Origin of the sequence: Mucilaginibacter rubeus (assembly GCF_003286415.2) — a bacterium.
Classification (GTDB): Bacteria; Bacteroidota; Bacteroidia; order Sphingobacteriales; family Sphingobacteriaceae; genus Mucilaginibacter; species Mucilaginibacter rubeus_A.
The window spans coordinates 2,652,889-2,710,559 of record NZ_CP043450.1 but is presented as its reverse complement, the minus strand read 5'-3'; the positions used below and the strand labels follow the sequence as shown (position 1 = coordinate 2,710,559).

At 40.8% G+C, this 57,671-nt stretch carries 40 protein-coding genes and 1 tRNA gene (2 of these 41 only partly in view); 9 read left to right on the top strand and 32 right to left on the bottom strand.

The annotated features are described in order from the left end of the window. The 14 genes from DEO27_RS11005 to DEO27_RS10940 form a co-directional block, all read right to left on the bottom strand. Positions 1-69, bottom strand: partial view of a glycosyltransferase gene (locus tag DEO27_RS11005; RefSeq protein ID WP_112566435.1) — the beginning only. It extends 966 nt beyond the left edge of the window; 69 of the gene's 1,035 nt are visible here — the first part of the coding sequence; it begins with the start codon at positions 67-69; its stop codon lies beyond the left edge, outside the window. A 15-nt stretch (positions 70-84) separates the two neighbouring features. After that, positions 85-972, bottom strand: a complete 888-nt coding sequence (locus DEO27_RS11000) for an O-antigen ligase family protein (protein ID WP_190295381.1) — start codon at positions 970-972, stop codon at positions 85-87. Between the two features lie 289 nt (positions 973-1,261). Next, the gene (locus tag DEO27_RS10995) at positions 1,262-2,041 is read right to left on the bottom strand and encodes a glycosyltransferase family 2 protein (protein ID WP_112566440.1); all 780 of its coding nucleotides are present in this window, start codon (positions 2,039-2,041) and stop codon (positions 1,262-1,264) included. A 69-nt stretch (positions 2,042-2,110) separates the two neighbouring features. Further along, a complete protein-coding gene (locus DEO27_RS10990; protein ID WP_190295380.1) occupies positions 2,111-3,277 on the bottom strand; it encodes a glycosyltransferase in 1,167 nt (388 codons plus the stop codon). 13 nt (positions 3,278-3,290) lie between these two features. Next, entirely contained in the window at positions 3,291-4,214 is a 924-nt protein-coding gene (locus DEO27_RS10985; protein ID WP_190295379.1) for an NAD-dependent epimerase/dehydratase family protein, read from the bottom strand. Between the two features lies 1 nt (position 4,215). Next, positions 4,216-4,842: an acyltransferase gene (locus tag DEO27_RS31930; RefSeq protein WP_112566448.1), complete on the bottom strand. Its 627-nt coding sequence runs from the start codon at positions 4,840-4,842 to the stop codon at positions 4,216-4,218. A 23-nt stretch (positions 4,843-4,865) separates the two neighbouring features. Further along, positions 4,866-5,780 (bottom strand): nucleotide-diphospho-sugar transferase, encoded by a 915-nt coding sequence (locus DEO27_RS10975; RefSeq protein ID WP_112566451.1) that lies wholly within the window; start codon positions 5,778-5,780, stop codon positions 4,866-4,868. Positions 5,781-5,804: 24 nt separating this feature from the next. Then, entirely contained in the window at positions 5,805-6,650 is an 846-nt protein-coding gene (locus DEO27_RS10970) for a glycosyltransferase family 8 protein (RefSeq protein WP_190295378.1), read from the bottom strand. 22 nt (positions 6,651-6,672) lie between these two features. Beyond that, positions 6,673-7,227, bottom strand: a complete 555-nt coding sequence (locus DEO27_RS10965) for an acyltransferase (protein WP_112566457.1) — start codon at positions 7,225-7,227, stop codon at positions 6,673-6,675. 51 nt (positions 7,228-7,278) lie between these two features. Beyond that, complete coding sequence (locus DEO27_RS10960) at positions 7,279-8,229, bottom strand: glycosyltransferase family 2 protein (protein WP_112566460.1); 951 nt, start codon at positions 8,227-8,229, stop codon at positions 7,279-7,281. Between the two features lie 34 nt (positions 8,230-8,263). Further along, complete coding sequence (locus DEO27_RS10955) at positions 8,264-9,778, bottom strand: oligosaccharide flippase family protein (protein ID WP_112566463.1); 1,515 nt, start codon at positions 9,776-9,778, stop codon at positions 8,264-8,266. A gap of 149 nt (positions 9,779-9,927) precedes the next feature. After that, the gene (locus tag DEO27_RS10950; RefSeq protein WP_112566466.1) at positions 9,928-11,007 is read right to left on the bottom strand and encodes a lipopolysaccharide biosynthesis protein; all 1,080 of its coding nucleotides are present in this window, start codon (positions 11,005-11,007) and stop codon (positions 9,928-9,930) included. Positions 11,008-11,022: 15 nt separating this feature from the next. Continuing rightward, positions 11,023-13,503, bottom strand: coding sequence for an SLBB domain-containing protein (locus tag DEO27_RS10945; RefSeq protein ID WP_112566469.1), 2,481 nt, complete (start codon positions 13,501-13,503; stop codon positions 11,023-11,025). Positions 13,504-13,666: 163 nt separating this feature from the next. Then, positions 13,667-15,340, bottom strand: coding sequence for a capsule assembly Wzi family protein (locus DEO27_RS10940; RefSeq protein ID WP_112566472.1), 1,674 nt, complete (start codon positions 15,338-15,340; stop codon positions 13,667-13,669). A 639-nt stretch (positions 15,341-15,979) separates the two neighbouring features. Here DEO27_RS10940 and DEO27_RS10935 point away from each other — a divergent pair. Further along, positions 15,980-18,445, top strand: coding sequence for a glutaminase family protein (locus tag DEO27_RS10935; protein ID WP_112566475.1), 2,466 nt, complete (start codon positions 15,980-15,982; stop codon positions 18,443-18,445). 295 nt (positions 18,446-18,740) lie between these two features. Here the strand turns inward: DEO27_RS10935 and DEO27_RS10930 are convergent. Further along, a tRNA-Ser gene (locus DEO27_RS10930) sits at positions 18,741-18,827 on the bottom strand. 174 nt (positions 18,828-19,001) lie between these two features. Then, the gene (locus DEO27_RS10925) at positions 19,002-19,364 is read right to left on the bottom strand and encodes an ArsR/SmtB family transcription factor (RefSeq protein ID WP_112566478.1); all 363 of its coding nucleotides are present in this window, start codon (positions 19,362-19,364) and stop codon (positions 19,002-19,004) included. A gap of 641 nt (positions 19,365-20,005) precedes the next feature. Here DEO27_RS10925 and DEO27_RS10920 point away from each other — a divergent pair. Beyond that, on the top strand, positions 20,006-21,172 hold the full coding sequence (locus DEO27_RS10920; protein ID WP_112566481.1) for a hypothetical protein: 1,167 nt from the start codon (positions 20,006-20,008) through the stop codon (positions 21,170-21,172). 15 nt (positions 21,173-21,187) lie between these two features. On the opposite strand, the gene DEO27_RS10915 is transcribed toward DEO27_RS10920, so the two are convergent. After that, positions 21,188-21,520, bottom strand: coding sequence for an ArsR/SmtB family transcription factor (locus DEO27_RS10915; RefSeq protein ID WP_112566484.1), 333 nt, complete (start codon positions 21,518-21,520; stop codon positions 21,188-21,190). Positions 21,521-21,720: 200 nt separating this feature from the next. Here DEO27_RS10915 and DEO27_RS10910 point away from each other — a divergent pair, with 200 nt between their 5' ends. The 4 genes from DEO27_RS10910 to DEO27_RS10895 all read left to right on the top strand — a co-directional run bounded on the left by DEO27_RS10910 (position 21,721) and on the right by DEO27_RS10895 (position 27,396). Continuing rightward, complete coding sequence (locus tag DEO27_RS10910; protein WP_112566487.1) at positions 21,721-24,507, top strand: TonB-dependent receptor; 2,787 nt, start codon at positions 21,721-21,723, stop codon at positions 24,505-24,507. A gap of 45 nt (positions 24,508-24,552) precedes the next feature. Further along, positions 24,553-25,995 carry a hypothetical protein gene (locus tag DEO27_RS10905; protein WP_112566490.1) on the top strand — a complete coding sequence of 481 codons (1,443 nt, stop codon included), beginning with the start codon at positions 24,553-24,555 and terminating at the stop codon, positions 25,993-25,995. Positions 25,996-26,086: 91 nt separating this feature from the next. Further along, positions 26,087-26,767: a helix-turn-helix domain-containing protein gene (locus DEO27_RS10900; RefSeq protein ID WP_112566493.1), complete on the top strand. Its 681-nt coding sequence runs from the start codon at positions 26,087-26,089 to the stop codon at positions 26,765-26,767. Positions 26,768-26,856: 89 nt separating this feature from the next. Continuing rightward, positions 26,857-27,396: a hypothetical protein gene (locus DEO27_RS10895; RefSeq protein ID WP_112566496.1), complete on the top strand. Its 540-nt coding sequence runs from the start codon at positions 26,857-26,859 to the stop codon at positions 27,394-27,396. Positions 27,397-27,472: 76 nt separating this feature from the next. Here DEO27_RS10895 and DEO27_RS10890 read toward each other — a convergent pair whose 3' ends face one another. From DEO27_RS10890 to proB, 6 genes are all read right to left on the bottom strand, one after another. Further along, the gene (locus DEO27_RS10890; protein WP_112566499.1) at positions 27,473-33,082 is read right to left on the bottom strand and encodes an alpha-2-macroglobulin family protein; all 5,610 of its coding nucleotides are present in this window, start codon (positions 33,080-33,082) and stop codon (positions 27,473-27,475) included. A gap of 66 nt (positions 33,083-33,148) precedes the next feature. Further along, a complete protein-coding gene (locus tag DEO27_RS10885; protein WP_112566969.1) occupies positions 33,149-33,553 on the bottom strand; it encodes a hypothetical protein in 405 nt (134 codons plus the stop codon). A 93-nt stretch (positions 33,554-33,646) separates the two neighbouring features. Next, on the bottom strand, positions 33,647-36,040 hold the full coding sequence (gene topA / locus DEO27_RS10880) for a type I DNA topoisomerase (protein ID WP_112566502.1): 2,394 nt from the start codon (positions 36,038-36,040) through the stop codon (positions 33,647-33,649). Positions 36,041-36,273: 233 nt separating this feature from the next. Further along, positions 36,274-37,362: a tRNA 2-thiouridine(34) synthase MnmA gene (gene mnmA / locus DEO27_RS10875; RefSeq protein WP_112566505.1), complete on the bottom strand. Its 1,089-nt coding sequence runs from the start codon at positions 37,360-37,362 to the stop codon at positions 36,274-36,276. A 783-nt stretch (positions 37,363-38,145) separates the two neighbouring features. Continuing rightward, complete coding sequence (locus DEO27_RS10870) at positions 38,146-39,393, bottom strand: glutamate-5-semialdehyde dehydrogenase (protein ID WP_112566508.1); 1,248 nt, start codon at positions 39,391-39,393, stop codon at positions 38,146-38,148. A gap of 5 nt (positions 39,394-39,398) precedes the next feature. Next, a complete protein-coding gene (proB, locus tag DEO27_RS10865; RefSeq protein WP_112566511.1) occupies positions 39,399-40,478 on the bottom strand; it encodes a glutamate 5-kinase in 1,080 nt (359 codons plus the stop codon). Positions 40,479-40,816: 338 nt separating this feature from the next. Here proB and DEO27_RS10860 point away from each other — a divergent pair, with 338 nt between their 5' ends. After that, the gene (locus DEO27_RS10860) at positions 40,817-43,768 is read left to right on the top strand and encodes a TonB-dependent receptor (RefSeq protein ID WP_112566514.1); all 2,952 of its coding nucleotides are present in this window, start codon (positions 40,817-40,819) and stop codon (positions 43,766-43,768) included. Between the two features lie 327 nt (positions 43,769-44,095). On the opposite strand, the gene DEO27_RS10855 is transcribed toward DEO27_RS10860, so the two are convergent. The 7 genes from DEO27_RS10855 to DEO27_RS10825 all read right to left on the bottom strand — a co-directional run bounded on the left by DEO27_RS10855 (position 44,096) and on the right by DEO27_RS10825 (position 51,133). Then, positions 44,096-44,806 carry a phosphoadenylyl-sulfate reductase gene (locus tag DEO27_RS10855; protein ID WP_112566520.1) on the bottom strand — a complete coding sequence of 237 codons (711 nt, stop codon included), beginning with the start codon at positions 44,804-44,806 and terminating at the stop codon, positions 44,096-44,098. Then, positions 44,803-46,311: a TSUP family transporter gene (locus DEO27_RS10850; RefSeq protein ID WP_112566523.1), complete on the bottom strand. Its 1,509-nt coding sequence runs from the start codon at positions 46,309-46,311 to the stop codon at positions 44,803-44,805. The genes DEO27_RS10855 and DEO27_RS10850 overlap by 4 nt, the downstream gene beginning before the upstream one ends. Beyond that, on the bottom strand, positions 46,289-47,074 hold the full coding sequence (cobA, locus tag DEO27_RS10845) for a uroporphyrinogen-III C-methyltransferase (protein WP_112566526.1): 786 nt from the start codon (positions 47,072-47,074) through the stop codon (positions 46,289-46,291). Before cobA ends, DEO27_RS10850 begins: the two co-directional genes overlap by 23 nt. Beyond that, the gene (locus DEO27_RS10840) at positions 47,074-49,164 is read right to left on the bottom strand and encodes a HEPN domain-containing protein (protein WP_112566529.1); all 2,091 of its coding nucleotides are present in this window, start codon (positions 49,162-49,164) and stop codon (positions 47,074-47,076) included. The genes cobA and DEO27_RS10840 overlap by 1 nt, the downstream gene beginning before the upstream one ends. A 240-nt stretch (positions 49,165-49,404) precedes the next feature. Continuing rightward, complete coding sequence (locus DEO27_RS10835; protein WP_112566532.1) at positions 49,405-49,839, bottom strand: RrF2 family transcriptional regulator; 435 nt, start codon at positions 49,837-49,839, stop codon at positions 49,405-49,407. Between the two features lie 125 nt (positions 49,840-49,964). Beyond that, entirely contained in the window at positions 49,965-50,240 is a 276-nt protein-coding gene (locus tag DEO27_RS10830; RefSeq protein ID WP_112566535.1) for a SelT/SelW/SelH family protein, read from the bottom strand. After that, on the bottom strand, positions 50,237-51,133 hold the full coding sequence (locus tag DEO27_RS10825) for an MOSC domain-containing protein (protein ID WP_223818212.1): 897 nt from the start codon (positions 51,131-51,133) through the stop codon (positions 50,237-50,239). Before DEO27_RS10825 ends, DEO27_RS10830 begins: the two co-directional genes overlap by 4 nt. A 137-nt stretch (positions 51,134-51,270) precedes the next feature. Here DEO27_RS10825 and DEO27_RS10820 point away from each other — a divergent pair, with 137 nt between their 5' ends. Together DEO27_RS10820 and DEO27_RS10815 are read left to right on the top strand one after the other, a co-directional pair. Continuing rightward, a complete protein-coding gene (locus DEO27_RS10820) occupies positions 51,271-52,980 on the top strand; it encodes a GMC oxidoreductase (RefSeq protein ID WP_112566541.1) in 1,710 nt (569 codons plus the stop codon). A gap of 114 nt (positions 52,981-53,094) precedes the next feature. Beyond that, positions 53,095-53,811 (top strand): ThuA domain-containing protein, encoded by a 717-nt coding sequence (locus DEO27_RS10815; protein ID WP_112566544.1) that lies wholly within the window; start codon positions 53,095-53,097, stop codon positions 53,809-53,811. 96 nt (positions 53,812-53,907) lie between these two features. Here the strand turns inward: DEO27_RS10815 and DEO27_RS10810 are convergent, their stop codons facing one another. Together DEO27_RS10810 and DEO27_RS10805 are read right to left on the bottom strand one after the other, a co-directional pair. Continuing rightward, positions 53,908-55,392: a RagB/SusD family nutrient uptake outer membrane protein gene (locus DEO27_RS10810; protein ID WP_190295376.1), complete on the bottom strand. Its 1,485-nt coding sequence runs from the start codon at positions 55,390-55,392 to the stop codon at positions 53,908-53,910. A gap of 10 nt (positions 55,393-55,402) precedes the next feature. Continuing rightward, on the bottom strand, positions 55,403-57,671 hold the 3' portion of the coding sequence (locus DEO27_RS10805) for a TonB-dependent receptor (RefSeq protein WP_190295375.1). It continues 1,031 nt past the right edge of the window; the window shows 2,269 of its 3,300 coding nt (coding positions 1,032-3,300); the start codon falls outside the window, past its right edge; it ends in the stop codon at positions 55,403-55,405.

Here is a 57,671-nt window from a genome sequence, read left to right as displayed (position 1 = left end):
TATAATGTCTTTTGCAACGATAAACGGCCCGGATGGCTCGCAAGTGCTTAATATAAATGCAATTCTCATGATTAACAGTTTTCCTTATAAACTCATGCTATATGTGCATTTGTTATAATTAAAGGATTTTAATTGACCTATAATAAAAATCAAAATAAGGTATACAATAATGTCGTTATCGTAGCCAGGGAATAAGACCATCATAGTGGCAAGTAAAGGGATAAATGCAGTAACCCAATAGGCCCTGTTATTGAAAAGGCTTTTACCATACCTAAAGAGGGTAATCAAAAATAAAACATAAAACGACAGCCCTAATATTCCAAAATCAAGATAGTTGTTCAGGAAGGTATTGTGAATATTGGGTTCGCCCATATAAATTAGGGCATACTTATCCAAAAATTTATCAGAAGACAAAAAGCCTTCGCCCCAGATAGATATTTTATCAAAGTTTACAAAAAAAGCGGCCCAATAAATCAATCTCAAACCCATACCATCGCTACTACTGGTAAGGGTATCTATTCGTAAAACACTGTTTAAAACGAAAGGGGTGATTAAAGCGATTAGTACAAAAAAAGAAAGTTTTATATATCTCCCCGGCATTTTCCAAATAATGTAAGCAACCCCTGAAATCAGCGCAAAAATTGGAGTTCTGGACATGGAAATATAAGCGAGGATAATAACTAACAAAATCCTTGAAAGGGAAATTCGGTTAAAACGAGCGGCCCCAATTAAAATATAAGGAAAACCTATTGTTACTATCCTTGCTCCAAATAAATTTTTATTATCCAGTCCCCAAAAATATAAAGTGTTATTATAGATATCGGTTCCTTCACCAGAGCTTTTTACGCCAGCTAAATATTGGAAATTGCTTTGCTTATGGTAAAGCATTAATTGAATAAATACCAGAAAAAATGTAAAATGAAGTACATTATCTACATACCTTATCAACTTGTCTGTTTCTTTATTGTACAACCAGTTAATACTGGATATTAGAAAAATAAAGTTGACAAATATTTTGTAAAAGTTTGTCAACCGGAGCTCGTCATAATTACCCGACACAACAAAAGATATTATCGCATATGTACTATATAAAACCAGATAAACTACCCAACCCTTTTTTATGATCATTTTCCGTTCAAAAAAGAACGAAAACGAAGCAAATAAAAATACTAAAGGGTAGATTTTAACGGGAAAAAATATTGATAGCAAACAAAAGCAAAAAAGTCCATCGTTGAAATCTTCTAATTTGATTTTCATTTCGTTATTTCTTCAAAGCAATATTAATCCCAACAGACCGGAAAGCCCTGCGGATCAAAAATTTACTATATTCTTTTAGAATATCAAGACCTGCGACTATTTTATTGAGTTTTCCAGTTCGGGTAATTGCCTTATAAGTTTCTAAGTATACCCTATAACTGTCACTGATTCCGCCCACTTCCATCCTGACGGTTACTTTATCCATAAATCCAGCTTTCATTTCGTCGCGTCCCCTCAATAGCAATTCATAGTCACCCACTATTCCATACTCCGTGTTATATTTACCATATTTAGCAAAAAGCGATTTTGAGTGAAAAGAGCCGGGGTGAGCTATGTTATTTCGCTTTCTTGATGACCTCCAATCCCATGCCCACCCCAATGTTCGTATTACTTTATTTTTACTATTTGTAATATGTATTCTGGATGAAACAAAATCGTATGTGTTATCATTGTTATTCAAATACTCAACGTAATTTTCGATGGCATCCTCGTATAAAGCATCGTCGGCACCTATAAAGAGAATCCAATCTCCTTTAGACAAATCGATACCTTTATTCCACGCATCATATACCCCGGTATCCGGCTCTGATATCCACTTTGTTGTTTCGCTGCCGTATTTTTTTAAAATATCAACAGTGCCATCTTTTGAGGCGCCGTCAACAATTACGTGCTCAACGTTTTTATAAGTCTGACTTAGTACGCTGTTAATACATCTTTCTATAATGTCAAGAGAATTATACGTTGCTGTAATGACCGTTATTAAAGGTTTCTTTTCCGATTGCATGTTCTGTCTCCAATATTATTTAGATGGTAGGCTTTTAACCGCCGCCACCTTTATCATATTTCCTTAATGTTAACGTTCGTTATACAACTCTGTGATAATTTGATGATACTTTTGAGCAAATAACTTTGTTCTTGTGGCCAGGTTATTCTGCACCTCTCCGTCAGTTAAGAAATTATTTGAAACTTTATTTTCTACTTGGCTTAATACATTTTCTATTATATCTGCAAGGGCAGATTCATTCCGCGGATCAAAATAGATACCGGTTTCCGGATCCTGTTCCCTGTGAATTGGAATATCAGATACGAGTATTTTTTTTCCGATGCTTTTTGCCTCTTCCACTGTTGAACTCCAACCTTCAAATAAAGAAGGGTTGATCAAAGCGGTACATGTTTTCATTAAAACTAATACTTCGGCATAGGGTATTAACCCCAGTAGTAAGATGTTTTTCGAAAGATCATTTACTTCGATAAAATCGCGTATCATTTTAATATTGCCATCGTTGCCACGATAGTCTACCATGTGCCCCGTTGTTACCAGTAAAGGATTAAGACCGCGATTTTTAAGTAGGTTGATGGCTTTAAAAACCACCATATGATTTTTATGGCTCCAAAATTGATTGGGCAGATATAGAAAATCGCCTTCAATTTGGTATTTGGATTGAATACGTTTTTGAGTCGCTATAAATTCGGCTTCTGATAAAGAACTTGGTTGAGAAACAAATTGCATAACCTTAACCTTACTTATATCTTCCGACGCAAATTTGATATAATCCTTAAGCGAGTCATTGCTGCTCAGAATTATTCGATCACTGTATTTCACAACTTTTTTATTCAAGTTGATCATCCAGTTTCTTTCACTCGCAGACCATAGATCGGGAAAGTGATAAAGCTGGAAGTCAGGTATCCAACTTACAATTTTAAGCTTACCAAACCTACTGAAGAAATTAGAATGCGATACAATTTCTATTTTATACTTCTTCAATAGATTTATTAGGAGCAAGTTTTTTTTAAAAAGTTTGTCAGATACTTTATCAATATACCAGGGCATCGACTTTCGCTTTAATACGTTGGTTTTAATAACTTGAGCGTAGGGGAGGAACGCATCAATTATATCCTGGTCAAGGTCTGATGGGACAAAAAACGTATAATGAATATAAACAGGAGCTTCACTATGACTCGCGTAAAGTAAATTTTTGAGGTAATTTATTCCCCCTTTATACTCCTTTGAAAAATACATGATAATCCCAACCCTAATCATTCTGCAACTTTTTAAAATAATTTACATACCGTGAAATGCCTTCTTTTACATCAACACCCGGTAACCATCCAAGGTTTAATGCCTTTGAAATATCAGCGTGATAAAACCGGGGATCTCCAGTTTTTATACTTTGATTAAAATTGATAACTATCTGTTTATTATAGGCTTTTACCAACATATTTATGGTATCTGCAACGGTAGTTCTGATACCCGAACCGCCATTTATGATACTTGTTTTTCTGTTTTCATGAGTAGCTATCGCTAATATCAAGGCAGATGCATCTGTAACATATAACCAATCGCGAGTTTCCTCTCCCGTGCCAAAAAATGTTACTTCGCCGGTGGAATTTTTTACTTTCATGCATGCGTCCCATAGCAATTGTTTTTGCAATCCTACTCCGTAAATAGAAAAATACCGGATTATCGAAACCTTCAAATCAAAGTTTTTACTATAGGAGAAGCATAATTCTTCTGCAGCTTTTTTGTGAAAGCCATATGGTGAAACAGGGTCTGACGGGTCATCTTCTTTTATCTTTTTATCGCCAACATCACCTTGTACTGCAGGGCTCGATGGGTAAATAAAATGACATGGCTTACCTTGCAGCCTTATATATTCCAGCAACGCTAAAGTACTCTGAACGCTTTTTTGGAAATCTTCGAACGGGTTTTGATAGGAGAAGGCCACGGATCCACTGCCGCCGCAGTGAACTATCACATCAAAAGCCCGGTTGATATTCATCAAAGCTTCAAATGTTATGGTTGATTCAAACCAATCATCAATGCCCCATTCACTATATTCGTACTTATGCCATTTGCCGTGTCCTATACCACTTACGTGGTAGCCGGCATCTTTAAAAGCTTTTGCGGTATATCTGCCTAAAAAACCGTAAGCACCGGTTATTAAAACTTTTTTCATTTTAAGATTTTCGTAAATCAATTGGGATTTCTTTGATGACTTTAGCTGGATTTCCGCCAACAATTGTCCACGGAGGGACATCTTTTGTAACTACGCTCCCTGCCCCTACGATTGCGCCTTCGCCGATAGTCACCCCTTTTAAGATAATACAGTTCATACCGATCCAGGCATTAGAGGAAATCTTTATTGGCTTGGTATTTACAACCGACCAGTTTTTATTTTCTATAAAGTTGCGCCCTGCCCTGTAATCTTCTAATTGTGTTTTTATGTCGTTTTCACGCTCCCGATAATCAACAGCGTGTGAATCGTGATCGTAAAAGTATGATCCCCATGCAACAAATACATCATCTCCGAACGATACGGAAGAGCGGCAAATGATTTTAGAGCATCCAATATAACATCTATTACCTATTGAAACGTTGCCATCCGAGCTTTCGAATATTACATCACAATCTAACATGCAGTCATCTCCTACAATAAGATACTTTTTTTCAGACTGCGGATAACTTAATATAAGGTTAAAGTTTCCTAAGAAATGAGAATTACCCGCATCGATAAATCGTTTAAGGGCCCCGATCTTTTTATTCTTTTTGACCTGTTTTAAATAATCGACTATTTTAAAAAACATAATAGAAAAGCTATAGACAGGAATTAATTTTTTAAAAGTTTTGATATCTTGCTTTTAACCCTGGATATGACTGATGCGGGTTTATAGCAATTTTCAAATAAAAAATTATCCGCTTGCTCATCTACCATAATATTTGCAGGATGCTTGATGTAGCCTAATGCATTAGTGCCTAAGGTTAATCTGTCATACCAAAGTGGTTTGTTCATTGTATGCGTGCCGGCGTTACCAAAACCGATATTATCGATCAAATTAACATTGGGCACTATGCTAATACCGTTGTATAACCATGTATTGTAATGCCATTGATAATCCCAGGTATCAATGTTTTTTGCCTTTGTTAAGGTTTTTGCCCAAAAAGCTTGCTGGTTTTTATCGTTGAATATTTTACTTAGAAAGTTCTTTTTAAGCATTTTATCTAAATCTTTCATATGATAATCGTAGCTTTTCCAGGCCTTTGACCAAGTTGCCCATCCCCATATGCCGCCGTAATTTGAAAAGTAATATGAACTATGGCCTCTTTTATGCCCGCCCTGCAGGTTGGTGCCGCTGATGGCCCAAACATGGTCATCGTTTTTATAATATTCCAGATTTTCTTCGCAAAATGAAAAGAAATCGGGATGAGGTAAACAATCATCTTCTAAAATGATGCCATATTCAACCTGTTCAAAAAACCAGCTAATGCCACTTGATACGGCAAGGCCACAACCCATGTTGTGTTCTCTGAACAACGTTTTTACCTCACAATCCCAATCTATTCCATTCAAAATATATTCTTTTACTGCGTTAATCTTTGAAACATCCTGGTCATTGTTGGCTCTCGGACCGTCGGATGCTATAAACAGGTATTTAGGTTTTTGTTCTTTTATGCGCTCAAATACCCTGATAGTAGTATCCAACCTTGTAAAAGTTAGTAAGAGTATGGGGATTTTAAATGCCATTATTAATTATATAAATACCAATAACTATTGAGGTTTATAAAAGAACACTATTCGTTTAATCAAGTTTTTTAAAGAGAAGTCTTTATATCGGTAATCTTTAAAAGGTGATAATCTTAAATAATGCCAATATTCTTTTTTATATGGATGATTATTTAAGTACAACCACGGCTTTGATGTTCCTGCAAAGTGAACCACTACTGGCTTCTCTTTTAGGCGTTTAGTAAGATGTTTTTCATTAAATGTTGGCGACAATGGTTTCCATTTGTTGTAGAAAAATATATTTAAAACATCCTGATCCCACCATAAAAGTCTCTCCATATATTCTTTGGCAGTAGCAATTAACCCTACAGATACTTTATCTGATTGCCACTTTTCAAGGTTAATGTACATTACACCTGCATTGAAATATCTTTTTGCAGGAATTCCAAGCCTGTTCATCCGATGCAGGCTTTCGATATCAACAAGATCTTCTACAGCGGAAAGGTAGTTTTCTTCCAGATCAAATTCAACCAATGTTCTGAGCGATCCTAATACTAAAAGATCTGAGTCAAGGAATAAAGCAGTTTTGATATTCTTCGGCATTATTTCAGCAATCATCAATCTGAAATACGTAGCCTTTGATACATGATGTGTTAAAGTATAATTATTAAATAAAGAGCTTTCAAGTGACAATAAACTGATCAGAAGGTTGTACTTAGCTTTAAAAAATGCTTGTATTTCGTTTATCAGGGTTAAATCTTCTAAATCATGAATAACAAATATATTTAAATTCAAATCGGGATTGTTTTCACAAACTGAGATCAGAGCTACCGTAAAGTGCTGTATGTAAGCCTGATCTATAGTGAATATAATATTTAATGTCTTTTTCAAAAAAATGCGATTATCGTTGTTCTTAAAACGTATTAATTTCTACCGATGCCAAGGCTTTAACGATACTGTTTGAAGGAATTGATTTGTAAATTAAGCAGTTGGCTCCAATTATTACATTGTCGCCAATAGTTACCCCTTTTAAAATAGTAACGTTACTCCCTATCCAGCAATCTTTACCAATATTTATGGCACCCAGTGTATACTCACTTGGGTGTGTTTTTACTATAGGGCTTTTTTCATAGGCATGGTTATGATCATACATTTTCACCGACTCCCCGATAATTGTGTTGTCACCTATTGTAATCTGATCCAAACAGTTTATAGAGCAGTAGTTATTAAAAAAGATGTTATTCCCTATCGTAAGCTTTGCCTTACTGAAAACTAAAACCGAACAGAATTCCTTAAAAATTACGTTGTTGCCAATATTTATGTTAACATCGGGATAGGCCACGTTGATGTTCACGTTTTTACCCATAATAAGGGTAGGCGCGATATTGATAGAATCGCTTTTGGGGAAAAGCCGGTAAGCTTTTGTTGAAAGCAATTTGCGCAGCGTGTTTTTTATATAACGATACATAGGCTTAATAACCAAATTGAATATTGTCGATGATTTTGTTCACAAAATTCTTTATTTTAATTGCAGGCTTTCCAATCTACCAATGATTGCTACTGGGATATGGGCCAATCTGCCAAATGATTTTATAAGAAATTTAATTGTTTTAAACGTTATTGATGGTAATATTTCATCAGTTTCTTTAATTGCAAAATAAGCGTCGTCAAATCTACGCAACTTGATTAGGTTGTTAATTAATGGGAAAAATATTTTCTTCAATGCGTTAGATAGATCTCCCGAATTAATTAGCCTGGGTTCGTAATTTTTTGTAAGCACAGCTAATTGGGCTAAGAGCATGTTTACACTATTTTTAGAAACATTGGTTTCATGTCTTCGGTAATAAAAGAGTTTTTGCGATAGTCCGTAGAAATCAGCTCCAACTCTGGCTATTCTTAACCAATAATCCCAATCCTCACAACCCGAAAAAACTCGTTCTTCATTTTGAGGGCCTATAGTGTCTACCAAAGATCGTTTAACAATTACCGACAAAACAGGAATGTAGTTTTGCTGGTATTGCATTTGATACATAACATCATGAGATAGTAACCTACCTGTAACTGTTGGATATGGCATTAAGTTATTGAATTGCTCATGATCATTGAAAATAAAGCCATCTGAATAAATAACCCCAGCTGTAGGATGTTCCTTACTTGCCTGGATCTGCAGACTTAATTTTTCTGGTTCCCAAAGGTCATCAGAATCTAAAAAGGCAATCCAGGCACCTTTTGAGTTTTTTATTCCGTTGTTCCGGGCAGCTGCCATTTTTTGGTTAACCTGATTGATCAGTTTGATCCTTGAATCTTTTTTACTGTATCTTTCTACTATCTCTTTGGTGTTATCAGTCGATCCGTCATTGATAATTATTAGTTCCCAATCAGCGTAGCTTTGCTTTAATACCGATAATATCGAAGCTTCTATATATTTTCCTGCGTTATATGCAGGCATTAAAATTGAAATCAGTTCCATCGTAATTAATTATCAAACATCCGTTCAATGGTTGTCATTTAGCAAAAATCTTTTTCATTAAATCCCTAAACAAGGATTTGTTTATTAACACCACCGGTATCAGAAATAAGATTGATATTAATAGTGTGTATAAAATTAAAAGCAGCCAGCTGTTTATAACGTAGAATTTTTGTTTAAACAGATAATACAAAAGACCATCAAAAGCAGAGCAGAGCAATATCGGTTTCAATAAAGTTTTTAAATAGGACAGGGCAGTGCCACCTAAATACTTAACCGAAAGGTATGGGATATACCAAAATGAAGTTAATATCCCCCCTACAATAGTCCCAATTATTACGCCGTTCAGTCCATATTCTTTAACCAGAAAAATGGAAAGGCTAAGATTTATCGCGGCTTCAATTAAAGCCATGACAGAAATACTTCTTGCAACCCCAACGCCGTTTAAGCACACCGAAGTAACGTGTATGAAAGTAAGTTGTATCAGGTATAAATACGCTACCGAAGCCGTAAATGACATACCTGCATAATATTCATTGCCCACCCATAATTTTATAAAAGGAAAAGAAGTCAATATCAAAATCCAAAAAATTGTGGTTGTAAAAGATAGGGTCAATTGCATAATCCTATCATGGGTATTTTTCAAAGCCCCCCCCGAATTTTTTTGCTTTGATAGCTCAACTAATGCGGGAAAAGAGTTGTCGGAAATCTTCCATATTACTTGCGAAGAAAGTTCTGGCAGTTTGGTGGTAAATGAATATACTGATACCGCTGTCAATGACACAAATGTGCCTATAATTATCCTGTCTGTTTGAAATATCACCTGTACAGCAATGCCCACCAGAAATAGTGAAAATCCATAAGAAAACATGTCCTTAACTAAGGCAAGGTCAAATTGCCGGATATTAATACGGATATATGGATAGTGTTTTCTTAACTGGTAAATATTCAAAATAGAGCTTAAAAGAAACACAATAACCTGGCTATAAACAAAGCTCCACAGGTCATATCCTAAACAAACAAAAATTACAGTTAATACTGTGTTTGCAAAATTCAATATGAATGATAAGGTATTGAATAAAGTTTGTCGCTGGTGTGCAAAAAAAATAGCGGTAAGAGCTCTCAATATTAATTGAAATCCTAACAAAATAGATAAAACTGAAACAATCTGGTGAACAGTATTGGTGTATTTAGCAGGTGCATTAAATAGTTTCGCGGCAAAAGGCGCAAATATATTCCCGCTTAGCATAATAATTAAAGCAATTATGCCGTAAACAATTACTGCAGTTGATATGATTTTTTTTATTATTTCCCTATTTTCATCTGAGTCTTCTCTTGTGCCCGCCAGGTATCTTTCAACTCCTGCAATCAGTCCAAAGTCAAACATTCCTAAATAGGCGGTGATTTGAAATATAATTATTGATAAGCCATAAACCTCCGAACTTAAATGGCTGATTATAACAGGTACAGAAAAAATACTAACAAGTACAGATATAATGGTATAAAACTGCGATGACAATGCCCCGAAAAAAGCCGATTTAGTTCTGCTCATATGTATTGTTTGGTAAAGCTTAGTAAGAGGCTTATACTTAAATCTGAATTTATGGGTCCAGATGCGATATTTATTTTTTGTTTAGGTTTTAAATTAAATCCGCGCTTAAAGCAGGATCAAGAATTAATAAAAAAACAGTAATAAGTAACTTAATTCAATATGTTATGATAAAGCTTTTTGGATATCAAAAATACGGTTGTTAAAATGGCGCCAATAAAAAAGCCTATCATAAAACCCTTTTTCTTTCCAAGGAATACTTTATCAAGAGGAAAGGCCGGTTTGTCTATCACTTGTATAAGTGGAGTCTCCTGCCTTAAAGTGATTTTTCCTAATTCCAGGTTTTTTACCATTTCACTGTATATCCCTGTATTAGCCTGCACATCAATTTGTTTTTTTTGTGAGGGTACCTTAAGCGTTAACAGTGATGGGTTAGCATTGGGGGCCGCGTCTAACGCTGAAGCTACCGCGCCAATTGAACTGTTAAGGACTGCCCTGACACTATCAACTTGTTTTTGTAAAACGAAAACATTGTGTGCAGTTTTCTTTGTTTTTGTTTTTACATAAAATTCGTTGACTGTTTCAACCAATTTGTTGTTGAACTCCATAGCAAAAGCTTCATCTTCAAATTTTGTATCAACTTCAATGATATTCAGCTTTTTGTCGGGTTTGCTTACAATTAATGAGTGTTTATTGATGTCAAATACTATATTTTTAATGATACTATCCTGTTGCCTGCTAAAATGATCCGGATCTCCGCTGAAGCTTAGGTTTTTCAACTTATCATCTTTTTGCATGGATTTTCTCAAATCCTTAAAGTCGATATACCTGTCAATCATGAGCTGGTCTTTACCGTTAAAATTAGCTTTAGCCAATAAAGTTTTCTCAATCATTAAACGTGACTGATAAAGGGCAAATATGTTATCTCCTTCAAATATGCCTTCGCTACTGCTACCGCCTAAATTTATTCCTGCCAATGAAGCCAGTCCGGCGTATTGCCCCATAACGCCACCTTTTGAGTCTTCTAAAACAAAATTACAGGTTGCTATATATTGAACTTTTTTAAAAAAAGCATAACATACACCAATTATTCCGCCGAAGAATCCTATGGCAACTATAATTTTCCAATTTCGAATAAGGTACTTAATGCCAAGTTGTATTTTGGTAATTAGTTCTTTTATTGAAATCTCATTTTTAGAATTAGGATTTGCGTTTGATGAATCTTGAATCATATCTTGCACAATAATCTATTTATTCAAACTTAAAATCCCCAAAATAATAGCTCCTAACGAAGCAAGCCCCGTTGTAAATCCTAAAATAGTTTGAGCTGTATTTCCCTTACTTTCTGATTTTTTAGGAACGTATATCTCACTACCCGGCTTAACCGAAGGATGGTTGTTGAAGAACAGGAATTTACGTGTACCTTTTACGGTTCCGTTTGGATAAACCACATAAGCGCCGCGTCTTAAGGCATCGGGCCCGTAGCCACCTGCATTTGAAACAAAATCATTAAATGATTTTGACTTATCGAATACGACAGCACTTGGATAAAGTACCTGTCCGTTAACACGTACAACCTGCTGTTGCTTAGGCACCCTAATAACATCACCATTTTCCAAAAGCAAATCAGTTTTTGAGCCCGGAGATTTTAGGATTTTATCCAGTTCTATACCTACATAGTTATTTCTTAATTGTGTGGTATCGATAGATGTATTGGTGGAGTCTTTATATGATTTTTTAAGCCTATTAATCCGTGCTGAGCGTTCGGCATTGATAGATGCGGTATCCGTTTTATTTTTATCGATACCTAATATTGCAAAATTGTCGCGTTTTAATGAACCGCCGGCTGCATCGGCCGAAGCGGTAAGACCGCCTGCCCTGGCAATCAGATCAGAAATTTTTTCGTTTTTGCTTTTGATAGTATATGAACCAGGGTATAAAACTTCGCCTTCAACCTTTACCGTTTTTTGTTTTTCATATCCGGGCAAACTGTATACTGAAACGATATCAAAAGGAGTGAGGACGAAATTTACATCGGCTGGTTTGAGATTACCATCAATATTTACGCTGAATACTTGCGATACCGAACTGTTTTTTGATGAAGGATCAGCGTCCATAACCCTCCGGGCCACTTCAATACGGTTCGTACTTGCTCCTTCTGCAAACCCACCTGCTTTTAAAATCAGGTCTTCTACCTTCATGTTTTCCGAAAAGGCAAATTTCCCCGGCTTCCTTACGTTGCCATTAATTGTAACAGTATACCTATCCCTTAAGTCAAATATGGATGAAATATTAACTATGTCTTCACGCTGTAGCGCAATATTTGTGGTTTTGTTTATAACATCCTTTACATTAAAGCCTATTATCTCGGTACTGTTGTCCGGTTTTAAACGGGTAATTGTACCGCGTTCGGTAAAGGCATCTTCTTTTAAGCCGGCCGCTTTTTCAATCAATTGCAATAAGTTTAAACCGGTTTGCAACTCGTAATCACCTGGCCTGAATACAGCCCCTCTTATTACTACACGGTTCTCAAATCTATATATAATAGGTTCAATAGTATATTTATCGCCTCGTAAAGGGATGTAGTTTTTGTAATCGGCTTCCAACACATCTGTTATTTTGCGTTGCTGATCGCTTACCTGGGATACTTTGATCCTTGCAGTGTAGGCGCTATCGGTAAAGCCGCCTGCATAAGTGATAACGTTGTCGAGGCTTTCTCCCGGTAAAACTTCAAATAGAGCCGGAATTTTAACTTCACCAACAAGCTGTACCCTGGTGCGGTATGTTGGCACACGTACAATATCCTGATCCTGCAGGGTAATATTATTTTTCTGATCGCCTTTTACTAAAAAGTCGTAAACATCTAAATGCCGGATAATGCGGTTATTTCTGATAATTTCTATCTGCCTTAAACTTCCATTTTCATTAGGGCCACCTGCTGTATATAAAGCATTAAAAACAGTAGCCAGTGAGGGTAGGGTATAAGTACCTGGTTTTGCTACCTGACCAATAATGATAACCTGGATACTGCGGATATTACCAAGTGTAACCTGTACGCTTGTTCCGCGGCCAATGGCGTAGTTGTTTGCGGCAAGCTTACTTTTTATCAAGGCAGTAGCTTGTTCAATGGTTTTACTGCCCACATTCAAAATACCAACCCCAGGAATGTTTATATTCCCTTCTGGTGACACATCAAGCTTCCAGTTTACTAATGAGCTGCCGTAAACATTTATATTAAGCTGATCGTTAGGCCCAACGATATAATTTAGCGGTGTAGCCAATTTAAGATTAGGTTCAAACGAACTGTTTTTGTTTTTGAAAATATCTGCCCCGAAAATTTTAGGTTTTAAACTTTCAAACAAATCTTTATTGTTAAAAACAGTATCAGCATCAGGTTTATAGTTAAGCTGCCGCCCCTGTTGATTAAGTGTTGAATCAGATTTGGTATTGGACGATTCGTCGCTTTTAGTTCTTAATTTCTTTATTCGGATCTCTAATTTTTGAACCTGGGTTGCCGACATTCCTCGGCTTTGGGCCTGTTGTAGTAACTCAGCATCAGTTAAACCGGCTTTTTGAGCCTGCTGCAGTAGTTGAATTATCTGCTGGTCTGATAGGTCATCAATGTTGATAGAAGAAATGTTTTGTAAACTGGTTTGGGCTGTGATATTAGTAACCGCTCCGAAGCTAAGCAAAGCAATTAATAATATGAAAAAACGAAATCTGTTCATACGTAAAGGTTATCAGAGTATAAAAATAACACTCCAATAAGTGATATTATTTTCTGCAAAAGTAAACAATTTCCCATTTTAAGGGCAGAGGGTGATTTTTTTTAATTTGTAATATAAGTAAGGTCTCGGTCAATAAACTTAAAATGAGCTCAAAAATTGTCCATCAATTAAAAAAATACGTAAAATTAATTCTTGCATGCAAATTGAATGTTGAGCCGTTTTTGTATTCATAATTGAGCGTGTAAACTGGGGTAGCCTCGGCAGAGATCAGGTAGTTCCTAAATTTCAGATTGGTATAAAATGTACCGGCAATATCCACCCAATGTAAGTTATAGGAATTGGTACCGGCAAAGGCCTGGTAATACAGATCATTGTTATGAAGCTGCCTTTCCAGCATTAAACCGTAAGAATTGTAATTTTTAAGGTAGCTTATATCAAAAATAAAGCTGTTCCCCCCGGGGCCAATACCTGCACCCACATATCTGCCATAATTGGTATATCCATCTCTGGGGCTTTGTGAATGAACATACCATGATGGTTCGTCACGAAGTAAATAAGTTGGAGCCCTTTGAAGCTGCGTTATTTCTGATTTAATTTGTATAAACCCTCCGCGACTAAGCTCAAATAACTTGCGGCCGCCAAATGTATATGCTGACGAATGCTCGGGTTCCTCTATTAAATCAGATAGGCTTCCGCTGCGATCATTACGCCCCCATTCAAAGTAAAGTTCGGCTTTATATAGCGGTAAAAGTTGCCTGATATTAAGTGTATATGCAAAATCCTGCTGGTCTCCATTTTGTCCGTTGGCCGCATTATTAGCTTTTTCAGAAGATCCGATAATAACAGGGATCGCTTTACGAATAATGCTTTTGTTATGATAAACAGAATCTTTATCAAGATAATCATAAGCAGAGGCGCCAAGGTATAGGCCTTTTAACCATTTAGGTTGCCAGTTTACGCTGTATGCCGATATATACCGGGTAACCTTAGGTTTAGGCACGTATGAATTGTTTCCGTATTTAAGCTTACTGACATCATCAGGTGCAAAGCCAGATTGTTTTAGGTTCCCCCCAATGATTTGCCACTCAAATGAACCTATAACTGTTTTGGCTGGTTTTGTAGAGTTGAATGTCCAGTGAAAAAAGCCGGGAGCCGAATTACTCATTGTAATAGAATTTCTTATACTTGGGCCCCACCACAAATTTTCTGTAGATACTCCGGCTTCTACACTTTTATATGATAACGTGATTTTTGATTGCCCAGGATAAAGGTGCTTTAAAGATGACGTGCCAAATCGTTCGGGAGCATCAATGCCATTTATCGTTCCAAAGTATGCACCCAGAAGCGCGGTGGAGTTATTATTGGCCTGTACATCGGCAAAGGTTGAAAAATTTTTGTTCTGCGCATAAACAAACTCAGGCTTTACCTGCACGGTCAATATACCGGCTTTTAGTGAAAACCCGCCGCTAAACATGCTCTGGTATCCGGCATTAGGATATAATGAGGAATTGTTATAGCCGTAAGGGCGGTTTACATTATATTCATTTAACCAATTGAAAGGAAGGATGCGTAAACCTGACTGCATCCCCATAAAATTGAATTTTAAGTACTCCGGACTTGCAATTAATGATTGGAGGTTTGAATTAGCAATAGTTGCAGCAACAGGCCTTATGACAAAAGATGAATGATTATTGCTATCTCCGGCTACCTGCTCCCTGCGTAGCAACTCCTCTGTGTAGCTTCCAACGGGTATTGTTTGGCCATAACCTTTTATTGAAGTAAAAAAGCACAGTATGAGAACAATATAAAAGGATCGGATAGTTATATTAGGGTTCATCTAAAAGAAAGGTTTAGGAATTAATAAATTAACCAAATGGTAATGTGAAAATATCTATATGTTATGTTGATTAAAGCTTAGGTGTACATTTACTAATCTTAAATCAATATTTTGCTATTGATTGATATTTCTATTAACAATTATCGGCTTTTTTTTAAAATTCTAAAACGTTTTTTAAAGTTTAATAAAAAAACTACAATTTGGTTACTTATACGACATGCTTAATCAAAACATTACAATAGCCTTGAATTAATTTTTAACAAAAGGTTTAGATGGTTTCTTGCAGTTATAAGATTTAGGACGTAGAAGCTTGGTTGATAGTGGTATTTCTGATTCTGTAACCAATGCTCTTTCATGTGTATCCTTTGGTAATATTCCAAATGATTTCATTGATGAATTAACGAAAGTAACCGCACTAAATATAGATTACCGAAGTTTGTATTGCCTCCCGATAATCAGGGATGGGGAAATTTACTTCTCGGTAGTTTCAACATACTATTTGCGGTGATAATACACTCCAAATAATAAAACAAGCTAAAATGAGACGATATGCATCGACTTTGACACAATACGAAGATATTCGGGTATAGCTTTTCTTTACTTTTACCGTCTGAGTAAAACATCAATTATACACTTTTCATGAATTCATCTAACCGATTAAAATTGTTGACACTACTGGCTTGTATCTGTATTACGGGCATAGTGCACGCGCAGGACAGAAAAGCCCCTGCTTATCCGCTTATTACGCATAATACTTATTTCAGTATCTGGTCTAACACGGATAAACTGAACTCTTCTACTACCACACATTGGACAGGTGCCGACCACTCGCTACTGGGACTGATCAACGTAGATGGTAAGATTTATCGTTTTTTAGGAAAAGAGCAAGTCAACTACAAAACCTTACTAAGTGCTTCAGACGAAGCATCATACGATGTTAATTACACCGAGAACAAACCGTCGGGTGACTGGACTTCTTTAAAATATAATACAGCAGGCTGGAAATCTGGCCAGGCCCCGATTGGTGATGATGAAAAAAATGTAAAAACGTTATGGAAATCGGACGATATTTGGGTAAGGCGTACGTTTAACTTAAGCACTGTTGCAGATATTAACGAGCTTTTCCTGAAACTAAACCACGATGACAATGTGGAGGTGTTTCTAAATGGCAGCAAGGTTTATGAAAAAAACGGGTGGACAAGCAGTTTTCAATATTTCCCTATCAGCAAAAAGCTTTTAAAGGCGGGGGGCAACGTGATCGCTATTCACCTGGCCAACTCGGCAGGTGGCCGCTTTTTAGATTTTGGACTTGTAGATAAGTTAAAAAACGGCACGGGGCCAATATTACTGGCCGATCAAAAAAGTGTTGATGTAAACGCCACGCGAACTGTCTACAATTTTACTGCAGGCGAGATCGACCTTCAGATGACCTTCACGTCTCCGTTGTTGCTAAATGATATGAAGCTGTTATCGCGCCCGGTATCGTACATCACTTATAAAGTGAATGCAAATGACAGTAAAAATCATGCGGTGAAGGTCTTCCTGGGAGCATCATCAGATATAGCCGTTTATCAACCTATGCAGGCGGTTACCGCGCAAAAATATAGCACCGAAAAACTCTCTGTATTAAAAGCCGGCACCGTTGAGCAGCCTGTTTTGCAAAAAGGTGGTGATGATATGCGGATTGACTGGGGATATTTTTACGTAGCTGCGCCAAAAGCAACAGGAGCGGTTCAGTTTATTACTAAAGGTTCAGAAGCTGCTAACGCATTCGCAAAAGGCGCTATTTTGTCAACAGTATCCCAGGGGCGTTCGCTTTCGTTAAATACAGTAGTCCCTTTCGGCAAGGTGGGTAAAACCGCTGTTGAACGTTTTATTGAATTAGGTTACGACGAACGTTTTTCGGTGCAATATTTCAATACCGATCTGAGGCCCTGGTGGAACAACTCTGGTAAAGCTACCATAGAAGGTGAACTAACAGACGCCAATAATGAATATCAGGCTGTTATGCAAAAATGTACAGCCTTTGATAAACAGGTTTATGCAGATGCCTTACGTTCGGGTGGCAAAGAATATGCTTATATATGCGTGTTGGCCTATCGTCAAAGCATAGCGGCCCATGCGCTGGTTAAAAGTCCGGCAGGTGAAACTTTATGGCTATCAAAAGAAAACAACAGTGGCGGCTTTATAAACACGGTTGATGTAACCTATCCATCGGCTCCGCTTTACCTGATCTACAGCCCCGAGCTGGTACAAGGCATGCTGAACGGTATTTTCCACTTCAGCGAAACCGGTAAATACCCGCATCCATGGGCCGCGCATGACCTGGGTACTTATCCAAAAGCTAACGGACAAACCTACGGCGAGCCTATGCCAATTGAGGAATCGGGTAACGTGATTACACTTTGCGCCGCCATAGCTAAAGTTGAAGGTAATGCCGACTATGCAAAAAAGCACTGGAAAACCTTAACGACATGGGTTGATTACCTGGCTAAGGAAGGATTAGATCCTAAAACCCAATTGTGTACTGATGACTTTGCCGGGCACCTGGCCCGCAATGCCAACTTATCGGTAAAAGCTATTGTAGCAATTGCTTGTTACGCTCAAATGGCAGAAACACTGGGCGAAGCTGAAACCGCTAAAAAATACCGCACCATAGCAGAAAGCATGGTACCCGAGTGGATAAAGATGGCTGATGCCGGCGATCACTACGCGCTTACCTTTGATAGTAAAGATACCTGGAGCCAAAAGTATAATCTGGTTTGGGACAAGGTATTAGGTTTGCACCTGTTTCCGCAAAAGGTATATGATACCGAAACCAAATACTATCTTACCAAAGGCAACAAATTTGGTATCCCGCTGGATAGCCGTAAAACATATACCAAAAACGATTGGATAACCTGGACCGCAACGTTTGCGCCTCAAAAAGACCAGTTTGAAGCGCTTATACATCCGCTTTACGTACACGCCCTGGAAACCCCTTCGCGCGTGCCGCTAAATGATTTTTACGATTCAAAAACCGGAATAAGGGAAAACTTTAAAGCACGGAGTGTGGTTGGAGGTTTTTATATGAAAATGCTGGCCGATAAATTAAAAGCAGAATAATTCCTTAATAAACCTATAAGAGCCCTGTCCCTTGTCTTGATAGGAGCAGGGTTCTTTTATTCACCTTGTTCAATTAACAAACGCCTATTATCAAAACGCCTTACCTCATACTATATGATTTATGCGGATAGGGAGTTCTTTCTTTATCCCACATAGCTCTGTAATATTCTTAAGATAGCCATTTACTTTCTTGTTTCACGATAGCAGCAATTCCCTGTCTTTTCGGCTTGCCTGTAAACAAGAAACGCCCCAAATTCTGTGATTTGAGGCGTTTTACAAAAACTTTATTTTGATGCGGAGAGTTAGGGATTCGAACCCCAGGAACCTTTAACAGTTCAACAGTTTTCAAGACTGCCGCAATCGACCACTCTGCCAACTCTCCGGGGACAAAAGTACAAATCTGAAGCGAATTGCCAAATCAGGAACGGTACTTTAAGCCCAAGTTAAGCCAATGTTACAACACACAGTCTGTTTATCAGATTATTAGAATTTTATTTTTTTTATAAAAAATCATTTTTGTCTCAGAAAATAGCTAAAAACAGCCCGTTTTTCATCATTAGCAACTCTGCAGATCGGGCTCAAACGTTCGCATACTATCAAACAGCATGGCAAAACCATCGGCCATTTGCTGAAATAACTGCTCATCGAGACTATATTTAAGTGAGTTACGTAAACCATGGGCTTTGATGATCCCCAACCGTCTTAATTCGGCCAGGTGCTTGGTTATCGTTTCGTGGTTAAAAGGAATACTATATAAACTTTCTTTGCCTACAGAATTGCCATTAGTCATGATAATACGCACAATAGCAATTCTTACGGGTAAGGCAAGGGCTTTTGCAAAATTGGCCAGTTCATTGTCGGTAGTTGAAAATTTTAGATCGAAATAAGGCATAACTAATCCATACGTTTTTAATTGCATTGTGCGGTGTTAACAGCATGTAATGCAGGTAATAAATAATTAAGGAAACATTGTAACAGGTATCAGCAGGAGAGGAACTCTGATAACTCAAATTTTCCAGGTACGGATAATAGAAAGGATATTAGCTGTATAAAAGATTTTGTGAGCCCGAAACCTGTTCGGATCGTCAATTTTTGTCAGGCACCTGAAAGGACATAATTCACAAACACGTATTAACCTGAACTGGTTACTTAAAGCGACTAAGTTTTTACCAAAGATGACGCGCGGACGTGATAGAAACAGAACAGGGATCGATTTACTGTTAGTTGCGCTTGAAATAACAGGGGTATTTTGCTTTACCTGATTGCCTGCAGTAAAGTGTTGCCCGGTTTTAGTATGACCGGCAACTTTAGGGCAACGTGTAACATATAAGCACGAAAAAAAGAAGTACCCTATTGCTATAAATAAACAAAGTATTCTTTTTCCTAATGATATTGACCTCATGAACCGGTTTTTCAAACATCAAAAATAGGGTTGCAATGTTATGATTGTGTTCCTAAATGATTAAAATAACATTAACCAATTCGGCGTTAATTTGTAACTTGTATATAAATTATGAACCGGGTACTCGACTGATGACCAGATGCGTTAAAATATTATTCATGTGCTTGTTGCTTTTGAGTACAGTTAACCTGCGCGCGCAAAGTAGCAGAAGGATTTGTTTTGCCTTTTATGACGGAACCTTTAATGCCGAAGTTGATACACAGACAATCGTGACTACTGGTCCCGTGTTATCAGAACAGAGTATAAAAGACTTTTACCATGCTGGTAGTACAGGAGGTTATAGATCTTTGCTTACAGCATTGCAAAACTACAAGGAAAAGCATCAACTTAACGACTGGCTTTATTACCAGCTTGTGCGTAAAACAGCACAGCAAATAGCTCCCAAAGAAAAAAACTACAACAACTATACCTTATACAAATGGTTCCTGATGGTTAAATCGGGTTATGATGCGCGGTTGGCCCTCGCCGGGAAGAAGATCATTTTTTATGTCTACAATAATGAGGATATATCTGATATTCCTTCGTATACGGTTAATAATAAAAAATACATGTGCCTTAACATTCATGACTATCCGGGTACTGATCTAACAACTCAGCCAGCTACTCCTGTTGATATCGATGTTTCAGGGGCTGTAAACCCGTTTTCATACAAGGTTACCCGGATGCCTGATTTTACTCCGGCAGATTACATCGAAAAAGATCTGCAGTTTACTTATCAGCATAAGGCATACTATTTCAAAATTAAGCTCAATCCGCTGGTTGATTCTATTTTCAGGAATTACCCTGTTGTGGATTTTGAATCCTATTTCAATATTCCATTGAGTAAGGAAACCTATGGCTCGCTGATTCCTTTACTTAAACAAAATGTGAGCAGAATGGATACAAAAAAAGGAGTTGACTACTTGATGCGTTTTACCCGTTATGCCTTTTTATATGAAAACGATGAAATGAATTTTGGTCGCGAAAAGCGCCTAAGTCCAGAAGAAACCCTGTTTGCTCAATACAGTGATTGCGATGATAGGGCCGGCTTGTTCTTTTATTTGGTGAAGGAAATATACAATTTGCCTATGATAGCGGTTTTATACCCAACTCATATAACTATGGCAGTTCAGTTTGATAAACCAGTTGGGAAACCTTTGCTTTATAAGGGAAAAGCATACTCATTTTGCGAACCTACCCCACAGTTACATGATCTTAAGATTGGGCAGGTATCAGCATCGCTAAAGCAGGTACCTTATAAAATTGTGTACGAATATAACCCATAAGAATAGGAGGGTTGCCTATCCAACCTTTTGTTCAGCGTTATTAATGGCGCTTAACATATTCTCAAATTGAGCAGTATACCGGTTCCAGGTAGGCCAGTTAACATCATACAATGATTTCTTACCGTCAATAGCAACGGTGATCAACCGGGCATCCATCAATTCCTTTAAGTGGTGGGATACTGTAGGTTGTGCCAATGGAAGTATCTCAACTATTTCGCCGCAGGTAAAATGCTTATGCTGGGCTAAAATACGCATAATAGCAATCCTTGCGGGATGCGACAGCGCTTTTGCTACCATTGATAAATCCTGATCTGTTGCGGCAAACTCAGCCTTTTTATGATTAGCCATGTTTAAATGTGAGTTACAAATATATAACCCATATTTAAAAATGAATAATTGAACCTCTAATACTTCATTTAATCTTCATGATATTGGATAAAATCTAAAACTTTAGATTTAATTTAATATTTAAGATATTCGATTTGATAATTTTGAGTTAACATAAATTTAATTTAACGAGGATACTTTTGACCCGTTATTAAAAATTTATGAAGTCAAAATCTTTACTCCTGCTAATCTTATCCGTATTTTTCTTTACACTGAAAATATCTGCGCAAGGTAATGGCAAGATCATTGGCAAGATCATCGATCAAAAAACCAGTGAAACGCTTATTGGCGCAACTGTGGGTATTGACGGCACAACAAAAGGCGCTGCTGCCAATGTAGATGGTCGTTACGTGCTTACCGATGTAAAACCGGGTAAATACACCTTAGTTATTAAATACATAGGCTATCAAACCAAATCAATTTCGGATGTTGAGGTTAAAGCCGGTCAGGTTACTACGCTCGACATTGCGATGGCTTCCGGAGCTACAACAGCACTTAAGGAGGTTGTAGTGAAATCAACCTATCGTCAGGCTTCAGTTGCTTCACTATATGCCACTCAAAAAAACAGCGCTTCTATTTCTGACGGGATTTCTTCTGAGCTTATTCGCCGAGCGCCAGACCGCAATACCAGCGACGTGTTAAAAAGGGTAAGCGGTACTACAATCCAGGACAATAAATTTGTAATTGTAAGGGGCTTGAGCGACAGGTATAACAGCGCGTCACTTGATGGCGCTCCATTGCCAAGCACCGAGCCTAACCGTAAGGCATTTTCGTTTGATATCGTTCCTTCAAACCTTGTTGAGAATATAGTGATCAGCAAAACCGCCACTCCTGATCTTCAGGGTGATTTTGCTGGTGGTAGCGTTCAAATACAAACCAAAGATATTCCTGATCAAAACTTTGTAAGTCTTAATGTCGGCGTGGGCTATAATTCTCAGAGCACATTCAAAGATTTTCAGAACGGATACCGCAATGCCAGCGATTACTTTGGCTTTGACAATGGTACACGTAAACTGGTTAGCAATTTCCCTACAACAAACCAGATCGTTAACCGCCAGCTCAGCCAAACCCAAACCATCCAGTCAATCAACAGTCTTAACAACGATTTTAGTATCTACAGAAGTAATGCTCTACCTACTCAAAACTATCAGCTAACCGTAGGTAATGTGCAGGAGATTGGCGCCAACAAAAACAGGTTTGGTACAACGGTATCGTTAACTTACCGTAACTCGCAAACTACTGTTCCCGATTTGATACAACAGTTTGATAACTATGATTATCACAGTGCCCAATACAAATTCTCAACAAATATAGGTGCGTTGGCCAACTTTGCTTACAGTTTTGGTAAAAACAAAATCACGTTCAAAAACCTCTACAACCGTACGTTTGATGACCAGTTTACTTACCGTACAGGTTCAAACACCAGCGATGGCAGCTATGACTCGCGTTTTTATGCTAATGATTTGTTAGAAAAATCATTATTAAAAAGCACACTTGAGGGCGAGCATGGCTTGGGCGCGAAAAACTCAAAAATTAAATGGAACCTGGGCTTTAGCAATATCATTAACGATCAGCCGGATCAGCGTAAAACCAATTACAGGCAAGGTGCTGCAGGCGAGCCATTCTACGCACAGGTTACCGGTTTGGCTAAACAAAATGCCCGTGTATTTTCTCATCTGAACGAAAACATTTACTCAGGTAAGGTAGATTATTCGGTTCCTGTTGATCTGTTTAAACAAAGTACATTGAAGCTGGGTGTTTACTCGCAATATCGTAAGCGCGATTTTAACGCGCGTTTCCTTGGCTTGGTTATCAATACAAGTAATACTCAATACGATATTAACACTATCCTTCAGCGACCAATTCAAACCATATTTGGCCCTAACCTGATCAATAACGGTTTGTACTCGCTTGACGAAATTTCAAACCCTACCGACAGGTATGATGCGAACAGCTGGACTAACGCCGGTTACGCCATGCTCGATAGCAAATTCAGCGAAAAGATACGCGTTGTTTATGGTTTAAGGGTCGAGAAATTTGATCTTAAACTGCATACCGAAGAAACAGATATGCAGCAGCCGCGTGCACAATTAAATAACACGGATTTCCTTCCTTCGATAAACTTTACATATGCTTTAACGCAGAGGGCTAATTTCAGGGCATCGTACTACCGTACGCTGGCCAGACCCGAATTCAGGGAATTGGCGCCGTTTGCATTTTATGATTACGAATTGCTGGCTACTTTACAGGGTGAACCAAATCTAAAACGCACGTTGATTGATAATGCCGATTTACGATATGAGTTTTATCCTGCGGCCGGTCAGATCTTTTCGATATCTGCTTTCTACAAAAAATTCCAAAATGCTATTGAGCCTAAAATAGAAGACTCTAACTCGTCAACTACCATCAGCTATTTTAACTCAAAATCGGCTTATGTATATGGTTTTGAATTAGAGGCGCGGAAAACACTTGATTTCATTAACGGTGGCAACTTCTTTAAAAACACAACAGCTTACGCCAACTTCTCGCTTAACCGCTCAAAAGTGACCAACCCGAATGACGGTATTGTACGTCTTGAAAAAAGCCGTCCGCTGGTAGGCCAATCACCTTATGTTATCAACGCGGGCTTACAACACAACGAACTTGATAATAAGCTATCTATCAATGTACTGTACAACAGGCTTGGCAAACGTATTTTTTATGCCGGTGGCGAAAGGTTTTCGAGTGTTTACGAGCAACCACGTAATGTGCTCGATTTCCAGATCGGCTATAAAGTACTGAAAAGCAAAGGGGAGATTAAATTCAGTGCAAGTGATGTGTTAAACCAGAAATACAATTTTATATACGAGCTTGATGGCAAGCCATACATTCCATCCGGAACAGGCTATACCTTCAAAAGCTACCTGCCAGGTGCAAACTATGCCCTGTCATTTAACTACACATTTTAAGAAAAGAACATAATAAAAACAACTGATTCCAAAAAAGCAAAAATTATGAAAAAACAGGGATTATTTTTAACACTTGTTGTCGGCCTTTTTATCGCGGCTTGCGGTAAGAAAGATGCTGTGATCGATCCAAACCCACCAACCGGTGGCGGTTCAGACAACAATGTTGTTACTGTAACCGGCGACATCGCAGCCAACACTACCTGGAAAGCTGACAAAATTTATTTAATTAAGGGCTTCGTTTATGTAACTGACGGCGCTACTTTGACTATCGAACCTGGTACCCTGATAAAAGGTGATAAAGCAAGCAAAGGTACTTTGACCATCACCCGCGGTTCTAAAATCATGGCTGTTGGTACTGTTGATAAACCAATTGTATTTACTTCTGCATTTGAAGCCGGTGCCCGTTCAAACGGCGACTGGGGCGGTTTAATCCTTTTGGGTAAAGCTCCGGTTAACCAAGGTGACAACGTAGGTATTGAAGGTGGTTTAGATGCTAAAGGTAATGCTGCTAAATATATCCAATATGGTGGTACCGATGTAAATGACAACTCTGGTACGCTTAAATATGTACGTGTTGAGTACGCTGGTATTCCTTTTTCACCAGATAACGAAATTAACGGTATCACTTTTGGTGGTGTAGGTAAAGGTACAACTATCGACTATGTTCAGGTTTACCGTTCTGGTGATGACGCTTTTGAATGGTTTGGTGGTACGGTAAATTGTAAACACCTTATAGCCATGGGTAGCTTAGATGACGATTTTGATACCGATTTTGGTTTTGCCGGTAAAATTCAGTTTGGTTTAAGCCAGCGTTTTAAAACTATTGCAGATATCTCTGGTTCAAACGGTTTTGAAAGCGACAACGATGGTTCAGGTTCTGATAAAACACCACAAACTTCTGCGGTATTCTCTAACATGACTATGTTAGGCCCATACACTAAGTCTGATGAAACCAACGTTAACGCAAACTATCAGCATGGTGCACAAATCCGTCGTAACTCTGCTATAAGCTGCTTCAACTCAATTTTTTCTGGTTATGCGGAAGGTATCTATATCGACGATTCAAAAGTTACTACTCCTAACTCAACTTCAACTAACTACACCGCAGGCCGTTTAGTATTTAAAAACAACCTGGTTTTAGGCAGCAACAAAAAAGGTAACGAAGTTAAAGGTGAAAACAAAACTTTATTTGAAACCAAACTTAGGGCCGAGAACGTATTTAATGCTGCTATTTATGCAGATGCGGTTATCAATTCACCGTTCAAATTCTCATCTGATTTTGCAAACGCGGGCACGCCTGACTTTACCGTTAAAGCGGGTTCAATTGCCGCTTCAGGTGCTGCATTTACTGATGCAAAAGTAACTGATACATTCTTTGATAAAGTTGATTATAAAGGTGCTTTCGGTTCAACCGACTGGACTGCTGGCTGGGCTAACTTTGACCCTCAAACAATGCCATATACTACAGCAGGTGCTGTGAAAAAATAATTTGGTACACCCTCAAAAAAAGGTTCCCCGGTAATTGGGGAGCCTTTTTTTGTTATTGTTACATCCTGCTATTTCTGCCCCGAAACATACAATGCCGTCTCCAAAATATACTGAAACCGATAGCGAACTTGCCTGGTTTGCCCGTTTACTGGCTTTGCCTGTGCGGGTTTACATTGTCCGAAAAATTATTGAAAATAATAACGCGATAAGTAAAAAGGACATTTGCAATGTGCCATTTGAGATGGAGAATATCCTGAAACATATAACTGAGCTTAAGGCGCTCGGGCTCGTGAAAACCAACGGATCTAAGCTCAATACCATCTACAGTGTTGACATTGCTTTGTTTAACCGCGTTGTAGGCAAGTTTGTATCCCTTTTTGGTAATTTGAATACGGTTATCGATTTGCCTGTGATCGCGGAATTACCCGAAACCATGCAGGAAAAAGAAGAGCCAGTTACAAACGCGACTTATACTGCAAGTTTTGGTGAGTTAATAAAAAGATACAGACGCTCGCTCAAGATGTCGCAGGAAGAGTTGGGGCGACTTGTTGGTATCGACCGCTCGGAACTTAGCCGTATTGAATGCGGGAAGAAAAGCCCCGGAGCTGAAAAACTGCCTTTATTGTCGCGAGCCCTCAAAACAGATATAGATACACTTAGTAAAGAGTATTATAGTTTCAGAATAGTGAACCTTATTGAAGAAAGTGGTTTTAGTGGTATTGTACTTGAAAGCGCGTTGGCTAAAATGAATTATTTGTTTGCGGCCGGCTGACAGACAGTTTGTTAACGTAAACTTAACGCGCTTTTTTGTAGCATAACGCTTAGGATAAACGTAAGGGTTTATACAAATTAACCTTAAGCATGAAATCAAAACTTATCCTGCCATTATTACTGCTTAGTAGTACCTCGTTGTTTCATTCCTGTAGTAAACAAAAGAGCGAAAAAAATCAGCCTGCCATAGATGGTAAAAACTTAACGACCTGTGGCGAAGGATCTAACTGTAGTTTTTTATTTACCGAACAAGCTGATTTTGAAGGGTACACCACCCTTAAACCAGGGGTATTCCGCGTATTTTGGAGTAGCCAGCGTACATCAGGTATTACGACTACTTTATACATCAAAGCGCCTATGCAGGGCAAAAGCTTTTCACTAACTAAAACTGATATAATTGGCGGCAAGATCCAGTTTAATCGGTCATGTCCGGCATGCCTTATGTATGAAGCGCCGTTTAAACCTGTAGATGGCTACGTTAAAGGTATCAATACCACTCCAAATAACCGGGCTGATCAAACAAAATGGTTGGTAGAAGCAAAAATCTTTTTACAGGCCGATGGGATCCCACAATTAAAAGACACAGTTTTTGTCAAACAATATTTTGACCCTAATTTTGTGATTGACTAAGAGTTTGTCATTATCCTGCAGTAAATTCCTAAAGCCTTACGAAGTTTCCAAAACTTCGTAAGGCTTTTTTTTGGGACTACTTTACAACCTCAACCCATTGACCTTTTAATAAACTGCTGATCTGGTTGTTATACATCGCCTCGCAATAAACTGCCGGTAGATAGTATTTGCCGGTATAAGCCGCATTCAGCATCACATAATAGGTTGATTCCTGGCCTTCATATAAGCTGAAATAAGTATTTACCCTGTCATCGCGGATATCACGATAATCGGAAGGGGACGATTTAAAAGCTTCATCTCCAAGCAGGCGGGTGTTTAATATTTCCCAACCCGAAGGGAAGATCTGGGTAAGCGCCAGATTATCGTATCTGCCGCGTTTGCCCGGATTTTTGATATTTACCTGGGCTACAAAATCTGTTCCCTGTTTTAAGGATGATGGATCTATCGGTTTTCCTTTAAGCGAGAAATAGCCAACGCGCATCTGTAAAATATCGGGATTGATAATTGATTGGCTATCCTGTCCTGATGATGGTTGTCCTCTTTGTATTAACCTGATGTACAGCTTGTTATTGCTATTATTTTTAAGGTAAACTTTACCGCCATTAGCTGTTAAAATACCTTGCCACAGATAAGAAGTTGTACTTATGGTGGTTTTAGTACTGCCATTAGTGTAGTTAAATTCGAGCTTACCGGCTGGTTTATTTTGTCCGTAAAATTGTGCCAGCGCTATCAGCGAGTAGGCCGTAGTTTGGGTGCTATACCAATCATCCTGCGATAGGCGGGCGGCTACGGTATGCACCAGTCCGGCGGCTTTTTGTTTTTGATCCAGTAGGGTAAGGGTTTCCAATATCATAGCCTCATCGCGTAAATCGGAGCCATAAGTACCAAACAGGCTGTTGTATGGCTTAATCGTGGTCGATAGTTTCGATATCATCTTTAAACCAACTTCAGGTTGTCCTGCAAGTTTATAGGCAGCAGCAAGTCGCCATGCAGCGGCATCGCTCAACAAGGCAAATTCACGTAACCGGTTCATCGCACCCATTTCCGGCGAGCGGGCAAGGGCAAGCAGATATAAACGATAAGCTTGCGTCAGATCATCTTCATAATAATACGGCTGCTTCCTGGGCACCCAGGTCAGGGCTTTTTCCCTCTGGTATTTCTTCCAGCGGTCAATAAAGCCTATAGGCATGCTATATCCTTTGGCCTGAGCAGCTAACATAAAATGCCCGGCATAATTGGTGCCCCATTCGTTGGCTTCGCCACCGTCCGGCCAGTAGCTTAAGCCACCGCCTTGCACCTGGAAGCCGTTAATCCTATCAATGGTGGCCTTAATATTTCGGTCGGTTTCGGCGCGTTGTTTAGGAGAAAGATCAAGCAATTGGTTCAGATACAATTGCGGGAATGCCGATGACGTGGTTTGCTCCACACAACCATGTGGGTATTCTATCAAGTAATCCAAACGTTTTGAAAGGTTTAATGGCGGGATATAAGCCACCTCAAGTGTAGCTTTATTGGTTCCGTTGATGCCAACCGGTTGATAGTCGGTATTCCAAGCCTCACCAGGCGCAAGTTCTTTCTGTATAATTCTTGTAATAGGAGGGTTAGGGTTCCGGACGTTAAGATCAACGTCATACACCGCTGTTTCTGAGCCACTTTTGGCAATTACCTTTACTTTGCCAACGCCAACGAAATCTTTAACGTTTAAATCAAAGGTCACCAGTTGGTCGCCGGGTTTATCAAAAGTCAGCGTTTTTTGATTGTTGCCACCCAAATTGCTGAAGGCATTGCTCTGTACCTGCAGGCTTACGGTTTTGATATTGTTTTCCATCGCGAACACGGTAACCGGCAGTTGAATACTTTCTGACGGACCAAGCACACGGGGCAAGGTAGCCAGGATCATCAACGGCTTTTTAACCGCTACGGCTTTTTCGGCAATACCATAAGCGCCGTTATGACCTGCTACTATCATGGCCTTAACGGAGCCTACATACTGAGGCAATGTAAAGCGCTGTGTTTGCTTTTCACCGGCATTGAGGTGGAAAGGGCCAAGAAATTTCACAACAGGCTTAAAGCGGTTTACAGACACATTTTTGTTGTTACCCAGGTTTCCGTCACCACCGATGCTCAAGATCCGCTCCAAACCGCCGCCAAACGCGCCTATCACATAATCAAACAAGTCCCAGGTTTTTACGCCCAAAGCTTCGTGGGCATAAAAAGTGTCATGCGGATCTGAAATTTTATAATTGGTGATATCCAGTAAGCCTTCGTCTACAATAGCGATGGTGTAGGTCATTTCCTTGCCCGATGCTTCTGAAACGGTAATGGCTGATTGTGTTTCCGGTCTGATCTTGTCTGGCATACTGATAATTGGTTTCAGTATGGTTTCCGGATTTTCTACCTGTAACGGAATAGCGCCATACATCCGGATGGGCAGGTCATTAACCGTTTGCGAGTGTTTTTGCAGCAGTGTAACGTTTACAAAAACGTTTGGCGCCATGGTTTCGTCAACTTTGAATGAATAACGGGTCTGCCCTTTTTTTGTATCTATCCAGGTGGTTTTTAAAACCTTGCTGCCGTTCTCAAAACTGATCAGCGCGCGGCCGGCCTCACCTGTTGGAATAGTCAGTGTAGCTTCTTCTCCAACCTTATACGTTTGTTTATCTGAAGTGAAAGATAACATTGCGGCTTCTGTAGGATTGGTGGATTGCAACCTTTCCGACCAGTTTGGCCAGTCAACGTAAATAATTTTGCCTGTTGAATGCCCGGTTTGTTCATCTTTTACTTTGATGAGGTACCGGCCCCAATCGGCTTTGTTGATGCGTAGCTTCCATTGGCCCGAGCCATTGGTTAACCGCACACTTTCGGTTTTGATGAGCTTATTATACTTATCCTGGGTAAAGTTGCTCATTTCATTGCCGGTTTGATCCCACCACCAGCGCCATTGCACTTTATACAATTCAACCTGTACGTCGCGGGTTCCCGGAAGGGCGTTGCCGTTTACATCCACATCGGCAATATCTACCATGTGGTCTTTATCAGTAACCAGCATACCCGACAGATTGCTTCCCGAAGGCGTTTTAACACCAACATAGCCTTGATAAACATTGTAAGGCATGCTTACCTGGTTTATGCTGAAATTACCGCCAGGCTCAAACACCTTAACCAGGAAGTTTGCGCGCAATTGCCCCGGGGCCTGTTTCTCTACGTTTACGTTGGCATCAACATCGGCTGTGCCTGTTTCGCTTAACTTGCCATCAAAAACGGTTTGTACCTGTGTATTAAAGGCAAGTGTAGGGTCATCAAAAACATAATCTTTATATTTTTTGAAGCTTGTATTTTGTGCCGATAAGTAAGCATCTACCTTAGCCTTTAAATTTTGTGCCGCACCGCCAAAAAGCCACTGCGCACTCAACTTGCCATTGGCATTATTGCCTTTGGTTAATTCCGAAGCGCCGCCGAAGGAAAGGTTAAGCTTAAGCCTGTTCGGCATTATCGTTTCAACCTTTATCTTTTTCTCAAATACAGCGCCGCCCACTTTAACCTTGGCTGTCCAGTTACCGGTAGGGGAAGAGGTTTCGGTTGCGGTATGAAAACTGTAAAAACCATCTAAACTTTTGGTTTGGGTAATACGCCTGTAAAGTTTATCACTTGGGTCATAAAGCTCAAATTCAACCGGATGATCGGCCGGTAGCGTTTTTAATTTATCTTCCAGGATAAAAGATGTATAAATGGAATCGCCCGGACGCCAAACACCTCGCTCGCCGTAAATAAATCCTTTAAGGCCGTTCTGTACTTCTTCGCCACCAACATTAAACCGTGACAAGGGGAGTGAGCTGCCGTCGTCAAGCTTTAAATAACCACGTTGTGAACCTTTCTTAGCCACCAATAAATAAGGCTTACGCTTCAGGTCGAACTTAACCAGACCGTCGCCGTCAGTAGTACCTTTGTAAATCACCTGTTTTTGATAATCAAGCAATTCCAGATCTACATTATTCATTGGCTCCGCCGTTAAGATATTGGTAACGGCTATCAGCATGCTGTTGTCATTGCCCCGTTTGGCTATAAGGCCAATATTTGATGCTATGACGTTGCGGGTAGCCCAGCGCTGTTTGCTGTAATAGGAATCTGTACAGGCATCATCGCGTTCCTGCCAGTTATAGCCTTCGGGATAGTAATTGTCATATCGCTTCCAGAAATCATCGTCCTCGTCATTTACTTTTGATGTATTGTCGCTGTATTCGCCGCCATAATAACCTTCATCTTCGCTATCGTCACCATTATCTTTTTGAACTTTGCCACTATGGATCTTGCAATTGAACAAGGAGTATGATCGCCTGAAACCGATCACCACGCGGTATATAGCGCCCGGCTCGGTGCGGATCATCTGATCAAGATCGAGCATGAAGCGGTTCTTCTTGTTCAGGTTAAGGCCTTTATCAGTATCCAAACGGATTGTTTTTTGGATTATTGGTTTACCAACCTGTCTTAGCTCGGCACTACCGTCGAAGCCGTTACTTTGGAAGTATTGGGGAACGTTGTTTTCGTAAATCTTGATGATCGTAACGTCTACAGCGTTCAGGTTCACTGCTTCAAAAGGCATCATGATGCGGCCCGAGTCGGGCAGGATGACACCTTTGCCCGGTATGCTAACGGCGGGTAAGCGGTTTTCAAAAAACAGGTTAGCGGTATAGCCTTTAGTGATCCTTTTTAAAAGCGTGTTTTTGATACCCTCGTTTACTGTCACCGTGTAATCGCCCTGCAGGCGGTCAGGAGCGTAAACTTTTACGAGGCTGCCATCAATGCTGTATGCGGGATCGGTTATATTGTTAATACTGATGAGCCCGTTAAGTTCCTGCCCTACCAAAATATTGTCCGAAAATTGGACTTCAACATATTGGTCATTGTCCTGTACCGCGCGAATGTTCAATACTTTGAAGTCGCCGATAGCGGGAACCTCGAAATTCTGGCTGCCCTTTTTATCTATGCCAATGCTGCTGCCATCCCAGTTAATAACAAGCGGACTACCTTTTCCTGCAACACGGGTTAAGCCGGTTATGGTAAAATGATGGTTTTTATGAGCCGCATCATGCTCCCAGTTTATTTTAACCGGCGAATCATAATTAGGTACCAGGAGTTTATCAACGGCAGATGGATCTTCAGCATCGGCTGTCTGGATATCACCGGTCAGTTTCATTTCGGTGTTTGAGGTACTGCTGGCCGTTTGCATACCGATGAATGATACCGTAAAATCGGGCTGAATGACCTGGAAGCTAAATTTAAAGTGTTCAAAGCTACCTGGTACGTCAATTAGCTTGCTCAACTTAAAATCGGCCGTATAGTTTTTACCCGGATCGAGTTTTTCGTCGGGCCTAAACTCGATAGTACGCGCATCTATCCAGATGGCTTTTCCTTTTATGGATGGAGAGAAATTAAACAGATCGTCGGTTATTTCCTCATTTTGCTGATGGGTTACCTGCACGTCGCTGGCTAACCGGATACGGATTGGGCTTTGTTTGGAAACAACACCGGTGGTGTACGACTCGATATACTTGCTGAAAGCAGGGTCGACAACTGTTTTTTTATGGCCAATGGCTACCAGGTATACGATGAGTAAAACAAGGCTAACAGTGGTGATAACAGTGATTAAGGTTCGGCGTCTGCGGAATTGACTATATCCGTTTTCCATGAAATAGGTTTATTTATTATCAGGTAAATTATAAAATTTATGACAATAAATAATTTAAAGCAAAAATTATTTTATCATAACTCCGGGCTTATTTAAAACCGGGATCTTGATAAAATTCATCTCTACAATGCTTTCCGGAAGGAAAATAAACTTCTTGTCAAAAATGTCTTTGCCGATATAATAGCTCAGCCAGTACTCGTTATTGAGGCCAAATGTTTGCTCATCAATAGGTTCAATAAGTTTATATGCCTGGCTGTCAACAACAGGGATCATGTGCCGCAGGGTGGAGGTTTTTACCTGCTCGCCGTCTTTTTCACCATAACCTCTTGAGGTAATAAGTACATTTTCAATCGGCTCATTTTTAAGGTTAATGAGATATACATACCATACCTTACTTTCCACACTCTCACTCTCTAATGCTACCGCGATAGCAATATCCTTTACATTATTTTCGGGCAGGTCTTTTTTCATATTTTGGTCGATTAAGTTAATTGGGTTGATCAGGTGAGAGGTTCTAAGCATACTTGCTAAACCATTCACCTGATCAACCCAATCAACCATTCACTATTTCTTTTTTGTTGCCGCTTTTTTCTTGGCAGGGGCTTTTGTTGCGGTTGGCTTGGCAGCCGCAGCAGCTTTACCAAAGCGTCCCTTTTTAGCATCCTTCGGTGTGGCATCGGCGAGGGCCTTGCATTCTTCGTAGGTAAGGGTCAAAGGGTCTTTATCTTTAGGGATCTTAACATTCAGCTTGCCAAATTCAATGTAAGGCCCCCAGCGACCGTTCAATACTTTTACATCCGGATCTTCATCAAAAGCCTTGATCAGCTTTTCGGCATCCTTTTTACGCTTTAGGTTGATGAGTTCAATTGCTTGCTCTTCAGTAACATCATGCGGATCGATTTCTTTAGGTAAGGATACAAACGCGCTGTTATGGCTAATATAAGGCCCGAAACGACCAATAGCCACTTTCATCACCTTGCCTTCATATTCACCTACAACTTTTGGCAGTTTGAACAACTCAAGTGCTTCCTCAAGGCTGATGGTTTCGATGCTTTGGCCACTGCGAAGACTTGCATAAAGTGGTTTCTCTTCGGTATCGTCAGTAGCTGTTTCGCCAATCTGAACAAAAGGCCCGAAACGACCAATACGTACCGAAACTTTTTTGCCGTTTTCCGGATGATTGCCTAATTCACGCTCACCGGTAGCTTTATCAGCCTTTTCAATAGTGCTTTCCACTTCTTTGTGGAAGGGGTTATAAAAATCGTGGAGCATGTCTGTCCACTCTTTGAGCCCCTGAGCTATCTCGTCAAATTGCTTTTCAACACTGGCTGTAAAGTTGAAATCAACGATATCTTTAAAATATTGCACCAGGAAATCGTTTACAACAGCACCAATATCAGTAGGGAATAGCTTACCACGTTCTGCACCGGTATTTTCTGTTTTTTCTTCCTTAATGACGTTGCCTGCTTTCAATGTTAATACCCTGAAGTTACGTTGCTTGCCTTCGCGCTCTTCCTTAACTACATAACCACGGTTTTGAATGGTTGAAATAGTAGGGGCGTAGGTTGACGGACGGCCGATACCCAACTCTTCCAGTTTTTTTACCAGGCTGGCCTCTGTATAGCGGGCAGCCGGGCGCGAGAAACGCTCTGTTGCCGACATTTCCTGCAAAGCCAATCGTTGGCCTTTGGTTAAAGGTGGCAGCATTGTATTGTCGCCATCCTGTTGTGTATCATCCTCATCATCATTTGATTCAAGGTACACCTTCAGGAACCCGTCGAATTTCATTACTTCGCCGTTAGCTACCAAATCTTCACTGCGGGTTGATATACTGATTTTTGCAGTAGTTTTCTCAAACTGTGCTTCGCTCATTTGCGATGCGATGGCGCGCTTCCAGATCAGTTCATATAAACGCTTTTCTGAAGATTCGCCATCAATAGTATGGTTATTGAAATATGTTGGCCTGATAGCTTCGTGAGCTTCCTGTGCACTGGCATTTTTTGTTTTATACCTTCTTTGCTGATGGTATTTTTCACCGTAAGCAGATACGATTTCGCTCGCGGCGGAGTTCAAAGCAAGTTCCGACAAGTTTACCGAGTCGGTACGCATATAGGTGATATATCCCGATTCGTAAAGCTTTTGAGCAACCTGCATGGTTCGCGCAACCGAGTAACCAAGCTTACGGCTGGCTTCCTGTTGCAGTGTTGATGTTGTAAACGGTGCGGCTGGAGAACGCTTTGTTGGGCGTGTATCTAATGATTTTACGTCAAAATCAGCAGCAATGCAATCCTGTAAAAACTTTTCAGCTTCTTCCTGTTTTGCAAAACGCTCAGGCAGTTCGGCTTTGAAAGCCTCTTTGCCTTTGCCAAATATCGCTACTACTTTAAATGCTGCTTCTGACTTAAATCTATTAATTTCGCGTTCACGATCAACAATAAGCCTTACCGCAACTGATTGTACACGGCCTGCAGAAAGTGAAGGTTTTACCTTTTTCCACAGAACAGGGGAGAGTTCAAAACCCACCAGCCTGTCTAAAACACGGCGTGCCTGCTGGGCATTAACCAGGTTATAGTCAATTTTACGCGGTGTATCAATCGCTTTTAAAATAGCCGGTTTGGTGATCTCATGAAAAACAATACGCTTGGTATGCGTATCTTTCAAATCCAGCGTTTCAAACAAGTGCCAGGAAATGGCCTCACCCTCGCGGTCCTCGTCCGATGCAAGCCAAACCATTTCGGCTTCCTTAGCTAACTTCTTTAATTCGGTGACTACCTGCTTTTTATCCGCAGGTACCTCGTATTTTTGTTTAAAGTTATTAGCAATGTCAATTGCATCTTCCGACTTAACCAGATCACGGATATGCCCGTAGCTGGACTTTACTGTAAAGTCCTTGCCAAGGTAACCCTCAATGGTCTTAGCTTTTGCAGGTGATTCAACTATCAGTAAGTTTTTGGCCATTTAATCAGTTTTAGTTTTTGCAAATAAAACATAAAGTAAGCGAAACACCAATTAGTTTTTAGTAAAAGGTGCAAAAAATGAACGCTTATTGGGCTTTGAGTTGAAGAAATAATGTTAAAATGCCATTGAAAATAGCATTATGATAAAACAATTGCTTTTATCTTAATAAATTGATAACAAGCAATTGTTCAATTCATATTTTCAACTTAAAATATGAAGGAAAAAAAGGATGTTTACATCAGGAAACCGCCACCAAGCAGGTCATCACCTTCATAAAATACTGCAGACTGGCCCGGAGCTATGCCTGATACATTATGATGGAAATCAACCTTCATATGCTCGTTCATTTGAAGAATGGTACTTTGGGTGCCGGTATCTTTATAGCGTATTTTAGTGATAGCTTCAAGCGGCTCACTTATGGTTTCGTATTTAATGAGGTTGAGGTTCCTTACCCATGCCTGTTTGCGTTCCAATTCATCGGCTGTACCTAAAACAACAGTATTGGTTTCAGGGTCGATGCGCATCACAAACATTGGATGACCTAAAGCCACACCCAAGCCTTTCCGCTGGCCGATGGTATAAAAAGGATAGCCCTGGTGTTTACCGACAACGGCGCCATTTGAAAGCACAAAATTGCCCGGGCCAACCCTTTCATCCAAATCTTCAACTTTATGGCGAAGGAATGAACGATAATCGTTATCGGGAACAAAACAGATCTCATAGCTCTCGCTTTTACCGGCAAGTTCAATCTGTCCCATATCAAGCGCCATCTGCCTGATCTCAGGCTTTGAAAAACTGCCCAAAGGGAATTTAGTACGTGCAAGATTTTTCTGCGATACTCCCCACAATACGTATGACTGATCTTTATTAGTGTCTTTGCCTTTTGAAATTACGTAACGGCCGTTATCCTGCAAACGGATGTTTGCATAGTGCCCTGTGGCTATAAACTCACAATCGAGCTTATCGGCACGTTTTAATAGCGCTTCCCATTTAATGTGGGTGTTACATAAAACACATGGGTTAGGGGTGCGGCCCGCCAAATACTCGTCAACAAAGTTATCGATTACAAAATCGCCAAACTCGTTACGGATATCTAATATATAATGCGGAAAGCCATAGCCAACAGCAAGGGCGCGCGCATCATTAATACTATCCAGACTGCAGCAGCCGGTTTCTTTTGAACTACCGCCCGATGAGGCGTAGTCCCAGGTTTTCATGGTTAAACCAATTACCTCATAGCCCTGCTCATGCAACATCACTGCTGCTACCGAACTATCAACTCCGCCGCTCATTGCCACTAATATCCTACCGTGCTTACTCATAATTTTGCAAAGATACCTATTTGATTTTTATGTTAATATATCCTTAGTCAGTATAGGGTAAAATGTATGACAATTAGGCTCGTGCTGAATTAACCAATAATTAAGTGCTACTTGTTTTCAATGCTTTATAAGTTTTATATGAAGTAAAAGTCGTGAACGATCAAATCCAGTAACACAAAACATTTTGCTAAGAAAGCTATATGACGTTTATTATTTCCTTAATATAAGTTAAATGTTTCAACCGCTATAAGCTTAACATTGGCTTAATACAGTTGTAATTAAACATATAAGGAGTATGAATCTCAGTGGCTTAGTGTAACCAGCGCGCGGATGCATTCGTAAAATCCCAACAAATAAAAACCAATTAAACTTTGCATTCAAACCGCCATTTATGCTAAAAATGTTACATTGAAACGGGGTGTAAATGGTACACCGAATTCAACATTCAGGCGTTTTTGTTGCTAAAATTTTAAATAATAAATGTCGGGTTAACTATTATAAGAACGGGCGGTATTATTTATTAAAAATAATGTAAAAATGATACCGCCTATTGTAACAGACCTATTACATTATAAATTTGCTATATCCTAATTAATAAAAATATGTTAACTCAATTGACTTTAGAACAAAAATTACAGGGCGTGATTTTAGTGATTATCTGCTTTATTGCCGCAGCCAACTACTTAATAAAGTAAACGCAAAACAATAGGGAATAACACTTTTAAGGTGCTTACTACACGTAGTAAGCACCTTTTTTATGTTTAAGATTTTTTGAGGTAGTGGTTACGGGATACGGGTTTGACCGTTTCCTTTAACCAGCCATTTGTAACTGGTGAGTTCTTCGAGCCCCATAGGGCCGCGAGCGTGAAGTTTCTGGGTACTGATACCAATTTCGGCACCAAGTCCGAATTGAGCGCCATCGGTAAAGGCAGTGGATACGTTTGCGTACACGGCGGCGGCATCAACATCATTTAAAAATTGAGCGATATTTTCAGCACTTTCGGAAATAATGGCTTCGCTGTGTTTGGAACTGTTTATGGCTATATATTCCAGCGCTTCGGTAAATGAATCTACCGTTTTGATAGCCATTTTCATCGAAAGAAATTCTGTACCAAAGTGTTCCGGGCTGGCTTTATGCAACAGGTAGGCGGGGTAGTCATTTTTAAGCGCATCAAAAGCACGCTCATCAGCAAAGAGTTCTACCTCTTTTTCTTTTAAGATATGTGATAACCGCGGCAGGTCACTTAACCTGGCCGAGTGGATGATCAAACAATCCAAAGCATTACAAACGCTTACACGACGAGTTTTAGCGTTGGCAATAATCTCAGCGCCTTTTTCCAAATCGCCTGATTCATCAAAATAGGTATGCACTATACCGGCACCAGTTTCAATGACAGGAACCTTGCTATTATCGCGTACAAAATCAATCAGTGACTGGCTTCCCCTTGGGATAAGTACATCAATATAACCAATAGCATTTAACAGGGCCGTTGTAGCCTCCCGTTCGGCCGGAAGTAAAGTGGCGACATTTATATCGACACCATGTTTCTCCAGAACTTCATGGATAACCGAAATGATGGCTTTGTTAGAGAAATCGGCATCGCTGCCACCTTTTAGTACACTGATGTTACCTGTTTTAAAGCAAAGCGCGAAAACATCAAATGTTACGTTTGGCCGGGCTTCATATACAACACCTACAACACCAAGTGGCACACGTATTTTTGATATGGATAAACCATTGGGCATTTCTGTAGCCGAAAGCTGTTTACCAAGCGGGCTATCTAATTTGGCCACACTTAGCATATCGCCGGCAATACCCTTAATGCGATCCGCAGTTAGTTTAAGGCGGTCATATTTCGGATCAGCCGGATCCATATGGTCAAGGTCTTTTTGGTTTTCGGCCAGGATATATTCGGTTTGGGCAATTGCTTCTGCAGCTACATCTTCCAAAACCTTGTTGATTAGGGCAGGGGCAAGGGTTGCTTTGCGGCTTGCTTCACGTGCTTTATCAAAATAGCTATTATAGTTCATGTTATTTAGCCTTGTAAGTAAAGATAATCGTAATGTACCAACGCTTTCTGGTTTTTTTGGCCGATGCGTTCACGGGCCTTGTCGGCACCGTATTCCGCAATACCTAAACCAATCAGTTTATCGGTATCATCAATCAGTTTAATAATATCACCTTTTTTAAAGTCGGTTATAACACCAACAATACCAACAGGCAATAAACTGGTTGCCTTATTCGAGATGAGGGCAGCTTTGGCTCCAGCATTGATCAAGACGCTGCCTGTTGCCGATTTTTCGGAATGGGCAATCCATTTCTTTTTACCCGATGCTGTTTTATTAGGAATGAAACGGGTATGTGTAACCTGATTTTCCAACACATCGGTTAATATACTGTCCCGTTTACCATTGGCAATATGAACCGAAATCCCTAACTGGGCTGTTTTTTGTGCCATAGTAGATTTGGTGATCATTCCACCACGACCAAATTGCGAACGCCCTGACGATACAAAACTTGAAAAATCAAGCTCATTACCGCTTACCTCATCTATCACTGCTGAACCGGCTGCTTTTGGGTCGCCGTTATAAATGCCGTCGACATTAGTCAGGATGATCAGGGCGTTGGCGTTTAGCATAGAAGCTATAAGGCCTGCCAACTCGTCATTGTCGGTAAACATCAGTTCGGTTACCGATACCACGTCATTTTCGTTCACAACCGGGATCACCTCATATTGCAACAAGGCCTCAAGGCAGTTTTTCATATTGAGGTAGTGCATCCTGTCCCTGAAATCTTCGCGGGTAACCAAAACCTGCGAACACAGGATCTGAAACTGCTCAAATAAATGCGAGTAGGTATTGATAAGTTTTACCTGTCCTATAGAAGCAAGTACCTGGCGGGCAGCTACCGCATCTGATTTTTCAGATACAGTAATTAAACTACGGCCTGATGCTACGGCGCCAGAGGATACCAGGATAACTTCAATGCCCTGCTTTTTTATCGCGGCTATCTGTTCAACCAAATGTTTTATTCGTGACTGGTCGGGGAGACCGTTTTCCTGGGTAATAACATTTGAGCCGATTTTGATAACGATGCGTTGATAATTGAAAGCCATTAGCTGAGTACAGAGGTTGAGGCTTCAATATTACAAATTTGAGCGTAATTAGGCCTTGTTTATTTTAAAATATCCACTAAAGTGATGGATTTTATAGTGAAATGATGCCAAAATCATCAAAAACTCAAAAAAATTGAATAATTGCCTTGACAGCAAGCTTTTAATTTATATTTTTGTCGACTAATTCTATAGACAATGTATCATTTTAATGCAATTGCCAATCACTCCATGTTAAAAATGCAGCTCCTAACTGCAGGGTGTTGTTGTTGAATTTAACCTCATCAACAATAACACAAAACCCAAAATCACAATTTTAATAACCACCACACCATTACTTCATGAAAATTTTTACAAACTCAATTAAAATAATTGTGCTCTTCCTGGTACTGTTACCGGGCATAAGCCGTGCGCAATTAAATGGCTCATACATATTGAGCGGAAAAGTAGACGATGACCAGGGAAAACCGCTGGTAGGGGCTACCGTATCCATAAAAGGCACAACAAATAAAACATCAACAGATACAACCGGTAAATTTTCGTTAACTACCAGCGCAAAATTACCATATACACTTGTTTTTACAGCAGTAGGTTATCAGCCACAGGAATTTTATATAAAAAATGCTAACAGCGCCGTAAACATCACACTTACCACGCAATCACTACTGGTTAACGAAGTTGTAGTGACGGCATCCCGTAAGGAAGAAAAGCTGCTCCGGTCGCCTGTTGCTATTGAAAAGCTGAGTATTACGGCATTAAAGCAATCGCCTGGCCCGAGTTTTTACGATGCGCTTGAGAACGTTAAAGGTGTACAAATGACCACCACCAGTATCACCCTAAAGGTACCAAATACCCGCGGTTTCAACAGCCCAAATAACTTTAGGTTTATGCAACTGGTTGACGGTGTTGATATGCAGTCGGCTACATTAGGCGTACCATTAGGAAATGCTATTGGCCCAACTGAATTGGATATTGCCAGCGTGGAAATTACTCCGGGCGCGGCTGCGGCCCTTTATGGCACCAATGCAATTAACGGTTTATCAAACCTGTTCACTAAAGATCCTTTTAAATACCAGGGCTTGAGCTTTTACCATCGTCAGGCGGTTAACCATGTAGGTAACGACCGTTTAGGCGCCAGTTCAATTACCGAAGATGCTTTACGTTATGCCAAAGCCTTTAACGATAAGTTTGCCGTTAAAGTGAACTTTAGCTACATGCAAGGCCAGGATTGGCAGTCGGATACCCGTTTAGATCAGAACCCGACTAACCTGAAATCTGCAAACCCAGCTTATCCTGAATTAACAGGCACAAGCAATGCGGCTTATGATGGTTGGAACAAATATGGTGATGACGCGCTCGCGGGCAGTAACACGGTGTCGATAAAAGGTATTACTGTTGATGGCAAGGCTCGTCCTAATCTAACCGTTGCACGTACAGGTTACAATGAAGTTGACCTGGTTGACCCGCACGTGAAAAACTTAAAATTAGATGGTACACTGTCTTATAAATTAACACCAAGCACCATCTTATCGTACACCTACCGCTACGGCAGGTTGGACGGTGTGTTTCAACGCGGAAACAAGATCTCGTTACAAGGAGCTACGGTTCAAAACCATAAAATTGAGTTGAAAGGAAAGGACTTCCTGGTGCGTGGTTATGAATCTATCGAGAATACAGGTAATTCATTCAACGTAAAACCATTGGCAGATAACCTTGACCTTAACCATGCCAGCAACTCGGCCTGGGCAACTTTATACGGTAATGCCTTAAAAGCGTATAACGGCGGTGTACTTACATCCGCAAATCTTGCAGCAGCAGAACAAGCCGCTCGTGCCGCTGCTGATAAAGGCCGTGTTGAGCCTGGTACGCCAGAGTTTGACGCCTTACGTAAAACCATCATTGGCATCAATAACTGGGATATCAAATCAAGCCTGATCCCTAATGCCCCGGTTACAGGTGGTGCCGCACTGGTTCAAAAAAGCCACATGTACAACGGTGAGGCCCAATGGGATTTAACTGACAAAGTAAAATTTGTTGATCTGTTGGTTGGTGCCGATGTACGTGTGTACAGCATTACACCTGATGGAAATAACTTCGTAGATTTCAGCCGCCCGATTGCCGACAGGAACACTCCGCTTGCCGATGGTACTTTCGGTAAAGATGTGATTTACAAAAAATATGGCGCTTTTACCCAGGTTACTAAAACATTCTTTGATGAAAAGTTGAAATTGTTCGGCTCTATTCGCTGGGACCGCAACCCATACTTCGATCCTAAATTTACGCCGCGTTTAGCAGCAGTTTATACTGTTAACCAAAACCATAACTTCCGGTTCACTTTCCAGAACGGCTATCGCTTCCCATCTTTATTTGAAGCATTATCATACGTAAATAATGGTCGTGTAAAACGTGTAGGCAGCTTACCATTCATTAACGAAGGTTTAGGTTATCTTGGTAACAGCTACACGCAAACATCGGTAGTGGCATTCAATGCCGCTGTAAATGCTGCAGGTGGTTCAGACCAGGCGGCTTTGGCTAACCGCAACTTGTTAAAAGTGGCAGACCTGCCTCCGGCACGTCCTGAACAGATCACTTCGTTTGAGGTTGGTTATAAAGGTATCGTTGCTGATAATAAAGTATTTATCGATATTGATGCTTATACTAACCGTTACGATGGTTTCCTTGGCCAGGTACAGGTATTTGTGCCCAATGGAGCTACTGTAGGTTCTGATGCTGCTGTGCTATCGATGCTTGATATTAACCGCGACCCTACAACCGGTACGTCAAGCAACGCCGCCAGTCAAGGCCAAAGCAGGTACCGCGTTTACACTAATGCTAAGAATATCTACCATAACTATGGCTCATCGGCAGGTATTACCTATAATTTCTACCAGCATTATACAGTATCAGGTAACGTAAGCTTCAATAAGCTAAAGGCTCAAACCGCATCTGATATATTTGTCACCGGTTTTAATACGCCTGAGTGGTCTGGAAACGTATCGTTTGGCAACCGCGAAGTAGTTAAAAACTTAGGCTTTAACGTAGTTTACAAATGGCAACAATCGTACCTATGGGAGAGTCCGCTGGTTACTGGTACTGTACCATCAATCAAAACTGTTGATGCCCAGGTTACTTATCGCGTGCCAGCTTACTATGCAACATTTAAGTTAGGTGCTACAGACATCTTTAACAAAAGGTACTATCAATATGCAGGTGGCCCAACCATTGGCGGCTTGTACTATGTATCGGTAACGCTTGATGGTTTATTAGCAGGTAATACCAACAATAACAAATAAGAACTTTTATTACGTTTTATATAGTTTGTAAGGGGATGGTCGCGATTAGTGCTCATCCCCTTTTTTTTGTTTTTGCTATGCGCGTCATTGCGAGGAACGAAGCAATCCCAAACTTTACAAAGCGAATTTGCAAAGCTCCTCTACTACTCGGGGATTGCTTCGTTCCTCGCAATGACGTGTTTAAAAATAAAAAAGGCCAACCGATCTTTCGACCAAGTTGACCTACGTATAAAAAAAAGCGTCTTTGTTCTGGAAACGTTATTTAGGATTCGGGATTTTCGCGATAGTATCGATTTGCAAAATCGGGCAATCCTCAAATCCTATTCATCAAGGTTTTGCTACCTCATGCAACCCGCATTCTTTTTTAGATTGATCTTCCCACCACCAGCGACCGGCGCGAAAATCTTCGCCTTCGGCTACTGCACGGGTACATGGCATACAGCCAATACTCGGGAAACCTTTATCATGCAATGAATTGTACGGGATATTGTATTGTTTAACGTAAGCTTTCACTTCATCAAGCGTCCAGCTAAAAATAGGATGGAACTTTACCAATTGATTTTGCTCGTCCCATTCCAGGTCATGCATATCATGTCGGTTAACAGATTGCTCGGCACGGATGCCGGTTATCCAGATTTTATTTCCTTTCAAAGCCCTTTTCAAAGGCTCTATTTTACGAATCCCACAGCACTCCTTACGGTTCTCTACCGACTCGTAAAAGCTGTTGGGGCCTTTTTTGCTTACCATTTCTTCCAGCAACTCATTATTTGGGTAGTAGGCATGAATAGGTTTTTGATACCTGTTCATTGTAGCTGCCCAAACTGAATACGTTTCACGGAAAAGCCTGCCAGTCTCCAGTGTAAATACTTTTATAGGCAGGTTATTGCTGAAAATCATGTGACTGATCACCTGGTCTTCCCAGCCAAAGCTGGTAGAAAAGATCACTTCACCCGGAAAAAGCTCAGCCAGTTTGGTGAGCGCTTCAACAGGGCCAAGACCTTGGATATGTTGCTGTATATTTTCTAAAGCGGAACTCATGGTATCTTAACAAAGAATTTAAGGATAGAACGGACGCTGATCAGGATTACAATAACCGATACGGCTACCATAATGGTTTTTGCTGATATCTTGTTGGAAATCTTAGCCGCGATTGGTGAAGCAAGGGCGCTGCCTAAAATTAGTCCGGCTACAGCCTGCCAATGATCGCTGCTTACCATGGCAATAAAGGTTATTGAACCCATTATGGCCACAAAAAAGCGTGAAAGCTTAACGGTACCTAACGAAAACCGGGGACTACGGCCACCTGCTATCAACGTAGATAACACAATTGAACCCCAACCGCCACCGCCAACAGCATCAATAAAGCCACCGCCTAAACCAAGCAGTGAAATGCGTTTTACTTTATCAGCAGATTTTTTCTTTTGCGTATTGAACGCTTTCCTGAATATCACTATGCCTAATATCAATGTATAAATTGATACAACAGGTTTTGTATACATTGCGTAGTGCTCAAGCGAAGATAGGAGATAAGCACCAGTAACAGCGCCTATAATACCAGGAACAACCAATAGTTTAAATAACTTCCAGTTGATATTACCCATGCGGTAATGCATCCAGCCGGCTATGCCGCAGCTCATAATTTCTGAAAGGTGTACCCCCATACTGGCCGAAGCCGGCGGGATACCCATAGTTAACGAAAACGTGGTTGATGTTACTCCGTATGACATGCCTATGGCCCCGTCAATCATGGCAAATACAAATCCTGCTCCTAAAAAGTAATAAAAGATAGGGTCAATACCGGTTACAAAGTTTTTAAAGTTAGGCTCTTTAAGATACAGCGCGGTTATACCGATGGCTAAGGATAAAATGATAGTAGACCAGATTAGCCAGATGAAATTTTTCCGGTTGGGCGCTTTGGGCTCAACCAATACAGATGTTACGCTGTTTAGTTTTTTTACCTTGTCGGCAAAATCACCTTCAAGGGTATTTCTTAGTTCGCTCATTTGCTGCAAAGTGATATCAAGCTCGGCAGGCAGGCTTTCATTTAATACTTCTTTTAGTCGTTTTGCCACAGTAGGTGATTTTCCGTTGGTAGATATGGCCAGCTTCAGGTCGCCCTTTTGCACTATCGATCCTAAGTAAAAATCGCATAATGCAGGTTTGTCGGCTACATTGATCAGCAGTTTCCTGTCGTGAGCGGCAGTGCGGATATAGTTATTAAGCTCGCTGTCGTTAGTTGCGGCAATAACAATGTCGGCATCATTCAGGTCATCATCCGTAAATGATTTTTGAATAACACGAATGCCTGTATATTGAGATGCAAGATTGTGGATCTCGGGCAAAAACTCACGCGAGATTACTGTTACGCGAGCCTGATTACTGTTGTTGAGTACCGCGGTAAGTTTTTCCAAGCCAACATTGCCGCCGCCAATAAGCACGGTATGCAGGTCATTCAGTTTCAAAAAAACAGGAAAAAGCTGGTTGCCTTCCTGTTTATCGTCCTGAATGTTGGTAAAACTTTTATCCCCTGGCAACAACGTCATAAACCTCTTTTATCAATTGGAATTTTGGATGGAGCGATACAACCTCGCCAAATACAATAAGTGCAGGTGAGGAGATCTTATTTTCTTCAACGGCACTAACAATGGTATCAACCGTAGCAACAGCTATTTTTTCTTCTGCTGTCGATCCGTTTTGAATAACGGCAACCGGCAGTTTGTTCTTGCCTTGTAACTTAAATATTTCAGTAATCTCGGCCAGTTTATGGATGCCCATCAAAACTACAACAGTAGCATTTGAACGTGAAGCGTCTATAAGATCGTTCGAGATTTTGCCATTTGCAGTGGTGCCTGTAACAACCCAGAAGCTTTCACTCAGGCCACGGTGTGTAACAGGGATTTGCTGCAATTCGGGCACAGCTACAGAACTTGAAATGCCCGGAATAACCGAGGCAGGTATACTGTGCTCAGCTGCAATAAGCAGCTCCTCGTAACCGCGACCAAATACAAAGGGATCGCCGCCTTTTAACCTGACCACGTGTCCGTAGTTTTTGGCATAATCAACCATCAGGTTATTAATGGCTTCCTGCGAAAAAGCATGATCGCCGGAACGTTTACCTACATAAACTTTAGTTGAATTTTCGGGAGCGTATTCCAATAAATCTTCGTTAACCAAAGCATCGTACAAAACAACATCTGCTGTTTTTAAAGCTTTGATGGCTTTAAGCGTTATCAGATCGGCATCACCGGGGCCAGCGCCCACAAGTGTAATGCGCGGTTCTTTTATAGTTTTATTAGTATCGGTCATTATTGTACAAGCGCCTCTCTCTTATCCTTGCTTCTGCTTAAAAATTCGGTTGCCTGAGCCATGTAGGCTGTCGCAAACTCTTGTGACGGTTCATTTTGATTGATCTGTAAAACCAGGTCGTTAAAAGTACCATCCAACTCAAATTCACCTTTTTCAACGTATTGAGCATCAAACTCACGGATAACGCCGGCTTGAGTGCTGCTGTTAATACCTTTATCAAGTAACAAAGCTTTTGCCGAACTTACAAATACGTTATAAGCGTGGTAAATAGCATCAGCCCAACGGCCATCTGCATAAGCGTCATTGGCCCAGCCCAGTTTTTCTTCTGATTCAAACAATAGGGTAGCAACCAGATCTATGATCACACCGGCACACTCACCAACACCTATAGCGGTAACAAATGTTTCCTGGTGGCCCCAGTCAATGTATTCGTCGTCGGTAAGGGTGGTCAAATCTGCAAGTGGTTTCAACAAGCGGTAAAAATAATCTTTACCCTGCCTGTCGTAATATTCATGGTAAGTTTCACCCTCAGGCGAAAACTCTTTATAATCGTTTAATAAATACCTTAATACATCTGTAGCGCGTTTGGTAGGTACTTTGATAACCCTTTCTGCAGCACGGCCAACACCGTCGCCAACGGTACCGCCGCCTAACATCACCTGTACAGATGGCAATACTTTGGTGCCCGCTTTAAGCGAACTGCCGTGGAAACCAATGTGAGCTAAACCATGCTGACCGCATGAGTTCATACAGCCGCTTATTTTGATCTTGATTTCGCGGTTATAAATAAAATCTTCGTACTCGTTATAGATCAAGTCTTCCAATACACGAGCCATGGTCATGCTATTCGAGATACCAAGGTTACAGGTATCTGTACCCGGGCAAGTAGTAACATCAGCCAAACTATCAAAGCCCGGTGCTGCCAGTTCAAGCTTAGCCAAGCCTTCGTAAAGCGCAGGCAAAGCTTCTTTTTGAACGTATTTTAATAGCAAGCCTTGATTTTGGGTAATACGAATCTCGTTGCCAACCAACGGCTCTAAAGTTTTAACCAGTGCACGTGCAGTATCAGAAGAGATATCGCCTACAGGTACTTTTATATATACGCCGTAAAAGCCTTGTTGCTTTTGTTCAAAAACGTTGGTTGCCAGCCATTGCTCGTAACGAAGCGGGTTGCTGATGGTTACTTCAGGGTAGCTATCGGTTGGTGGCAAAGCCGGAACATCAACCGCATCGCGATTAATAGGGTATGATTTTACCTTATTTGCGGTACGTTCAATTTTGGTTAAACGCAATACTTCATCCAAGCCTAATTTTTGGATAAGGTATTTCATGCGGGCCTTGTTACGGTTGTTTCGTTCGCCGTAACGGTCAAACACACGGATTACCGATTCGATATAAGGGATCAGCTGATCTTCGGGCAAAAATTCTTCTACAATGTTTGCCAATAAAGGCTGCGCGCCTAAACCACCACCAAGCAGGATTTTAAAACCACGCTCGCCGTCAGCGTTTATTTTAGGGATAGCGCCAATATCATGAATATAAGAAAAGGCGGTATCCTCATCGCTTGATGAAAACGAGATCTTGAATTTACGGCCCATTTCCTGGCATATCGGGTTACGCAGAAAATAATCAAATGTTGCGTAAGCGTATGGAGAAACGTCAAAAGGCTCTTTAGGGTCGATACCGGCAGTAGGAGAGGCGGTAACATTACGTACGGTATTACCGCAGGCTTCACGCAGGGTGATATCATCCTGTTCAAGCTTAGCCCAAAGTTGCGGCGTACGGTCAAGACTTACATAATGGATCTGGATATCCTGACGGGTAGTCAGGTGCAGGTTGCTGCTTCCAAACTCATCAGAAATCTCGGCTATTTTCAGTAATTGCTTAAAGCTAACTTTACCAAATGGAAGTTTAATGCGTACCATTTGAACACCCGGCTGGCGCTGGCCATATACACCGCGCGCCAAACGTAAGCTCCTGAACTTTTCATCGTGAATTTTACCTTCACGAAAAGCACGGATCTTTTTTTCAAGATCTATAATATCCTTCTCAACAATCGGGTTCTCCAGTTCCGTTCTGAAGCTCTGCATATTTTATGTATTAATCTTTTATAAAAAAGCCTCTTTAGCTGTGGCGAAAGAGGCAGATATGGTTAAATATTACTTTTACAACCTCGCTTTACTGTTGCACATATAGCAACAGTTCTGTTGGTTAAAGGTTGTAGTAATAATGCTCTCACGATTCATTTCCCAAATATATATATAGTATACGGAAAAGGTAGCATTTAATTAAAAAAAACTGCGTTATGACAGTTTTATGAAATTTGAAATTTAAACGCTGATGAGGGTAGTTTCGCGTTTGATAATATCAGCGATACTGGTTTCGCTTAATATTTTAAGTGTGGCATCTCTTACATCAACAAACACATCCCTTATGCCGCAAGTGCTTTCCTGGTGGCACTCATCACATTTGTGGTAAAAATTTAAGCTTGCGCAAGGCACCATGGCAATAGGGCCATCAGTGATACGCATGATACTTACCAGGAAAATTTCTTTCGGATCGCGGTTGAGGCTGTAGCCGCCACCAGCACCTTTTTTACTGTATAAGAAACCCGCGTTACGCAGATCAAGCAGGATTTGCTCAAGGAATTTTTTCGGAATTCGCTCAAGCTCGGCGATTTTTGATATTTGCATAGGTGGCTGATCCATGTTTTTGCCCAGCACAACCAATGCTTTTATAGCATACTTAGTTTTTTTCGAAAGCATTTTCTATAATAAAACTTACAAAGTTAAATAAAGATATTACTAAATTAACTATTTTTTCGAGTAATATTATAGATTATATAGAAAGGATATTTTATACAGACTTTATTTTATTAAAATCGCAATTGCTAACGATCTGAGTGACCGAGGCTTTTCTCAGGATTTACCTTGTCACGAACAGCTTTTTTTAGCTCTTTAATTTCAGGAAAATGGCCGTCCCGCTTGCGGTCAAACAAGGTTTCTTCATCAACGCTTATGGTGTATCGCCCGCTCACTTCACTTGGCTTGAGGGTAACGCCGTTTAAATCATCGGTAAAAGTAGTAAGCAGCTCCTGCGCCATATAAGCCGCGCGCATCATCCAGTTACATTTGGGGCAGTATTCAATAGTTATAGTTGGTTTCATGCAGTTAAGCTTGGTTTTTGAGGAATAATAAAGCGCTCATCCTGGTGAGTGCTCAATACTTTAAGTTCATCACCAACGGTGATTGTCCCGGTGTTTTCATGTACCAGGTTTTGCCCGAACATGATCTTATTGTTTTTCATGCGATAGGAAGCAAGCGTTTTGAGCGGCTCTTTCGCTTTTATCGCTGTTTGTTGATCTATCGTAGTAAGCACACACCGGGCGCAAAGTTTAGCGCCGTAAAAAGTTATGCTGGCTATATTGATCTGGTTCATCAAATCTTCGCTGTAAGCATTACCGCCGGTAAAAACGATATTGGGCCGGAAACGGTTCATGGGCAGGGGCTGTGCCATTCGGGTATTAAGATCATCTAATGATGATTGCCCAATCAGTAAAAAAGGATAAGCATCAGCAAATGAGGTGATCATGCCTGGTTTAGCATAGCGTTGATCAACTTCACGCTCGCTGTCGTCGGGCATATAAACCAGGCGGCATTTCATATTCAACGCGTCGCTAAACCATTGGTCAAATTCATCATTCACATACTGGCCCATGCATGTATCGTCCCAAACGGCAAATTGCTGTAATGGCTTTCGCTCACAATTAAAGGGGATCAACAATGTTGATTTTGAATGATGATCAACGGCGATACCATTGGGCTCAACCCTCGCCTTTAATAAAGCCATTTGCGGAAACTCTCGCTGGGTTATAAAAAGGCCGTGTTCATTAACCAGCATCCAGCGCCTGTCATGCTGTAAGCCACGTGTGGTAACTACGGCGCTTTGTACAGAAATACCGCCAAGGGATTTGATGGGGTAGATAAATAGTTCACTTACCTGGAGCATGGTGTAAAAATAAATAAAAGAACTATGATTTTTAGGATTTGAGGATTTCATGATACTTGAATTGGATACTACGATCAAGGTAATCCATCAATCTTGAAAATCATGATTCATAATTTTCACAATCGATTGCAATAATTGATTTTAATTGATATACTTGTTTCATCCAATTTCAAACCAATTTATAAACTATGCCATTAAGTAACATAAACGGCAAGGCCAAAGCTGGCAATACTTATGATGCCATTGTAATAGGCTCGGGTATCAGCGGTGGCTGGGCAGCTAAAGAATTAAGCGAACTCGGTTTAAAAACTATCATGCTTGAACGCGGCCGCAACTTTGAGCACATCAAAGATTATAAAACCGCCAGTAAGGATCCCTGGGACTTTCATCATGCCGGAAGGCCAACCCAGGCCGAGCGTAAACAACGCCCGGTAATTTCCCGTGGTTGGGGCGCTACTGAACCTATCATGGATTATTGGACCGACGAGCAAGCCGCTCCATATACCGAGATCAAGCCTTTTAACTGGTGGCGTTCATACCAGCTCGGCGGCCGTTCTATTTTATGGGGAAGGCAGAGTTACCGCTGGAGTGATTTTGATTTTGAAGCTAACGCTAAAGATGGCTGGGCTATTGACTGGCCTATCCGTTATAAAGATCTTGCCCCATGGTATGATCATGTAGAAAAGTTTGCAGGCATCAGCGGCTCTTTAGAAGGCTTACCACAATTGCCTGACGGGCATTATTTACCGCCGATGGATATGAACGTGGTTGAAAAGGATGTAGCTGCACGCATCAAAAAGAACTATAACGGCACCAGGCATATGATCATCGGTCGTTCGGCTAATTTAACAGCCGCCATTCCCGGCCGTACGGCTTGCCAGTTCAGAAACAGGTGCTGGGAGGGTTGTCCTTTTGGTGGATACTTCAGTACGCAATCATCAACACTGCCTGCTGCTTTAGCTACCGGGAACTTAACGGTAAGGCCATATTCTATAGTTACTAAAATACTATATGATAAAGACACGAAAAAGGCCAAAGGAGTTGAGGTGCTTGATGCGGAAACCAATCAAACCTATGAGTATTATTCAAAAATAGTTTTCGTTAATGCCTCTGCCCTCAATAGTGCCTGGGTATTGATGAATTCGGCTACAGATATCTGGCCTGATGGCTTAGGTAGCAGTAGTGGCGAGCTTGGTCACAACATTATGGATCATCATTATAACCTTGGCGCAAGCGGACTGGTTGAAGGTTTTGAGGATAAATATTATTATGGTCGCCGGGCAAATGGTATTTATGTAGTCCGTTTTGCCAACCTCTTTGGTGATAAACGTGATTATCTTCGTGGCTTCGGTTACCAGGGCGCGGCAAGCCGTATGGGCTGGAACCGTGAAATTGCCGAATACAATATTGGAGCCCAATACAAGGACGCGCTTACAGAACCAGGGCCATGGACAATTGGTATTGGTGGTTTTGGCGAGTTGCTGCCTTATCACGAAAATAAAATCACCCTTGATAAAACACGTAAGGATAAATGGGGGTTACCAATATTAGCGATGGACGCGGAGATAAAGGATAACGAAAAGAAAATGCGGGTTGATATCATTAAAGAAGCCAAAGCTATGCTGGAAAGTGCCGGTGTGAAAAACATTGAAACGCACGACCGAGGTCATCATGTTGGCGATGGCATCCACGAGATGGGGACAGCACGTATGGGCCGTGATCCTAAAACCTCAGTGCTTAATGGCAATAACCAGGTTTGGGATGCCAAAAACGTTTTCGTTACCGATGGTGCTGCCATGACCTCGTCGGCTTGTCAAAATCCGTCGTTAACTTATATGGCTATGACGGCCCGTGCTGCTCATTTCGCTGTAGATGAATTAAAGAAGGGAAATATATAATTTGGTGGGTGGTGAGTAGTTGAATGGGTGAGTGGGGCCATTTCTGTTTCATTCCCTTAATCAACTGCTTAATTAGTCAACTTAATCAACCATTCACTGTAAAAAGTAAAACAAATGAAAAAACTAATCACCATATGCCTGTTGATAGGCGCATCGATAAGCCAGGTAATTGCAAAGGACAAAGTACTTGTATTTTGCAAAACGGCTGGTTTTCATCATAACTCTATAGCGGTAGGGGTACCTGCCATTATGAAATTAGGTCAGGAAAACAATTTTGATGTGGATAGCACCACCGACGCTACAAAATTTACTGCCGGTAACCTGAAGCAGTACAAAGCTGTAATATTTTTAAGTACCACCGGCGATGTCTTGAACGATACACAACAGGCAGCCTTTGAACAATATATTAAAGGCGGCGGCGGTTTTGTTGGGGTGCATGCCGCTACAGATACTGAATATGACTGGCCATGGTATGGTAAATTGGTTGGCGCCTATTTTAAAAGTCACCCCAAACAACAGGATGCTACTTTAAACGTAGTTGACCGTAATTTTATCGCTACCAAACATTTGCCGCAAACCTGGAAACGCTGGGACGAATGGTATAACTATAAATGGATAGGTGACGACCTACACGTATTGATCAAGATAGATGAAAAAAGCTACACCGGCGGCGAGAATGGCGACAATCATCCAATGGCATGGTATCATAACTTTGACGGGGGAAGGGCCTTTTATACAGAATTAGGCCACACAGATGAATCATACGCCGATCCGTTATATTTGAAACATTTGCTTGGCGGAATCAAGTACGCGATGGGATGGAAGAAGTAATTGCCTGAATCAGGATTTTAAGGATTCAAGAATTAACAACAAAAAAAACGCCTTACGGGCTAAATCCGTAAGGCGTTTTTTTATTACCGCTCCTTATTAATATCCATCATTCTGGATCAGTGCCGGAGCGTTTCTGTCAACCTCTGATTGTGGCAGCGGCCAAAAATCAAAGTTGTCTTTATAAATAGTTTTTGTTGCCGGGATCAGCGGATTTTGAATGAAACCGTTCAACTTATCTTTGGCTATGCCCCAGCGTCGCATATCAAAATAACGGAAGCCTTCCAATGCCAATTCTACACGACGCTCATGCCTTATCTTTGCTCTCATATCAGCCTGAGATAAACCGGCAGCAAGCGCGGGCATATTTACGCCCGGACGCGCCCTTACTTCGTTGATTTGTTTGTAAACACTTGCGTCGGGACCTGCAGCCTCGTTTTGAGCTTCGGCATACATCAGTTTAACATCGGCAAATCTTATCCATACATAGTCCTGATCATCAAGCAAGCCCGGCTGCGGGTTAACGATCTTAGGATCGAGCCATTTTTTTGATGGATAGAAACCGGCAGTCCAGTTATTAACGCCGGGTTTGCCAACGGTACCGGGATAAGGCCATCCCTGCGCCGGGGTGTCACCTGGAAAAAAGAAGGTCATTTTTTCTCGTGGATCGTTAGCCTCGTATTCATTGATCATATCCTGAGTACCCTGCAAGTCAACATATCCCGGCAATATTAATATCATGGTAAGCGCATCGGGATGCGGAATGGTAGGGGCGCTATATTGTACCGAAAACATAATTTCGGGACTGGTTTGCTGATCAGGCTTGTAAAAGTTTGAGGGATAATTACTGTTGAGTGAAAACAGACCGCCGTCTATAATTGATCTAGCCATCGCCGCGGCATCGGGATACTTCTTTTCAAACAGTAAAACCCGTGCCATCAGGCCCTGAGCAGAGCCTTTAACTGCATGACCGGTGTTAAACTTTTGATTAGGTAATCCCGAGATAGCGTTGTTAAGATCACTCTCAATCAGTTTTAAAACATCCGCCCTTGAGGATTTGCTTACCTTTTGTTTAAAGTCTGAGGTGATAGGATCGGCTGTTAACAAAGGCACATTCCCGTAAGTTTCGGCTAATAAAAAGTAATTGAACGCACGGATAAAGTAAACCTCGCCTTTGTATTGTGTAAGCTTGTCGCCGGTGAGGACTTTATCAACGTTGGCCAAAAAAGTGTTACATGCCGCTATACTTTTATAGGCATTGATATAAAGGCTGTTGCTTCCATCGGCCACAAAGCCACCGCTTGATGGATTAAGACCAGCAACTAATGCCTGTTGCGCGCCGGCCTGGTTGTTTTGTGTGTAGGTGTTATCGCCGAAATTCTCGTACCACATTGGGGCATAGGTAGAGATTTGTCCGCTTCTTGCGTAAAGGGTGCCGTATACGCCGGTGAGCGCCAAATCGGCATCGGCAGGAGTTTTCCAGAAGGTGAGGTTTGATAACTTATCGGGAGGCGTTACATCAAGTTTTTTACATGAAGTAAAACCTGCTAACGCTGCTATAAATATGATGATATATTTTTTCATTGCTAACAAATTAAAATTGAACAGATGCACCAAATGTGAAAGTCCTGTTTTGAGGATAACCGGCAAAGCCATACCAGGCATCGGGCCTGTAGTTGATGTCCTGCCTTTCGGGGTCAGCCCCTTGTTTTAATGGGGTAAATAGGGCAAGGTTATCAACCGAACCAAAAACACGAAGCGTTTTTACCCCTTTAATCATGTTTTGCGGAAAGGTATAACCCACCTGCACATTCTTGATCCGCATAAAGCTTGCGGCATAAAGGTGATAAGTTGACTGTACGCTGGTGATTTTAGGATAACCATAAAAACCCATATAAATTTTAGGCATTGTGGTTGAAGGATTTTGCGGTGTCCAGCGGTTCAGCCAATCGGTAGTTGGCATAGCGCCTTGCGCAAAAGGATCGACGCCCCATTTATACAAGTAAAGCTTATTGCCGTATGAGCCATAAAGCTGCACGCTTGCGTCAAAATTACCCCATGTAGCGCCCATGGTATAGGAATACTCAAACTTAGGGTACTGACCGGGGATAATGCTGCGATCATTAGCATCTACCTTACCATCGCCATTGATATCCTTGTACCTGATATCGCCCGGGGTAGGTACACCGCCAAGGCTTGACTGATCGGGTGCACTATTGATTTCGGCCTGGCTTTGGAAAATACCCTGCATGGTATATAGGTAAAACGAGTTGATAGGGTAGCCGTTCTGCATAATAGTTTGCTGATCCGGGCCGCCAACTTCAGGAGCGCCAAAAGAGAGTACCTTGTTACGATATAGCTGGAAATTTGCTGTAGCATAATAGCTGAACTTTTCAGACGGGCGATCCTGATAATGCAGACTAAACTCTATACCCTTGTTGCTTACCGCGCCATTGTTTACCGTAGGCGCGTTTACACCTAAAGCTAACGGCACCTGAGAATTCCGTAGGATGTCGTAAGTGTATTTATTAAACCAGTCGAAGGTGAACGTAAGTTTATTGTTTAAAGCAACGAGATCAAGACCGATATCTGTCATGCGGGTTGATTCCCAGGTAAGTGCAGGGTCGATGAGCTGATTAGCCTGAAAACCATTGGATATGGTGCCATTGAAAGCGTATACACTTTGTACTAATGTAGGTTGATATGGATAATTACCGATATTCTGGTTACCAAGCCTTCCCCATGATCCCCTGATCTTCAGATCGTTTATCCATGATACGTCTTTTAAGAAATTTTCCTTTGAGATCCTCCATCCGGCAGAGAAAGATTCATATAATCCCCAGCGACTATTGCTTGGCAGGCGTGAGGTGCCGTCATAGCGCATACTGGCTCCTAAAAGGTATTTGTCATCATAGTTGTAGTTGGCGTTACCATAAAACGAACTGATAGCCCATTGTCCTGATGTACCGTTGTTTTTCAGACCATTTAATGACCCTGCATCTATTTCTTCCAAATCATTTGTGGGATAATTGGTGCGGAAGGCGCCAAGGTTACTGAAGTGATCAACTTCCTGCTGTGCGCCACCTAATACAGTAAGGTCATGCTTGCCAAACAGTTTATGAAAGTTCAACTGGCTATAAATTGTTGAATGCGATTCATCCTGTTCTGTCGCGGTAAGGCCCGGCGTACCCACATCGGCGTTGCGATAGTAGGAAAGATCACTGTACAGGTATTGAGGAATAACAGGGGCAAAGGTTTTATACTTTTGAAGGTTAAAGCTTACGCCGGCCCGGTTTTCCCATTTTAGGGCATCAAAGATTTGTACATCAAGAGAGATATTGCCCTGCCCGTAATAGTTAGGATTATGGGTTAATATGGTTGACGACAACACTGGGTTTTTATTGCCGAGTTCCTTATCATAAGCTTTGGTGATCCATAAACCATCCTGTGTTTGAGCCGGATATAGCGGCGATTGGGCAAGCGTTGAAATATAAAGGTCTGTTGCATTATCAAACGGGTAACTACGATCGCCATAACGAAACTGGAAATTGGTTCCTAATGTTACGCGCTTATTGACTTTTGAATTTAAACCCACATCAAGCGTGTACTTTTTATAGTCGAAACCACGCATAGTTCCGGGTTGATTGGTCAAACCTAAACCTATACTATAAGTAGTATTGTCATTGCCGCCGCCCAGGTTAAGGTAATGGTTTTGTACAGTAGCTGTCCTGAACATATCCTTTAGCCAGTCGTGATTTGGATATTTGACCCGGTCGGTAGCATTTTTATACAGGTCGATTTGTGCCTGGGTATAAATAGGCGCGTTACCTGAATTTGCTTCAGCTTCGTTTAACAATTCCATA

Excerpts from the sequence above, each read along its gene's own strand:
- DEO27_RS10995 (WP_112566440.1), bottom strand. The coding sequence starts at position 2,041 with ATGCAATCGGAAAAGAAACCTTTAATAACGGTCATTACAGCAACGTAT.
- DEO27_RS10990 (WP_190295380.1), bottom strand. The coding sequence starts at position 3,277 with ATGTATTTTTCAAAGGAGTATAAAGGGGGAATAAATTACCTCAAAAAT.
- DEO27_RS10985 (WP_190295379.1), bottom strand. The coding sequence starts at position 4,214 with ATGAAAAAAGTTTTAATAACCGGTGCTTACGGTTTTTTAGGCAGATAT.
- DEO27_RS31930 (WP_112566448.1), bottom strand. The coding sequence starts at position 4,842 with ATGTTTTTTAAAATAGTCGATTATTTAAAACAGGTCAAAAAGAATAAA.
- DEO27_RS10975 (WP_112566451.1), bottom strand. The coding sequence starts at position 5,780 with ATGGCATTTAAAATCCCCATACTCTTACTAACTTTTACAAGGTTGGAT.
- DEO27_RS10965 (WP_112566457.1), bottom strand. The coding sequence starts at position 7,227 with ATGTATCGTTATATAAAAAACACGCTGCGCAAATTGCTTTCAACAAAA.
- DEO27_RS10960 (WP_112566460.1), bottom strand. The coding sequence starts at position 8,229 with ATGGAACTGATTTCAATTTTAATGCCTGCATATAACGCAGGAAAATAT.
- DEO27_RS10955 (WP_112566463.1), bottom strand. The coding sequence starts at position 9,778 with ATGAGCAGAACTAAATCGGCTTTTTTCGGGGCATTGTCATCGCAGTTT.
- DEO27_RS10950 (WP_112566466.1), bottom strand. The coding sequence starts at position 11,007 with ATGATTCAAGATTCATCAAACGCAAATCCTAATTCTAAAAATGAGATT.
- DEO27_RS10945 (WP_112566469.1), bottom strand. The coding sequence starts at position 13,503 with ATGAACAGATTTCGTTTTTTCATATTATTAATTGCTTTGCTTAGCTTC.
- DEO27_RS10940 (WP_112566472.1), bottom strand. The coding sequence starts at position 15,340 with ATGAACCCTAATATAACTATCCGATCCTTTTATATTGTTCTCATACTG.
- DEO27_RS10935 (WP_112566475.1), top strand. The coding sequence starts at position 15,980 with ATGAATTCATCTAACCGATTAAAATTGTTGACACTACTGGCTTGTATC.
- DEO27_RS10925 (WP_112566478.1), bottom strand. The coding sequence starts at position 19,364 with ATGCAATTAAAAACGTATGGATTAGTTATGCCTTATTTCGATCTAAAA.
- DEO27_RS10920 (WP_112566481.1), top strand. The coding sequence starts at position 20,006 with ATGTGCTTGTTGCTTTTGAGTACAGTTAACCTGCGCGCGCAAAGTAGC.
- DEO27_RS10915 (WP_112566484.1), bottom strand. The coding sequence starts at position 21,520 with ATGGCTAATCATAAAAAGGCTGAGTTTGCCGCAACAGATCAGGATTTA.
- DEO27_RS10910 (WP_112566487.1), top strand. The coding sequence starts at position 21,721 with ATGAAGTCAAAATCTTTACTCCTGCTAATCTTATCCGTATTTTTCTTT.
- DEO27_RS10905 (WP_112566490.1), top strand. The coding sequence starts at position 24,553 with ATGAAAAAACAGGGATTATTTTTAACACTTGTTGTCGGCCTTTTTATC.
- DEO27_RS10900 (WP_112566493.1), top strand. The coding sequence starts at position 26,087 with ATGCCGTCTCCAAAATATACTGAAACCGATAGCGAACTTGCCTGGTTT.
- DEO27_RS10895 (WP_112566496.1), top strand. The coding sequence starts at position 26,857 with ATGAAATCAAAACTTATCCTGCCATTATTACTGCTTAGTAGTACCTCG.
- DEO27_RS10890 (WP_112566499.1), bottom strand. The coding sequence starts at position 33,082 with ATGGAAAACGGATATAGTCAATTCCGCAGACGCCGAACCTTAATCACT.
- DEO27_RS10885 (WP_112566969.1), bottom strand. The coding sequence starts at position 33,553 with ATGAAAAAAGACCTGCCCGAAAATAATGTAAAGGATATTGCTATCGCG.
- topA (WP_112566502.1), bottom strand. The coding sequence starts at position 36,040 with ATGGCCAAAAACTTACTGATAGTTGAATCACCTGCAAAAGCTAAGACC.
- mnmA (WP_112566505.1), bottom strand. The coding sequence starts at position 37,362 with ATGAGTAAGCACGGTAGGATATTAGTGGCAATGAGCGGCGGAGTTGAT.
- DEO27_RS10870 (WP_112566508.1), bottom strand. The coding sequence starts at position 39,393 with ATGAACTATAATAGCTATTTTGATAAAGCACGTGAAGCAAGCCGCAAA.
- proB (WP_112566511.1), bottom strand. The coding sequence starts at position 40,478 with ATGGCTTTCAATTATCAACGCATCGTTATCAAAATCGGCTCAAATGTT.
- DEO27_RS10860 (WP_112566514.1), top strand. The coding sequence starts at position 40,817 with ATGAAAATTTTTACAAACTCAATTAAAATAATTGTGCTCTTCCTGGTA.
- DEO27_RS10855 (WP_112566520.1), bottom strand. The coding sequence starts at position 44,806 with ATGAGTTCCGCTTTAGAAAATATACAGCAACATATCCAAGGTCTTGGC.
- DEO27_RS10850 (WP_112566523.1), bottom strand. The coding sequence starts at position 46,311 with ATGACGTTGTTGCCAGGGGATAAAAGTTTTACCAACATTCAGGACGAT.
- cobA (WP_112566526.1), bottom strand. The coding sequence starts at position 47,074 with ATGACCGATACTAATAAAACTATAAAAGAACCGCGCATTACACTTGTG.
- DEO27_RS10840 (WP_112566529.1), bottom strand. The coding sequence starts at position 49,164 with ATGCAGAGCTTCAGAACGGAACTGGAGAACCCGATTGTTGAGAAGGAT.
- DEO27_RS10835 (WP_112566532.1), bottom strand. The coding sequence starts at position 49,839 with ATGCTTTCGAAAAAAACTAAGTATGCTATAAAAGCATTGGTTGTGCTG.
- DEO27_RS10830 (WP_112566535.1), bottom strand. The coding sequence starts at position 50,240 with ATGAAACCAACTATAACTATTGAATACTGCCCCAAATGTAACTGGATG.
- DEO27_RS10825 (WP_223818212.1), bottom strand. The coding sequence starts at position 51,133 with ATGAAATCCTCAAATCCTAAAAATCATAGTTCTTTTATTTATTTTTAC.
- DEO27_RS10820 (WP_112566541.1), top strand. The coding sequence starts at position 51,271 with ATGCCATTAAGTAACATAAACGGCAAGGCCAAAGCTGGCAATACTTAT.
- DEO27_RS10815 (WP_112566544.1), top strand. The coding sequence starts at position 53,095 with ATGAAAAAACTAATCACCATATGCCTGTTGATAGGCGCATCGATAAGC.
- DEO27_RS10810 (WP_190295376.1), bottom strand. The coding sequence starts at position 55,392 with ATGAAAAAATATATCATCATATTTATAGCAGCGTTAGCAGGTTTTACT.